Source organism: Haematobacter genomosp. 1 (assembly GCF_002196855.1).
Taxonomy (GTDB): Bacteria; Pseudomonadota; Alphaproteobacteria; order Rhodobacterales; family Rhodobacteraceae; genus Haematobacter.
In genome coordinates, this window is record NZ_NIPW01000023.1 from 1 (window position 1) to 55670 (window position 55670).

General features: G+C 64.2%; 52 protein-coding genes, 9 pseudogenes and 1 riboswitch (1 of these 62 running past the window's edge). Of the genes and pseudogenes, 22 read left to right on the plus strand and 39 right to left on the minus strand.

Translation table 11 applies throughout. The features are described 5' to 3' along the window. Nucleotides 1-406: 406 nt before the first annotated feature. From cas2 to CDV49_RS11800, 3 genes are all read right to left on the minus strand, one after another. Nucleotides 407-700, minus strand: coding sequence for a CRISPR-associated endonuclease Cas2 (cas2, locus tag CDV49_RS21090; RefSeq protein ID WP_256947318.1), 294 nt, complete (start codon nt 698-700; stop codon nt 407-409). Nucleotides 701-1005: 305 nt separating this feature from the next. Beyond that, a complete protein-coding gene (locus tag CDV49_RS20905) occupies nt 1006-1377 on the minus strand; it encodes a CRISPR-associated endonuclease Cas1 (RefSeq protein WP_256947319.1) in 372 nt (123 codons plus the stop codon). 60 nt (nt 1378-1437) lie between these two features. Continuing rightward, a complete protein-coding gene (locus CDV49_RS11800; RefSeq protein ID WP_088215646.1) occupies nt 1438-1776 on the minus strand; it encodes a hypothetical protein in 339 nt (112 codons plus the stop codon). A gap of 629 nt (nt 1777-2405) precedes the next feature. Between CDV49_RS11800 and CDV49_RS11810 the strand changes: the two genes are divergently transcribed. The 3 genes from CDV49_RS11810 to CDV49_RS11820 all read left to right on the plus strand — a co-directional run bounded on the left by CDV49_RS11810 (nt 2406) and on the right by CDV49_RS11820 (nt 5584). Then, complete coding sequence (locus tag CDV49_RS11810; protein WP_088215647.1) at nt 2406-3278, plus strand: LysR family transcriptional regulator; 873 nt, start codon at nt 2406-2408, stop codon at nt 3276-3278. Between the two features lie 282 nt (nt 3279-3560). After that, nucleotides 3561-4526, plus strand: a complete 966-nt coding sequence (locus CDV49_RS11815; RefSeq protein WP_088215648.1) for a DUF1852 domain-containing protein — start codon at nt 3561-3563, stop codon at nt 4524-4526. Between the two features lie 29 nt (nt 4527-4555). Then, nucleotides 4556-5584: a methionine synthase gene (locus CDV49_RS11820; protein ID WP_088215649.1), complete on the plus strand. Its 1029-nt coding sequence runs from the start codon at nt 4556-4558 to the stop codon at nt 5582-5584. Nucleotides 5585-5822: 238 nt separating this feature from the next. Here the strand turns inward: CDV49_RS11820 and CDV49_RS11825 are convergent, their stop codons facing one another. Continuing rightward, a complete protein-coding gene (locus CDV49_RS11825) occupies nt 5823-7211 on the minus strand; it encodes a short-chain fatty acyl-CoA regulator family protein (RefSeq protein ID WP_088215702.1) in 1389 nt (462 codons plus the stop codon). A gap of 118 nt (nt 7212-7329) precedes the next feature. Here CDV49_RS11825 and CDV49_RS11830 point away from each other — a divergent pair, with 118 nt between their 5' ends. The 4 genes from CDV49_RS11830 to prpB are packed head-to-tail and all read left to right on the plus strand — an operon-like array spanning nt 7330 to nt 11327. Further along, nucleotides 7330-7728: an acyl-CoA thioesterase gene (locus tag CDV49_RS11830; RefSeq protein ID WP_088215650.1), complete on the plus strand. Its 399-nt coding sequence runs from the start codon at nt 7330-7332 to the stop codon at nt 7726-7728. After that, a complete protein-coding gene (locus tag CDV49_RS11835; RefSeq protein WP_088215651.1) occupies nt 7725-9233 on the plus strand; it encodes an MmgE/PrpD family protein in 1509 nt (502 codons plus the stop codon). The genes CDV49_RS11830 and CDV49_RS11835 overlap by 4 nt, the downstream gene beginning before the upstream one ends. 8 nt (nt 9234-9241) lie before the next feature. Next, nucleotides 9242-10411 carry a bifunctional 2-methylcitrate synthase/citrate synthase gene (gene prpC, locus CDV49_RS11840; RefSeq protein WP_088215652.1) on the plus strand — a complete coding sequence of 390 codons (1170 nt, stop codon included), beginning with the start codon at nt 9242-9244 and terminating at the stop codon, nt 10409-10411. A 1-nt stretch (nt 10412) separates the two neighbouring features. Next, nucleotides 10413-11327: a methylisocitrate lyase gene (prpB, locus tag CDV49_RS11845; protein WP_088215653.1), complete on the plus strand. Its 915-nt coding sequence runs from the start codon at nt 10413-10415 to the stop codon at nt 11325-11327. A gap of 98 nt (nt 11328-11425) precedes the next feature. Here the strand turns inward: prpB and CDV49_RS11850 are convergent, their stop codons facing one another. The 11 genes and pseudogenes from CDV49_RS11850 to CDV49_RS11900 all read right to left on the minus strand — a co-directional run. Further along, entirely contained in the window at nt 11426-12190 is a 765-nt protein-coding gene (locus tag CDV49_RS11850) for an ABC transporter ATP-binding protein (protein ID WP_256947320.1), read from the minus strand. 2 nt (nt 12191-12192) lie between these two features. Next, nucleotides 12193-14106, minus strand: a complete 1914-nt coding sequence (locus CDV49_RS11855) for an iron ABC transporter permease (RefSeq protein ID WP_088215655.1) — start codon at nt 14104-14106, stop codon at nt 12193-12195. Next, nucleotides 14103-14924 (minus strand): ABC transporter substrate-binding protein, encoded by an 822-nt coding sequence (locus CDV49_RS11860; protein WP_088215656.1) that lies wholly within the window; start codon nt 14922-14924, stop codon nt 14103-14105. Before CDV49_RS11860 ends, CDV49_RS11855 begins: the two co-directional genes overlap by 4 nt. Continuing rightward, complete coding sequence (locus tag CDV49_RS11865) at nt 14921-15661, minus strand: DUF6925 family protein (RefSeq protein ID WP_088215657.1); 741 nt, start codon at nt 15659-15661, stop codon at nt 14921-14923. The genes CDV49_RS11860 and CDV49_RS11865 overlap by 4 nt, the downstream gene beginning before the upstream one ends. A gap of 3 nt (nt 15662-15664) precedes the next feature. Then, nucleotides 15665-17803, minus strand: coding sequence for a TonB-dependent receptor (locus tag CDV49_RS11870; protein WP_179209186.1), 2139 nt, complete (start codon nt 17801-17803; stop codon nt 15665-15667). Between the two features lie 104 nt (nt 17804-17907). Next, a riboswitch (cobalamin riboswitch) is annotated at nt 17908-18102 on the minus strand. A gap of 202 nt (nt 18103-18304) precedes the next feature. Further along, the gene (locus CDV49_RS11875) at nt 18305-18889 is read right to left on the minus strand and encodes a TetR/AcrR family transcriptional regulator (RefSeq protein WP_088215659.1); all 585 of its coding nucleotides are present in this window, start codon (nt 18887-18889) and stop codon (nt 18305-18307) included. After that, complete coding sequence (locus CDV49_RS11880; RefSeq protein ID WP_088215660.1) at nt 18886-20295, minus strand: MATE family efflux transporter; 1410 nt, start codon at nt 20293-20295, stop codon at nt 18886-18888. Before CDV49_RS11880 ends, CDV49_RS11875 begins: the two co-directional genes overlap by 4 nt. Continuing rightward, nucleotides 20292-21479, minus strand: a complete 1188-nt coding sequence (locus CDV49_RS11885) for a thiolase family protein (RefSeq protein ID WP_088215661.1) — start codon at nt 21477-21479, stop codon at nt 20292-20294. Before CDV49_RS11885 ends, CDV49_RS11880 begins: the two co-directional genes overlap by 4 nt. 54 nt (nt 21480-21533) lie before the next feature. Next, nucleotides 21534-22823 carry an MFS transporter gene (locus tag CDV49_RS11890; protein WP_218821953.1) on the minus strand — a complete coding sequence of 430 codons (1290 nt, stop codon included), beginning with the start codon at nt 22821-22823 and terminating at the stop codon, nt 21534-21536. Nucleotides 22824-23044: 221 nt separating this feature from the next. After that, nucleotides 23045-23299 carry a hypothetical protein gene (locus CDV49_RS11895; protein WP_218821962.1) on the minus strand — a complete coding sequence of 85 codons (255 nt, stop codon included), beginning with the start codon at nt 23297-23299 and terminating at the stop codon, nt 23045-23047. Nucleotides 23300-23364: 65 nt separating this feature from the next. Further along, nucleotides 23365-23617, minus strand: a pseudogene (locus tag CDV49_RS11900) (transposase); the annotation flags it as partial. Here CDV49_RS11900 and CDV49_RS20910 point away from each other — a divergent pair. Then, nucleotides 23574-24524: pseudogene (locus CDV49_RS20910) on the plus strand (IS110 family transposase). The pseudogenes CDV49_RS11900 and CDV49_RS20910 overlap by 44 nt on opposite strands. 130 nt (nt 24525-24654) lie before the next feature. Here CDV49_RS20910 and CDV49_RS11910 read toward each other — a convergent pair. After that, nucleotides 24655-24852 carry a hypothetical protein gene (locus CDV49_RS11910; protein WP_088215662.1) on the minus strand — a complete coding sequence of 66 codons (198 nt, stop codon included), beginning with the start codon at nt 24850-24852 and terminating at the stop codon, nt 24655-24657. Between the two features lie 118 nt (nt 24853-24970). On the opposite strand from CDV49_RS11910, the gene CDV49_RS21095 reads away from it, so the two are divergent. Beyond that, complete coding sequence (locus CDV49_RS21095; protein WP_373447801.1) at nt 24971-25300, plus strand: IS110 family transposase; 330 nt, start codon at nt 24971-24973, stop codon at nt 25298-25300. 24 nt (nt 25301-25324) lie between these two features. Further along, nucleotides 25325-25711 carry a transposase gene (locus CDV49_RS20730; RefSeq protein ID WP_218821957.1) on the plus strand — a complete coding sequence of 129 codons (387 nt, stop codon included), beginning with the start codon at nt 25325-25327 and terminating at the stop codon, nt 25709-25711. 420 nt (nt 25712-26131) lie between these two features. On the opposite strand, the pseudogene CDV49_RS20225 reads toward CDV49_RS20730, so the two are convergent. The 7 genes and pseudogenes from CDV49_RS20225 to CDV49_RS11945 form a co-directional block, all read right to left on the minus strand. Further along, nucleotides 26132-26246, minus strand: a pseudogene (locus tag CDV49_RS20225) (transposase); the annotation flags it as partial. Nucleotides 26247-27028: 782 nt separating this feature from the next. Beyond that, on the minus strand, nt 27029-28210 hold the full coding sequence (locus CDV49_RS11920) for an MFS transporter (RefSeq protein ID WP_088215663.1): 1182 nt from the start codon (nt 28208-28210) through the stop codon (nt 27029-27031). Between the two features lie 36 nt (nt 28211-28246). Then, nucleotides 28247-29869, minus strand: a complete 1623-nt coding sequence (locus CDV49_RS11925; RefSeq protein WP_088215664.1) for an ABC transporter ATP-binding protein — start codon at nt 29867-29869, stop codon at nt 28247-28249. 3 nt (nt 29870-29872) lie between these two features. After that, nucleotides 29873-30715: an ABC transporter permease gene (locus CDV49_RS11930; protein WP_256947321.1), complete on the minus strand. Its 843-nt coding sequence runs from the start codon at nt 30713-30715 to the stop codon at nt 29873-29875. 52 nt (nt 30716-30767) lie between these two features. After that, complete coding sequence (locus CDV49_RS11935) at nt 30768-31685, minus strand: ABC transporter permease (RefSeq protein WP_088215666.1); 918 nt, start codon at nt 31683-31685, stop codon at nt 30768-30770. A gap of 54 nt (nt 31686-31739) precedes the next feature. After that, the gene (locus CDV49_RS11940; protein ID WP_088215667.1) at nt 31740-33257 is read right to left on the minus strand and encodes an ABC transporter substrate-binding protein; all 1518 of its coding nucleotides are present in this window, start codon (nt 33255-33257) and stop codon (nt 31740-31742) included. Nucleotides 33258-33286: 29 nt separating this feature from the next. Then, a complete protein-coding gene (locus CDV49_RS11945) occupies nt 33287-33685 on the minus strand; it encodes a hypothetical protein (protein ID WP_088215668.1) in 399 nt (132 codons plus the stop codon). 13 nt (nt 33686-33698) lie between these two features. On the opposite strand from CDV49_RS11945, the pseudogene CDV49_RS11950 reads away from it, so the two are divergent. Then, nucleotides 33699-34022, plus strand: a pseudogene (locus CDV49_RS11950) (transposase); the annotation flags it as partial. Between the two features lie 269 nt (nt 34023-34291). Here CDV49_RS11950 and CDV49_RS11960 read toward each other — a convergent pair. The 3 genes and pseudogenes from CDV49_RS11960 to CDV49_RS11970 all read right to left on the minus strand — a co-directional run bounded on the left by CDV49_RS11960 (nt 34292) and on the right by CDV49_RS11970 (nt 35428). After that, nucleotides 34292-34567: a type II toxin-antitoxin system RelE/ParE family toxin gene (locus CDV49_RS11960; RefSeq protein WP_088215670.1), complete on the minus strand. Its 276-nt coding sequence runs from the start codon at nt 34565-34567 to the stop codon at nt 34292-34294. Further along, a complete protein-coding gene (locus tag CDV49_RS11965) occupies nt 34560-34853 on the minus strand; it encodes a type II toxin-antitoxin system RelB/DinJ family antitoxin (RefSeq protein WP_088215671.1) in 294 nt (97 codons plus the stop codon). The genes CDV49_RS11960 and CDV49_RS11965 overlap by 8 nt, the downstream gene beginning before the upstream one ends. A 72-nt stretch (nt 34854-34925) precedes the next feature. Next, nucleotides 34926-35428, minus strand: a pseudogene (locus CDV49_RS11970) (tyrosine-type recombinase/integrase). A 1231-nt stretch (nt 35429-36659) separates the two neighbouring features. On the opposite strand from CDV49_RS11970, the gene CDV49_RS11980 reads away from it, so the two are divergent. Together CDV49_RS11980 and CDV49_RS11985 are read left to right on the plus strand one after the other, a co-directional pair. Then, nucleotides 36660-38051, plus strand: a complete 1392-nt coding sequence (locus tag CDV49_RS11980) for an MATE family efflux transporter (RefSeq protein WP_088215673.1) — start codon at nt 36660-36662, stop codon at nt 38049-38051. Next, nucleotides 38048-38479: a glyoxalase superfamily protein gene (locus CDV49_RS11985; RefSeq protein WP_088215674.1), complete on the plus strand. Its 432-nt coding sequence runs from the start codon at nt 38048-38050 to the stop codon at nt 38477-38479. Before CDV49_RS11980 ends, CDV49_RS11985 begins: the two co-directional genes overlap by 4 nt. Nucleotides 38480-38806: 327 nt before the next feature. Here the strand turns inward: CDV49_RS11985 and CDV49_RS11990 are convergent, their stop codons facing one another. Continuing rightward, nucleotides 38807-39508 carry a TetR/AcrR family transcriptional regulator gene (locus CDV49_RS11990; protein WP_179209187.1) on the minus strand — a complete coding sequence of 234 codons (702 nt, stop codon included), beginning with the start codon at nt 39506-39508 and terminating at the stop codon, nt 38807-38809. Between CDV49_RS11990 and CDV49_RS11995 the strand changes: the two genes are divergently transcribed. Beyond that, nucleotides 39501-39971, plus strand: coding sequence for a cupin domain-containing protein (locus CDV49_RS11995; RefSeq protein WP_218821959.1), 471 nt, complete (start codon nt 39501-39503; stop codon nt 39969-39971). The genes CDV49_RS11990 and CDV49_RS11995 overlap by 8 nt on opposite strands. 653 nt (nt 39972-40624) lie before the next feature. Here the strand turns inward: CDV49_RS11995 and CDV49_RS21100 are convergent. From CDV49_RS21100 to CDV49_RS12035, 8 genes and pseudogenes are all read right to left on the minus strand, one after another. Continuing rightward, nucleotides 40625-40690, minus strand: a pseudogene (locus CDV49_RS21100) (ribbon-helix-helix domain-containing protein); the annotation flags it as partial. Between the two features lie 18 nt (nt 40691-40708). Further along, complete coding sequence (locus CDV49_RS12005) at nt 40709-41353, minus strand: excalibur calcium-binding domain-containing protein (protein WP_088215675.1); 645 nt, start codon at nt 41351-41353, stop codon at nt 40709-40711. A gap of 138 nt (nt 41354-41491) precedes the next feature. After that, entirely contained in the window at nt 41492-41770 is a 279-nt protein-coding gene (locus CDV49_RS12010; protein WP_088215676.1) for an SH3 domain-containing protein, read from the minus strand. 38 nt (nt 41771-41808) lie between these two features. Then, a complete protein-coding gene (locus CDV49_RS12015) occupies nt 41809-42897 on the minus strand; it encodes an ATPase, T2SS/T4P/T4SS family (RefSeq protein WP_256947322.1) in 1089 nt (362 codons plus the stop codon). Next, complete coding sequence (locus CDV49_RS12020) at nt 42894-44207, minus strand: TrbI/VirB10 family protein (RefSeq protein ID WP_088215677.1); 1314 nt, start codon at nt 44205-44207, stop codon at nt 42894-42896. Before CDV49_RS12020 ends, CDV49_RS12015 begins: the two co-directional genes overlap by 4 nt. Then, nucleotides 44204-44857 (minus strand): TrbG/VirB9 family P-type conjugative transfer protein, encoded by a 654-nt coding sequence (locus CDV49_RS12025; protein ID WP_179209188.1) that lies wholly within the window; start codon nt 44855-44857, stop codon nt 44204-44206. The genes CDV49_RS12020 and CDV49_RS12025 overlap by 4 nt, the downstream gene beginning before the upstream one ends. Before the next feature lie 88 nt (nt 44858-44945). After that, a complete protein-coding gene (locus tag CDV49_RS12030) occupies nt 44946-45611 on the minus strand; it encodes a virB8 family protein (protein WP_088215679.1) in 666 nt (221 codons plus the stop codon). After that, nucleotides 45608-46426 (minus strand): type IV secretion system protein, encoded by an 819-nt coding sequence (locus tag CDV49_RS12035; RefSeq protein WP_179209189.1) that lies wholly within the window; start codon nt 46424-46426, stop codon nt 45608-45610. The genes CDV49_RS12030 and CDV49_RS12035 overlap by 4 nt, the downstream gene beginning before the upstream one ends. A 32-nt stretch (nt 46427-46458) precedes the next feature. On the opposite strand from CDV49_RS12035, the pseudogene CDV49_RS12040 reads away from it, so the two are divergent. Further along, nucleotides 46459-47340: pseudogene (locus CDV49_RS12040) on the plus strand (transposase); the annotation flags it as partial. A gap of 176 nt (nt 47341-47516) precedes the next feature. On the opposite strand, the pseudogene CDV49_RS20240 reads toward CDV49_RS12040, so the two are convergent. The 4 genes and pseudogenes from CDV49_RS20240 to CDV49_RS12055 all read right to left on the minus strand — a co-directional run. After that, nucleotides 47517-47656: pseudogene (locus tag CDV49_RS20240) on the minus strand (IS3 family transposase); the annotation flags it as partial. A 14-nt stretch (nt 47657-47670) separates the two neighbouring features. Beyond that, nucleotides 47671-48036: pseudogene (locus CDV49_RS12045) on the minus strand (transposase); the annotation flags it as partial. Further along, nucleotides 47990-48643: a Na+/H+ antiporter NhaC family protein gene (locus CDV49_RS12050; RefSeq protein WP_143413165.1), complete on the minus strand. Its 654-nt coding sequence runs from the start codon at nt 48641-48643 to the stop codon at nt 47990-47992. The pseudogene CDV49_RS12045 and the gene CDV49_RS12050, both read right to left, overlap by 47 nt. A 17-nt stretch (nt 48644-48660) precedes the next feature. Beyond that, nucleotides 48661-48966 (minus strand): hypothetical protein, encoded by a 306-nt coding sequence (locus tag CDV49_RS12055; protein WP_088215682.1) that lies wholly within the window; start codon nt 48964-48966, stop codon nt 48661-48663. Between the two features lie 434 nt (nt 48967-49400). Here CDV49_RS12055 and CDV49_RS12060 point away from each other — a divergent pair, with 434 nt between their 5' ends. The 7 genes in view from CDV49_RS12060 to CDV49_RS12090 are tightly spaced (at most 39 nt apart) and all read left to right on the plus strand, a layout consistent with a single transcriptional unit that may run on beyond the window. Next, on the plus strand, nt 49401-50843 hold the full coding sequence (locus tag CDV49_RS12060) for a 4-hydroxyphenylacetate 3-hydroxylase family protein (protein ID WP_088215683.1): 1443 nt from the start codon (nt 49401-49403) through the stop codon (nt 50841-50843). Nucleotides 50844-50865: 22 nt separating this feature from the next. Then, entirely contained in the window at nt 50866-51516 is a 651-nt protein-coding gene (locus CDV49_RS12065; protein ID WP_088215684.1) for a GntR family transcriptional regulator, read from the plus strand. A 39-nt stretch (nt 51517-51555) separates the two neighbouring features. Further along, nucleotides 51556-52587: an ABC transporter substrate-binding protein gene (locus CDV49_RS12070; RefSeq protein ID WP_088215685.1), complete on the plus strand. Its 1032-nt coding sequence runs from the start codon at nt 51556-51558 to the stop codon at nt 52585-52587. Next, nucleotides 52584-53633: an ABC transporter ATP-binding protein gene (locus tag CDV49_RS12075; RefSeq protein ID WP_088215686.1), complete on the plus strand. Its 1050-nt coding sequence runs from the start codon at nt 52584-52586 to the stop codon at nt 53631-53633. The genes CDV49_RS12070 and CDV49_RS12075 overlap by 4 nt, the downstream gene beginning before the upstream one ends. Continuing rightward, a complete protein-coding gene (locus tag CDV49_RS12080; RefSeq protein ID WP_088215687.1) occupies nt 53630-54505 on the plus strand; it encodes an ABC transporter permease in 876 nt (291 codons plus the stop codon). The genes CDV49_RS12075 and CDV49_RS12080 overlap by 4 nt, the downstream gene beginning before the upstream one ends. Continuing rightward, complete coding sequence (locus CDV49_RS12085) at nt 54502-55293, plus strand: ABC transporter permease (protein ID WP_088215688.1); 792 nt, start codon at nt 54502-54504, stop codon at nt 55291-55293. The genes CDV49_RS12080 and CDV49_RS12085 overlap by 4 nt, the downstream gene beginning before the upstream one ends. A 26-nt stretch (nt 55294-55319) precedes the next feature. After that, a protein-coding gene (locus CDV49_RS12090; RefSeq protein ID WP_218821960.1) for a flavin reductase family protein crosses the window boundary here: on the plus strand, nt 55320-55670 show its 5' portion. 135 nt of this gene lie beyond the right edge of the window; only the first 351 of its 486 coding nucleotides appear in the window; its start codon is at nt 55320-55322; its stop codon lies off the right edge, out of view.

Here is a 55670-nt window from a genome sequence, read left to right on the forward strand (position 1 = left end):
AGGAAAACCCGGCGCGGTTCAGAGCGAGCCGTGGAAGTTGGGGGGACGGACCGCGTGCTTTGGGAGCCACCGCCTTGTTTGGAGCAGGTCCCGATGGCAGTTGCCCGATCATCATAGCCTCCAGAATACGCAGGCGAAGTTCCTCAAGGCAAATCGTCTGCCTGTCTCCGGCGCAGGAGGTTGTTATCGAGCCAAGGATCCGGAGAGCTTCCTGGTGCGCGCGGAATTCGCACCCGGCCCGGAGGGTCAGGCCCAGGGCGAGACACTAGGGCAGGGAGCAGGAAAAGGAGGGTAAAGGTTGCTGCTGGACCGCGACTTCTGAATGGCTACACTCGATTCCGCCGCAAAGCCTTATAGTAATAAGGAAAAAGGGTGGATCTAGTGTAGTGAAAATGACGGAATCTGGTCAAAACAGCACCAGTTGGGAGGGATTTCCTCGAGCGGACCGTCGGCCTTGGTCCGAAAAATGGACTATGTCGCGATACTGGCGATCGGTTATGGATAGAATCTGAACGTCGCCATGGGCGGGCAGGGCACGCTCGATACGCCGAATGCGGGTTTCGAAGGCCTCCTTTCCGTTAATGAAGCGCGCATAGATCGAGAACTGGCTGCGCTCGAACCCCTCGTCCAGTAAGAAATTGCGAAACTCTACGCAGCTTTGCGCTGCGATTTGGTGTCGGTCGGCAGGTCGAACATACAAGGATCCACATCAAACGATATCCGCTGAGAAAAGTCGCCGGCCCGCTCACGCGCTCAGGCCTGCGAGCGTCAGTGCCGCGTGGGGTTCGGGCAGAGCGAGCGACAAGCGCCTTGCCTCGAAGCTCTGCGCGAGTGAGGTTGCGGGGCACGAGAGGGCGACTGAGACCGAGCTACTCTCGCCGGCCAGCGTAAGGTCAAGCGCGATCAGATCGGCCATATGGCGCTTAGCTTCAGGCGTGACTTCGGGTCCGTTCCTGGCGGCTATGGCGCGCGCCGACAGATCGACCAACGGGCGGAACGGCTCCATCAGGTCATCGGGAAGGCATTGGCGCGATTGGAGTGGAACAGGCCAATGGTGGGATGCAATTCGCCAGCGGTGACAGCGCGAGATGTGGCGGCGCGCAGCACGGTGTATCCGTAGTTCAGCAAGGCGTTGATGTCGGGCAAGTCGGCATTGCGACGGAAGGTCTTGCCAATCATCATGGGCCAGTATATCCGCGCCGCCTGCGCCTCGGCATTGCTGCTGTCACCTGATTGCACACTGCGCGCGATTTTCTCCAATGGCGCAGGCGCCTGTCCAATGGATGCCAAGGCGGCCGCCTGCATGCGGATCTTGGCGGTGCCATCTGCTTCCAGGCCTGTTTGATCAGCGTGCGTGGTGCATCCCATTGCGCGCATACGCGCGTTTTGCTGGTGATGGCCCTGCAGCGTGCACAGCGCCCGGGCCGATCACCGTCGTCATGCCGCCATGGATGAGGCGAACCTCTCCCTGCTGAACCGGCGCAGCTTCAGGAACCGTCCGGCGTTCGCCCGCAGCGCGCCGGGCCGATCCACCCGCCCTGCCTCGCAACGGCAATAACCGGCCACGAGCCTCCGGCCTTCCCAAAGCCCCGTCGAGATCCGCAGGCTCGGCTGCGCGCGATCCGAGGCGGAGAGGTCATAGTCGCCGCGCACCACCTCCCGCCACAGATCGGAGGAGGACGGGACGTCATGGCGGTCGTATCGAACGATGTAAACGGGAGTCCAGTCAGCACTATAGCCCGCGCCCTCCACCCTTCTCGCGATCCAGCATCGCATACCGCTCAGACGACAGCAAATGCGGAGCGCGCCTGCCTTGCGCGGGACGCTATAGTTCGTGGATGCCGGAAAGCCTTATCCCTGCACGAACTGCCGAGAGTCGACGCCGGAGCGATCAAGGCACAGCCCATGGGGTCAAGCACGAGGTACTGGCGCTGACCGGAGGCAAGGGCATCGACTTCAGGAAGGGGAACGGCGTAAGCACCATGACGGCAGAACCGCGATATGGTTGTGCGAGGAAAGGGTCCGCGAAACTTTTGACGCATGTCGAGGCCATACTGGGCAGCGTGAAAATTCTAGCGTCCGATGTCCCGGCTGACACGGAGCATGGCAGCATCCGGTCCAAGCTCGAGGCCGCTGGCAAGCCCATTTGTCCAAACGATCTGCTGATCACGGTTCAACCTACGCCGCCGGTGCAATTCTCGTGACTGACAACACAGGCGAATTTTCGCGTATTCGGGATCTGAGGACTGAAAACCGGATCAGGCAGTCCACCGAGGCCAACGGCTTGGAGATACGATTCTTTCGTGGCCCCGGTGCCAGAGCCATCCCTCTGTTCAGACTGTAGTCATTTGGATATGACGTTAGAGTGGCGTAAGACAATATCTATATGACAGAGAGTCATACCAATGATCGACATCCAGCCTCTGGCCATTCTGCGGGAGATTGACCGGACGGGGAGCCTGACCCAGGCCGCCGATCGGCTGAACCTGACCCAATCGGCCGTCAGCCATGCCATTCGCCGCTTCGAGGAGCGCTATGGCGTCAAACTCTGGGAGCGCGAGGGGCACAAGTTGCGCCTGACACTTGCCGGCGACTATCTTCTGGGGCTGGCGATGCGGGTACTGCCACAGCTCGAACATGGCGCGATCGTTCTCGATCACTATGCTCGCGGACGTCGTGGCGCGATCCGGGTCGGGATGGAATGTCACCCCTGCCAGGATTGGCTCATGCGGGTGGTCGATCCGTTTCTGGCGGAATGGCCGGATGTCGATCTGGATGTTACCACGGCCTTTCAGTTCGGCGGGCTGGCGGCGCTACTGGGCCATGAGATCGACATTCTTGTCACTCCTGATCCGATCAAGCGTCCGGGCGTCGAATACGAAGCTGTCTTCGACTATGAACTGGTTCTGGCGGTGGCCGAGACCCATCCCTTGGCGCAGAAACAGCAGGTTGCACCCGAGGATCTGGCGCGCGAGACCCTGATCACTTATCCGGTCGCTCGCGAGAGGCTGGATATCTACACCCACTTCCTGGTGCCTGCCCATGCCCTGCCGCGGCGTCACCGCACGGTGGAGACGACTGATCTGATGTTACGGCTGGTGGCCTCGGGCCGCGCTGTCAGCGCGACGCCCGACTGGCTGTTGCGCGAGGTCAAAGGGGTGAAAGGGGTGCGGATCGGCGAGGGGATCGCGAAGTCCATCCATCTCGGGCACCGCACAGGCAGGGCGGCCACCTATCTCGACGGCTTCATCGATTTGGCCAAGAGCGTCGAGATCTGACCCGATACGGGTATCTTTCTGGGGACCTTCCGCTTTCGCTCGCATGAATGCGCAGAAAGACCCATGCGGGCTTAGCTGCATGGGGCTGGCCAGAACATGACAGGTAGTCATGTTTTTCTGACGTAATATCATTTTTCTTCATGTTTTGGGTCGGGCATATGTCACGTGTTGCCCGAACCACCGGCCCATGAAGACCGCTCATCGCGCTCGTTTGAGAACCATCTCGGACGCCACCTGAGCATGCATGAAACGGCCTCAGGCCAAGGCAGGAGACCAGATTCCATGACCAGAGACTTCAGCTTCTCCATCAAGACTCTTCCCTTTGACGAAGATTACAAACCCTCCGACAGCACGCGTCTCACCACCAATTTCGCCAATCTGGCGAGGGGCGAGAGCCGTCAGGAGAACCTGCAGAACGCGCTGCGGATGATCGAAAATCGCTTCAACGCCTTGGCCCAGTGGGATAACCCGCGCAACGACCGCTACGGCATTGAACTGGACATTGTGTCCGTCGATCTGGAGATCGACTGCACTGGGCGGGCGTTCCCGGCAATCGAGATGCTGAAGACGACGATCCTCGACCGCAAGACGGCTGCGCGGATCGACGGGATCGTCGGGAACAACTTCTCTTCCTATGTGCGGGATTATGACTTCAGCGTCCGGCTGCCTGGATGCGGCGGCTGCGGCATTCCTGACGATTTCGGGGATCTGCACGGCAAGCTGTTCAAGAGCTTCGTCACCTCCGACGCCTACAAGGCATATTTCCTGAAGCTGCCCGTGATCTGTCTCAGTGTCTCGCACGACAAGACCTACCGGCGGACGGCAAATCAGCACCCCATTCTGGGGTTTGAATACCAAACGAACGAAGCCTCTCTGACCGAGCAGTATTTCAGGAAGATGGGAATGCAGGTGCGCTACTTCATGCCGCCGAACAGCGCGGCACCGCTGGCATTCTACTTCTTCGGTGACCTGCTCAACGATTACACCAATCTCGAACTGATCGGCACCATCGCCACGATGGAGACCTTCCAGAGGATTTACCGGCCGGAGATATATAACGCCAATTCAGCGGCGGGGCAGGTCTTTTCACCGAGTCTCCAGCAGCCGGACCATTCGCTGACCGGTATTGTTTACGACCGGGAGGAGCGCAGCCGGCTGGCTGTCCAGCAAGGAAAATTCGCCGAAGAGCACTTCATAAAGCCGTATGGGGCCATTCTGGATGAGTGGTCCATGCAATTCGCCGCTTGAACGACTGACAAATCACAAGGTTACGACGCATGACTAAATTGCTCCCCACATCGACTGCCGGCAGTCTCCCCAAACCGTCCTGGCTGGCAGAGCCGGAAAAGCTCTGGTCCCCCTGGAAACTTGAAGGTGAGGAGTTGATTGCTGGCAAACAGGACGCTCTTCTCTTGACCCTGGCCGAGCAGGAGCGCGCGGGGATCGATATCGTCAGCGATGGAGAACAGACCCGCCAGCATTTTGTCACGACCTTCATCGAACATCTCGACGGCGTCGATTTCGAGAAACGCGAAACCGTGAGGATCCGCAATCGCTACGATGCGAGCGTGCCAACGGTGGTGGGTGCCGTGTCCCGCGAAAAGCCGGTATTCGTGGAGGATGCCAGGTTCCTGCGGCAGCAGACCGAAGGTCGTATCAAATGGGCTTTGCCCGGGCCCATGACGATGATCGACACGCTTTATGATGCGCACTACAAGAGCCGCGAAAAACTCGCTTGGGAGTTTGCCGTGATCCTCAATCAGGAAGCGCGCGAGCTTGAAGCCGCCGGGGTCGACATCATCCAGTTCGACGAACCTGCGTTCAACGTTTTCTTTGACGAGGTGAACGATTGGGGCATTGCCGCTCTGGAAAGGGCGATTGAAGGGCTCAGGTGCGAAACGGCTGTCCATATCTGTTATGGCTACGGCATCAAGGCCAATACCGATTGGAAGAAAACGCTGGGCTCGGAATGGCGCCAGTATGAAGAGACGTTTCCCAAACTTCAGGCGTCCAATGTCGATCTGGTTTCGCTGGAATGCCACAACTCGCATGTTCCGATGGAACTGATCGAGCTTCTGCGCGGCAAGAAGGTAATGGTCGGGGCTATTGATGTGGCAAGCACCACCGTCGAAACCCCGGAGGAGGTGGCCGATACCTTGCGCAGGGCGCTTCGGTTCGTGGATGTTGAAAAGCTTTACCCCTGCACGAACTGCGGCATGGCACCGCTCTCACGTGAGGTTGCACGGGGAAAGCTCAAGGCGCTCAGTGCAGGTGCCGAAATCATCCGGCGGGAGGTCTCGGCTTAAAAACCTGCGAATGATGGGCTGGCCGTCGCGGTGGTCCCGTTGAGCAGGCTGCTGAAAAAGTCCTGAAGCGTCATGCCCGTGCTCTGAAATCGGGAAATCAGCCGAGAAATAACCCAACTTTGTAGGTTTTCGGCTGGATTTAACCAGTTTGCGACCGATTTCCGCTTCAACACGGACCCGAAAGCCTTTTTCGGCAACCTGTTAGTGTATGCCGTCAACTCGGAACGCGGCATGGATATCATAGCTCGGTCGTCCCTGAGTAGGGGGCAAAGCGTGCCTGGCCGGAGCGGACGGCCAGGGGCCGGCTCACCATCGGAAAGGCGCGCTGCGGGCAATCCAGGCGCTCGCAGAGCTTGCAGCCGGGGCCGATCCGCGCGGCGGTCTCCGGGTTCTTCAGGTCCATGCCGCGCGCATAGACCAGCCGCTCGGCATGGGCAAGGTCGCAGCCGAGCGCCACGGCGAAGGTCTTGACCGGCGCACCGAAGCCGCCCTGTCCGGTTTGCACCATGCGTGCGATCCAGAGGTAGCTGCGCCCATCCGGCATCTGTGCCACCTGCCGCAGGATGGTGCCGGGCCGGGCAAATGCCTCGTAGATATTCCACAGCGGGCACGATCCGCCGATGCGGGAGAAGTGGAAGTCGGTCGCCGACTGGCGCTTCGAGATGTTTCCGGCCCGGTCCACGCGGATGAAGAAGAAAGGCACGCCCCGCGCGTCGGGGCGTTGCAGGGTGGACAGGCGGTGGCATGTGGTCTCGAACCCGACGCCGAAGCGGCGTGACAGGAGCTCTATGTCATATCTTACTGCCTCCGCCGCCTCCAGGAATGCGCGATAGGGCAGGATGAGGGCACCTGCGAAGTAGTTGGCCAACCCGATGCGCAGCAGGGCGGCGGCGTCCGGTGTGAGCTTCGGATCGGCGGAGAGGCGGGCGATGGTTTCTCCCTGTTCCAGAAAGGCTAGTTGCGTGGCGATCTGAAAGGCGATCTGGCCAGGCGTCAGATCGGCGGCGAGATGGAGCACCCGTGCGGCGGGATCGTAGCGGCGCAGGGTATCGTTCATACCTTGCGCGATGCGGATCCCGTGTCGCCCCGCCAGCCGGTCGATCAGCCCGGCGCTCATGCGCCCCGGCCCGAGCCCGTCACCGATCGCCTCGGCCGCGCGGTCCAGCTCGGGCACGTGATTGCGCCGCTCGTAGAACCAGTCGCGCACCGCCTCGTAGGCGGTGGGGGCGTGGCCCGGGCTGGCGGTGATCTGCCCGGCGAAAAGGTCTGCGCGTTCGGAGGTCTCCTTCAGCGTTTGCTGCATGGCGATGATCGACCGTGCCACCCCGGGCATTTTCGAGGCGATTTCCCGAACCTCTGCCAGCGAGACGGCTGTGCCCTGATCGGCCAGCGCCCCGCGCAGATCAGTGATCAGCCGCGTCTCATCGGCATCGGAGAAGATCTGCACGTCCAATCCGAAGGCGGCATTGAGCTTCAACAGCACCGGAACGGTGATCGGCCGCGCGTCCTGTTCGATCTGGTTGAGGTAGCTCGGGCTGATCTCCAGCGCGCGGGCAAGGGCAGCCTGCGTCAGCCCGCGTTCCTCGCGCAAGCGGCGCAGCCTTACGCCCATATAGGCCTTGCTCATCTTCGCAACCTTCGCAATTCGCAGGATTATCATTCGCAAACCCACGCATATTCAGCAGTTTACTGCTTCATTGTGGCTGTGGAAAGGTCTGCATGCCAACCCTGCGAAGGTTATCGCCATGCACTCTCAACCCGACGTCAGGCTGATCGAGATGATCTTTCCCGATGCTGCGAACCACTATGGGACGCTGTTCGGGGGCAATGCGCTGGCGCTGATGGCGAAGGCCGCCTTTGTCGCCGCCACCCGTCATGCCGGAACTTCCGTGGTCATGGCGCGCTCCGAACGGATCGACTTCGCCACCCCGGTGCGGGTCGGCGATATGCTGGAGCTGAGCGCGCGAGTGATCCGCACCGGCCGCAGTTCCATGACGGTGGAGGTCAGCGGCTTTGCCGACGGGATCGGTGACCCGGCACCGCGCGCGGCGCTTTCCGGCCAATTCGAGATGGTGGCGGTGGATGCAGCGGGCCGCCCGCAGCGCCTTGCCCGAAACAAGTACAACGAAGGACAGACGCAATGAACACCCATGATATGCGGACCTACAAATCGGCCGAACACCTGCCGCGCGAAGACCAGCTTGCGTGGAAGATCGCCGAAGTCGCCGCCGACCCGGTGGAGGTGTTGCCGGAAGTCACCGAGATGATCATCAACCGGATCATCGACAACGCCGCCGTCGCCGCAGCCTCGCTCGCGCGCCGTCCGGTGGCCTCGGCGCGGGCGCAGGCGCTCTGCCATCCGATGGCGCCGGGCGCCACGGTGTTCGGTCTGGCCAATGACCGGGTGAGCCCCGAATGGGCGGCCTGGGCGAATGGCACGGCGGTGCGGGAACTCGATTTCCACGACACCTTCCTGGCCGCCGACTATTCCCACCCCGGCGACAACATCCCTCCCATTCTGGCGGTGGCGCAGCATACAGGGCGTTCCGGGGCCGAGCTGATCCGGGGGCTGGCGACGGGCTATGAGATTCAGGTGAACCTCGTGCGCGGCATCTGCCTGCATGAGCACAAGATCGACCATATCGCGCATCTCGGTCCGTCGGCGGCGGCGGGGATCGGCACACTGCTGGGCCTTTCCACGGAGACGATCTATCAGGCGGTGCAGCAGGCGCTGCATGTCACCACCACCACGCGGCAAAGCCGCAAGGGCGAGATTTCGAGCTGGAAGGCCTATGCCCCCGCTTTTGCGGGCAAGATGGCGATCGAGGCGGTGGATCGGGTGATGCGTGGCGAAGGCGCGCCGTCCCCGGCGTGGGAGGGCGAGGACGGCTTCATCGCCTGGCTGCTCTCCGGCCCGAACGCGCGTTATCAGGTGCCGCTGCCCGGCAGAGGAGAGGCGAAGCGCGCGATCCTCGACACCTATACCAAGGAGCATTCGGCGGAATACCAAAGCCAGGCGCTGATCGACCTTGCCCGCCGCATGGGTCCGCAGATCGGCGATCTGACGCAGATCGACAGCATCGTGATCCACACCAGCCACCATACCCATCATGTGATCGGTACCGGCGCGAACGACCCGCAGAAAATGGACCCGAAGGCCAGCCGCGAGACGCTGGACCATTCGATCATGTATATCTTCGCCGTGGCGCTGGAGGATGGCGGCTGGCACCACGAGAAATCCTATGCGCCGGATCGGGCCAACCGCCCGGAGACCGTGGCGCTCTGGCGCAAGGTCTCTACTACCGAAGACCCGGAGTGGACGCGCCGCTATCACGCCCGCGATCCGAAGGAGAAGGCCTTTGGCGGCCGCGTGGTGGTCACGCTGAAGGACGGGCGGGTCATCACCGACGAACTCGCACTGGCCGATGCCCATCCCGATGGCGCGCGCCCCTTCGAGCGCGAGAATTACGTGCGCAAATTCCTCACCCTCTCAGACGGAATCAGCGCGGGGGGCGAGCAGCAGCGGTTCCTCGACGCGGCGGCGGCACTGGCAACGCTGAAGGCGGGGGATCTCGGGGCGCTCAACTTCACCGTGGACGCGGAGAGGCTGGGTGCGCCCCGTCCACACGGCATATTCGACTGGAAATGAGGGATCAGATGAGCGGCTCCATGCTGAAACCGAAGAAATCCGTGGCCCTCTCCGGGGTGGTTGCCGGCAATACCGCGCTGTGTTCGGTGGGACAGTCGGGCAATGACCTGCATTATCGTGGCTTCGACATCCTCGACATTGCCGAGGCCTGTGAATTCGAGGAAGTGGCGTATCTGCTGGTGCACGGCGCGCTGCCCACCGCCCCTGAACTGCGCGCCTACAAGGCGAAGCTGAAGGCCCTCCGGGGCCTTCCAAAGGCGGTGCGCGACACGCTGGAGGCGATCCCCGCCGCCGCACATCCGATGGATGTGCTGCGCTCCGGGGTCAGCGCATTGGGCTGCGTGCTGCCCGAGGCGCATGACCACAACCTACCCGGCGCGCGCGACATCGTGGACCGGCTGATTGCGGCGCAGGGCTCAATGCTGCTCTACTGGCACCACTACGCCCAGAACGGCCGTCGGATCGACGTGGAGACGGAGGACGATACCGTTGCGGGCCATTTCCTGCACCTGCTGCACGGAATCGCGCCCTCGGCCGCCGAAGTGCGGGCGATGCACACCACGCTGAACCTCTATGCCGAGCATGAGTTCAACGCCTCCACCTTCACCGCACGGACCATCGCGGGCACCGGGTCGGATGTGTATTCTGCCATCGCAGGCGCCATCGGCGCGCTGCGCGGGCCGAAGCACGGCGGCGCGAACGAGGTCGCCTTCGAGATCCAGAAGCGCTATGCCGACGCGGATGAGGCGGAGGCGGACATCCGTGCCCGCATGGCGGCGCGGGAGGTCATCATCGGCTTCGGCCACCCGGTCTATACCATCGCCGACCCGCGCAACGTGGTCATCAAACGGGTGGCGAAGCAGCTCTCCACCGCCTCCGGCTCCATGCGGATGTTTGACATCGCCGAGCGGATCGAGACGGTGATGATGGAAGAAAAGCGGATGTTCCCGAACCTCGACTGGTATTCGGCGGTGTCCTACCACCTTCTGGGCGTGCCGACCGCGATGTTCACGCCGATCTTTGTGATCTCGCGCACCTCCGGCTGGGGCGCGCATGTGATCGAACAGCGGCAGGACAACAAGATCATCCGCCCCTCTGCCAACTATATCGGGCCGGACAACCGCGCCTTCACCCCCATCGATAAGCGCGGCCTGCTGGCGCCGCCTTCGGAGGCCTGAGATGCCCTATCTGATTGCAGACGATCTGCCGCGCGCAACGGCTGGAGCGCGGTTCCGCGCGGCGCTGGACCGGCCCGGCATTCTCCGGATGCCCGGCGCGCATAACGGACAAGCGGCGTTGCAGGCAAAGGCTGCGGGGTTCGACGCACTCTATCTCTCCGGTGCCGCGATGACGGCCTCCATGGGTCTGCCTGATCTGGGCATCATCACGGTGGATGAGGTCGCCTTCTTCATCCGCCAGATCGCGCGGGCCTCCGGCCTGCCCCTGCTGGTGGATGGCGACACCGGTTATGGCGAGGCGCTGAACGTCATGCATATGGTCCGTGTGTTCGAGGAGGCGGGCGCGGGGGCCGTACATCTGGAGGACCAGCTGTTGCCGAAGAAATGCGGACATCTGAACGACAAGAAGCTCGCCTCCGCGCAGGACATGGCGGCCAAGGTTGCCGCCGCCGCTCGTGCCCGGCGCGATCTGGTCGTGATGGCCCGGACAGATGCGGCGGCGTCCGAGGGCATCGAAGGGGCCGTGGAGCGGGCGAAGATGTATGTCGAAGCCGGGGCTGACGCGATCTTCCCGGAGGCACTGACCAGCGTGGAAATGTTCAGGGAAGTGCGCGCCCGCCTGCCGGGGGTGAAGCTGCTGGCCAACATGACCGAATTCGGCCGCACGCCCGTGCTCACCGCGCAGGAGTTCGAGGATCTGGGCTACGACATGGTGATCTGGCCGGTCTCCTCGCTTCGCGTCGCCAACAAGGCGCAGGAGCGGCTCTACACGGCGCTCGCCCGCGACGGCGCCACTACGGCGATGATACAGGAAATGCAGACCCGCGCGGAACTCTACGATGTGATCGGCCTCAATGCCTTCGAAGTACTGGACCGGTCCATCGCTCAGTCAGTCGTGCCGGAGTGGAAGTCCTGAAACCACCGATCTGAGACCGCTACCATCGGTACGCTGCCTGGCGCGGTTCCTTCCAGTCCCAAGAAGGCATCGCGCCCTCAAACCGTGTGATCAAACAGCTAATACAGTGCGATCGGGCTGCCGGTCTGGGGATCGGGGATGACGCGGAGCGGCAGGCCATAGATGCGCTGCAGGATCTCCGGGCGCATCACCTCCTCCACCCGCCCTTCCGCGACGATACGCCCCTGCGCCATTCCGATCAGCCGGTCGCAGAAGCGCGCGGCGAGGTTGATGTCGTGAAGCACTACGACCGCCATCGCCTCTGGCCGCTGCGCCAGGCTGCGCAGGAGCGTCAGCACCTCCACCTGGTAACGCAAATCCAGCGCGGCGGTGGGCTCGTCCATCAGCAGGCAGCCGGCGGATTGCGCCAGCATCATCGCAATCCAGCCTCGCTGCCGTTCCCCGCCCGAAAGGGTAGCCACCAGCTGCTCCCCCATCCCAGCAAGGCCTGCCGCGCCCATCGCATGCTCCACCGCCCGCCGGTCAGTATCGCCGAGCCTGCGGAACGGTCCGGTCCAGGGATAGCGCCCAAGACCCACCAGCTCCGCCAGACACATGTCCCCGGCGGGCGGTGGGCTCTGCGGCAGGAAGGCGATGCGCCGGGCCAGTTGGCGGGCCGGGAGAGCGGCGAGCGGAAGACCGTCGAGCCGCAGCTCGCCTCGCGTGGGCCGTTCCTGCCCGGCCATCAGTCGCAGAAGCGTGCTCTTGCCCGCGCCATTCGCGCCGATGACGCCATAGAGCAGCCCCCGGTCCAACCGCAGGGAAATCCCTTCCAGCAAGGGCCGACCCCCCGCGACGAAGGCGATATCGGTGAGATCGAACATCGTCATTTCCTCAACAGACCGGGGAGAATCCAGAGCCCGGACAGGAATGCCGCCATCAGTCCCGCGGGTACCTGCCATGGAAAGGCCGCGATCCGCCCGAGCCAGTCGGCCGCCACCATGACTGCTGCACCTGCCAGCGCCGCCCCTGCCAGCCCGGCGGCCGGGGTCGTCAGGCCGGCGGCACGGGCGATCTGCGGCGCCATCAGGCCCAGAAAACCGACCGGCCCCATCACCAGCGTCGCGATGGCGGACCCCGCGGCTGTCAGCCCGACCAGCGTTCCCCGCGCGACCGGCAGCGCCAGTCCCAGCGACCGGGACGCCTCCGCGCCGAGCGGCAGGATCGCCAGCCAGCGGGAAAAGGCCGGGACCGTCGCCAGAAGCGCTCCGGCCCCGGCAAGCGCAAACATCGCATCCTCCGGCGTCGCCCGCCAGGTGGATCCGGCCAGCCAGCCCATGAGCAGCGCTGCCCGCGGGTCTCCGCCAGCGAGCAGGAGCGACGTGAGCGCGGAGAGGAGCGTGACCCCCGCCACCCCGGCCAGCACCAAATGCAGCGGCGAGAAGCTCCGCCGCGCCGCGAGCGCCACTGCCACGACGGCGGCGAGGAGGGCGCCGGCGAAGGTTGCTGCCACGAGCGCCGGGCGACCCGTCGCGCCAAGTGCCACCACCCCGATCAGGCCGAGCGCCGCGCCGGAGGACACGCCCAGCAGTTCCGGGCTGGCCAGCGGATTGGCCGTCAGGCGCTGCATCAGCACGCCTGCGATCGCGGTCGCCGCGCCCGCGGCCACCGAGACGCCGATCCTTGGCCAGCGGAGGTCTGTATAGGTTGCGCCGTCCCAGAGCCATCCGTCCGGGAAGCGGCCGAGCGACAGGGAGAGCCAGACCAGCCCGCCGAGCATCGCGGCCATCATACAGAGCACGACCGCAGGCCGACGCACGCGGCGCGCCGGACGGGGCGGTGACAGCCGGGGCGCCGCTGCAGGCAGGCGCCGCAACAGCGACAGCAACACTCCTGCGCCGACCAGCGCGGTGATCGCACCTGCCGGCACCGGCAGGCCCGTCGTCCGCACCGCCTGATCGGCCAGCGCCAGCAACCCGGCGCCGATCGCCATGGCGGCGAGGGGTAGGCGCCGCCCCCGCGCCCCTCCCAGCCGGGCCAGCGCCGGGGCGATCAGCCCGACGAAGCCGATTACTCCCACGCCCGCCGCCACCGTCGCCGCCAGCAGCACCGCCGGCAGGAGCAGCGCCGTGTGCCAGAAAGCGATGCGCAGCCCCAAGCCCTGCGCCATGCCGTCGCCCAGTTCCAGCAGCGCCAGCGGGCGCGCGGCCAGCATCGCAATGCCCGCCGCCAGCGCCAGTGCCACGGCGATGCCCGCGGCGGACATCCAGCCGGCCTGCACCAGCGACCCGGCCTGCCACAGGAAAAGCTGCTCCATCACCTGATGGTTGAAGAGCGCCAGCATGGCATTGATGCCGCCGAGCCAGATCCCCGTCACCAGTCCCGACAGCAGGATCGCGCCCGCGCCGAATCCCGCCCGCGCCGACAGCGCCATGACCAGGGCGAAGGCAAGGAGCGCCCCCGCGAAGGCCGCCCCCCAGCCCGCCAGACCGGGCGCGGCCACCAGCGCGAGGCCGAGCGCCAGCTGCGCTCCGCCGAAGAGGCCGAGGGTGGCGGGCTCCGCCAAGGGATTGCCCAGCACGCGTTGCAGCAGCAGCCCGCAAAGCGCCAGCCCCGCGCCGGAGAGCAGCGCCGCAACCAGCCGGGGCGCCGTCGAAAGGTGGAGGATCATCTGTCCCACGTCGCCGGCTTGCGGCCAGATCATCGCCGCGATGGTTCCGGCGGGGGCGAGATCCCGCGCCTCCTGCCAGAAGAGCCAGAGCGCGGGCAGCCAGAGCAGCAGGATCAATACGCGGATCATGCCATCGCCGCGCGGATCGCCGTCGCAAGGCGGATGGCGGAGGCCACGCCGCCCGCCGGAAACACTGGCGGCAGCGGCCGCAGCCGGTCCGCAAGGTTGAAGGACAGCGCGTCCAGGAAGGGACCGGCGGACCCGGCGCCGCCGATGGCCAGCACCGCCGGGCCGTCCCGGTCCACCAGTTCATCCAGCCCCGTGCTGCGCGCCCCCCAGATCATGCTGCCGGTCGCGGCATTGGTCAGCCCCATGGCCGACAGCACGTCACCCGGCAGCGAACCCGGACCGAAGACGATCATGTGCCGCCCATCCTCCAGCATCCGCACGATCAGCGCCCGCTGCGCGCCGAGCGGGGTCAGCGCATCCTCCAGCCGGGCCAGCAGCGGACCGGAATCGCGGCCGAGAATGCGCGCCATCTGATCCGCCAGCGCGCGGGCCGTCGTCAGCGCGCCCTCCAGCGGCAGGGTCTGCAGCCATTCGACCGGGGCGATACGCTCCAGCCGGCCCGCTGCCGCCTGTTGCCACGCGGCGGCAAGGATCAGCCGCGGGGCCAGACGGCGCAGCAATTCGAGGTTCGGCTCGTTCAGCGGGCCGAGGTCCAACGCCGCGCCGGGGGCGGGATCTCGCACCAGCCGCTGATAAAGCCCGCGATTACCGATGGCGGCGGGGCCGTGGCCGAGCGCGAGACAGGTTTCCGTCAGGATGAGCTCCGTAGTAACCACGCCCCCCGCGGTATCCCCGGCGCCCGCAGGCGACAGGGCGCCGCCTGCGCGGGCATGAGCTGCCAGCGCCAGCGCAGCGGCAATCGCCGCGCGCCGGTTCATAGCCCGATCCCCAGATGCCGGGCCAGCGGCGGGTCGTGCCGGACAATGAGGCGGTCGAGATGGAAGCAGGGCGCCAGCAGCCGTTCCTGCCGCAGGGCCACGCGAAGTTGCGCCCGGCCATGGCGCCCGGCGGGAACGGGCAGATCCTCCCCCGCCCGGACCGCCCGCCGTACGGCCGTCTTCAGTGCCACCAGATCGGGCGGCCCGAACCGCGCCAGAAGACGCTGGAAGGCGGCATGGTCCTCTACATCGAAAGGCCGCGCCACGCCGGGGCGATGGCGGCACGGATGGGCGGGAAAGGCATGGGCGAACGGCAGCAGCCCCGCCGGGACCGGCGTGGTGGCGGGATGGGTGCGCCGTGTGTCGCCGAGCAGCGGCGGATCGCGGTCCCAGACCTCCAGCCGTCCCAGAGGGCCGCGCGCGATCCAGTCCCGCCCGCGGTGGCTGAGCCGGATCAGTCGCGACCCCGTCGGAATCTCGACCTCCCCCTCGGGGGCGCGTTCGACGGCGTGCGACACCGTCTCCGGCAGGCAAAGCGAGATGCCGTGGTTCCAGCCCTCCGGGTCGGAACTCAGCACCTCGAAGGCCAACGGGCGCAGGTCGGGCGGCAGGCGCAGGTGCAACGCCCCCCGCCTGCCCAGATCGGCCCCCGCCAGACCCAGCACCGCGCCGGGCCCGCCCATGCTCCAGATGCAGCGCGGATCCGCCATCAGCTCTTCGATCAGCCCGGTCGGCAAGGGTCAGAACTTCCGCCGATAGGCGAGCTCAACCGTGCGGGGCTGACCCAGGAAGGCTTGCGCGCGCTCCGTCGACGGATCGGTGCGCAGGTAGTCGGCATAGACCCGGTCGAGCAGGTTCGTCACCCGCAGGCTCCAGACGGAGGCCGCGTCGGGCACGTAGTCGACGCCGACGTTAACCAGACCGTAGCCCGCCCGCTTCGTGGTATTCGCGAAGTCGTAGTAGGATTTTCCGATCAACTGCACAGACCCGTTCGCGCGCCATCCGGGAGCGAAATCCCACGACCCCCACAGGTTGCCCGACAGTTCCGGCACCAGGATCGGCACATTGCCGGAATAGTCCTCCACCTCGAAGGTCAGCCAGTTGATGGAGGTGAAATCGTCGTAGCGCGCCCTCGTCCAGGCGGCGTTCCCGCCCAGCTTCACGTCGTCGGACAGCTGGAACGCCCCGGCCAGTTCTACCCCTCGCGAGGATTGCCGCCCGACCTGCTGCGTGGCGAAGGTCGCCGAGTCGAAGACCAGCAGGTTGCGCTTGATGATATCGAAGACCGCCAGCGACCATTCCCCGCGCCCTTCGAACACCGATTGCTTGACGCCCAGTTCGAACTGCCTACCGGTCGTCATGTCGAAATCCGTCATGGAGGCGGAATAGTCGAGCAGCGGCAGGTTCACCGGATCGGTCGCATAGGACATCTGGACATAGAAGACGGTCGCGGTATTCGGTGCGAAGGTCAGGCCCAGCCGGCCGCCCGGCCCCTCAAAATCGGCGGAGAAGTCATTCGCGGCCGATATGTGATCCTCACGCTCCACCGTGAACCAGTCGTAGCGCAGGCCGGCGCTGATCGCCCATCGATCGGTGATCTCGAGCCGGTCCTCGGCGAACACTGCATGCTGGTTGAGGGTGGAGTGATAGCGGGGGACCAAGTCATCCGGCAGCGGAAAGCGGCCTACCTCCGGGTGCCACGGATCGACGAAGCGGGGGGCGTAGGCCGCGAAATCGGCAAAGTCGGATTTGGCGCGGTTCACGTCGAAGCCCAGAAGCAGCTGGTTGCTCCGCCCCGCCACATCACCGCTGAACCGCACGTTAGCGCGCGTACCGAATTGAGACTGATCCTGCCGGATGCGACGGAATTCATCCACGGTGACCAGATCCGTCGCGGGATCCCAGAGATAGGTTTCGGCATTGCGGAAGATTCGCCGGCTGTCGATGCCGTAGATCACCCATTCCACACCGACGGTATCGGAGGGGGTCCATTCCGTGCGAAGCTGCATCCAGCTGTCGCGGAAGCGATTTTCGGCGTCCGAGACGTTGAAATTGTTGTCCCGGAAGGATTCGACAATCGTTCCGTCCCGCAAGGGGGTACCGAAATAGGCGGGTGGCTCGCGATCCGCATGGGCGCCGCTCAGCGTGACCTTCACCTCGTCCGTCGCTTCCCAGGCCAGTGCACCGGAAAGGACGAGATTGCGGCTGTCGGTATCGTCGACCCAGCCTTGCGACGCGTCGCCCACGGCGTTCAGGCGGAAACTGAGCCGGTCGTTCAACGAACCGCCCGCGTCATAGGCCAGCCGTGTGCGCAGGTTGCTGTCGAGCAGCGCAGCCACCTCCTGCCGGATCGGACCGGCGAAGGGACGCTTGGGCTGGATGTCGATCGTTCCGCCGATGGCGCCGGTGCCGTGCATGACCGATGCGGGCCCGTGCAGTACTTCGATCCGCTCCACGAGCCAGCTGTCGAAGGGGAAGCTGATATTGCCCCGGCCGGGGAAAAGCCGTGTACCGTCATAGAGCTGCATCACCGAATTGTTGCCCTGGAATCCGCGCAGCGCATAGGCGCTGCCGAACACGGGCGCCGCGACCGAGGTCACTCCGGGAACGTCTTGGGTGACAGCTTCGACCACATCAGTCTGCCCGCGCGCGGCGATGGTTACAGCCGTGACCACGGAGATCGAGGCGGGAATATCTTTCACGGACACCCCGAGGCGGCTACCAGATGTGGCCGGAGTGGTAAAACCCAGCGTGGGCGGGCCGGTGATCACCACGGTGTCGAGCGTGGTTTCCTGGGCGTGAAGCAGGCCCGCCGGACAGGTTGAAAGCGAGAGCAGGGCCAACATCAGCCGGCGGGGATTTGTGGAAAAGATGGACATGCATAGCCCCTGGGGCAAAAGACACGTCACTTGCGAACGCAGGTCCATAGCCGGGCGCAGCCCGGAGACTTCCCCCGTCAGGACACCCCGCCCGACGTGTTCGCGCGTGAAATCGGCCGACGGCAGGTCTCCTGGCTCACGGCTCGAACGGAGGTCTTCCCCTTCCCGGGCGCAGGCCCAGTGGTAAACGAAGACCGCCTTGCCGCCTACAGTTGCGGGGACAGCCGCAGCATGGGCCAAGTCAGCCGCACTGCATTCCCTTTTGATCCCCGAAGGGAACCGTCCCCCGAGCGCTAGGATCACCGACCCGTGATGTCAACTGAATTGCTGCGCACCGCGATGTCTTTTCAGCAGGCGGCTTCGGCGAGCCGACGTCACTGGAGGAGAGATGGCGCGTTTGATGGGGCACCGCGCGCGCCGACGCAGATGCGACGCCGGATTTGGGTTCCGTCCGATTTCCGGCGTCCGTAAGTGCAGGCTCGATCATCATTGATCGCAGTCCTATTTCCGGCTTGTCGCGAGTTCCTCCACCCGGTTCGCCGCTGTCTCCAGAAGACTCTTCGCAAGGCCCTCATCCGCTGTCAGGCGGGCAAGGACGAGCGCGCCGACCATGGTCGATACTGCCGCCAGCGCTGCAGGCGATGGGTTCGCGCCTGCCGGAGTTCCCAAAGCCGCATCGGCGATGGAGAGGTGGGCACGCAGGCCTTTCTCCATCTCCGCCCGGACTTCGGGCGCGTGGCGGGGGGCGTCCGAACCCAGCGTCGCCAGGGGGCAACCCCGATCCCGCATTGCGACATGTGCGGGCGAGAGGTAGAAGGCCGCAAGGGCTCGGAGCGGTGCATCGGGGTTCGCGTCAACGACCTCGGTCCAGCGAGAGGACGATCGCTCGACCGCACGGGCGGTGGCCTGGGCGGCAAGATCGTCTTTCGAAGCGAATTGCTTGTAGAACCCGCCCGGCGTCATCCCCGCGGCCTGCATCAGGTCCTTGAGCCCGATACCGTCGTAGCCGTGTTCGCGGAACAGCTGGCTGGCTTCGTCGATCACCCTCTGCCGGTTCGCCTCGGCCTGGACGCGGCTGACCCTCATGGTGCTATCCCCTTCGCTTCGCCTGGGACCGGAATGGCCCGGCCCGTCGGATCGCGCAAGGCCGATAGCAGCATAAACGACCCATAGGCGACCAGCCCGAGCGCCAATGCGGCATAAAGCGCCCGGATATCGTCCGTCGCCCAGAGCGCCAGCCAGCCGCCACCAAGGGCGATTGTCAGCCGCAACAAACCGGCGGCCAGCGGCATCAACAGCTTCTGCTGCCCCTGCGCCGCGAAGTAGAGAACAAGCCCCAGCCCAAAGAAGCCGTAGAACGGCCCGACAATCCGCAGATAGGCGCGCCCGGCGTCGATCATGCCGGGTTCTGCGCTGAAAAGCGTCAGCCAAGCCACCGGGAACAGGGCAGCGACCAGCCCCACCACCTCGGTCACAGTAAAGGCCAGGACCGCCCCGGTCAGGGCGATCTGCCGAGCGCGGCGGTGCTGCCCCGCAGCCATATTGGTGCCGACCAGCGCCACCAGCGGTGCGCCGATGCCGAAGACCAGCGGGATCAGCAGGTATTCGAGCCGGATGCCGGTGCCGAAGCCCGCCACCGCCTCGACCCCCAGCTTTGCCGCGATGATCGCGGTCGATCCCGCGATCACCAGATTTGTCAGCAGCGACTGGACCGATGACAGTGCGCCGATCCGCAGGATACCCCAGAACAGCGCCCACCGAAGTGGCTTCAGGCGGAACCGCGCCGGATTGCGGCCAGAGGCGACGTAGGCGCCAAGCACCAGCATTCCGGCGATGTAGTAAAGCACCAGTGCCAGGCCGCCGCCCGCAATCCCCATGGCGGGGACGGGTCCTGCACCAAAGATCAGCAGGGGCGATACGGGCACCAGAAAGACCACGCCCAGAACTGTCACCATGGCTGGAACCAGCATGTTCCCGGTTCCTCGGATGACGCTGGCCAGCCCGTTCATCAGCCAGGTGAAGACGTTTCCGGCAAAGACCACGTTGGAATAGAGCACCGCCGCCTCCAGTTCTTCCCCGCTGCCGCCGAGTGCTGCGTAGATCCGCCGCCCCCAGATCAGGAACAGGATCGAGAAGGCGAGGCCGATCACGAGATTGACCACCACTGCATGCAGGACAAGAGCGTCGGCCTCATTTCGGCGGCCCGCGCCGAGCGCCCGCGCGATCGATGACGAAATCGCCCCGCCGACCGCACCGGCCGAAATCGTGGTCATCAGCGTGACCACCGGAAAGACCAGCGCCATGCCGGCCAATGCGTTGGTGCCGAGCTTGGAGACCCAGAAGGTCTCGATCAGCCCGGTCGAGGCCTGTGCCAGCATGATCATCACATTGGGCAGGGCCATGCGGATCAGCAGCGGCAGGATCGGCGCATCCAGCAGGCGTTGGGTCCGCCGATCATGCTGGACGGTGGATGACGCCGAGGTAGCCGTCATCCGACCAATTCCACGGCCAGTGCAATGCCCTGACCACCACCGATGCACAGGGTCACCATCCCGCGTGACAGGCTGTCTCGCTGCATCGAATGCAGCAGCCGCGTCACCAGCACGGCCCCGGTCGCGCCGATGGCATGGCCATGGGCAATGGCGCCACCCTCGACATTGATGATGTCGAGAGGCAGGCCAAGCTCCTGCGCGATGGCAAGTGGCACGGCGGCAAAGGCCTCGTTGATCTCGATCCGCTCCAGATCGCCCAGGGTCCAGCCGGCATGCGCCAGCGCCTTTTCGATGGCGGGCACGGGGCCAAGGCCGAAGAGCCCCGGCTCCACCGCCGCCACACCATAGCCGGCCAGCCGGGCCATCGGCGCAAGGCCCCGCCGCTCAGCCCAGACCCGGTCGGCAACCACTACGGCTGCGGCCCCGGCGTTCAGCCCCGGCGCATTGCCGGCGGTGATTGTTCCGTCCGGCCGGAAAGCCGGTTTCAGCCGTGCCAGCGCCTCGGCGGTGGTATCGGGGCGGGGCGCCTCGTCCCGGAGAAAGACCTCGGTTCCCTTCCGCGTGTTCACCTCGACTCCGGTGATCTCGGTCGCGAACGACCCCGCCGCCTCCGCCGCTGCAAAATTCTGTTGCGAGCGCAGTGCGAAGGCATCCTGCGCTGCACGGCTCAGCCCGGCACGGGTGACGAGATCCTCGGTATGCCAGCCGGAATGCTGGCCCGAAAATGCATCGTTCAAACCGTCGGTCAGGAGGCTGTCGAGGATCTCCGCCGGGCCCATGCGATAGCCCCAGCGTCCCTCTGTCAAAAGATAGGGCGCGCGGTCCATGTTCTCCATCCCGCCTGCCAGCGCCACCGGCACCACCCCGGCCGAAATCTCCTGCGCGGCGCTGACGATGGCTTGCGCGCCAGATCCGCAAACGCGGTTGACCGTCAGCGCGGGAACCGAGACCGGCAGTCCGGCATGGATTGCGGCCTGCCGCGCGGGGTTCATCCGGTTGCCCGCCTGGATGACATTGCCCATGATGACCGAGCCGATCTCGACCGGATCGAGAGCTGCGCGAGCCAGGGTTTCGCGCAGGACCGTGGCCCCAAGCGCCGTCGCCGGGATGGATTTCAGACTGCCGTTGAAACTGCCAATCGCGGTACGAACCGGGGCAGCAAGTATGATGTCGGAACGGGGCATGGGAAACTTCCTTCGGGTGTAAGTGGGCGGCGGTGGGTGCGCCTCCGCGTCATTTCAGGAGAGTGCCGCCCGCCGCGCGGTGCCACCGAACCCTAGGGCGACGATGGCAAGTGCGGCGACGAGGCACAGGACGCCGGCGGCGAAGAAGGCGGGAAGATAGCTGTCATAGGCGGTGCGCGTGGCTCCCGCACCCCAGGCCGCTGCCGCGGCGCCCAACTGGTGGCCTGCAAAGACCCAGCCGAAAACGATGTTCGACCGGTCGCCGAAATGCTGGCTGGCCAGCTTTACCGTTGGTGGCACCGTTGCCACCCAGTCGAGGCCATAGAAAATCGCAAAGATCGACAGGGCATAGAGGCTGAAATCGCTGAACGGTAACCAGACCAGCGACAGCCCGCGCAGGCCGTAATACCAGAACAGCAGCCACCGGCTGTCATAGCGGTCTGACAACCAGCCCGAGCCGACCGTGCCGACGAAGTCGAAGACGCCGATCAGCGCCAGCATTCCCGCTGCTGTCACCGCCGCCAGACCGAAATCCCCGCAAAGCGCGATGAAATGGGTCTGGATCAACCCGTTGGTCGAAGCACCGCAGATGAAGAAGGTGCCGAACAGCAGCCAGAACATCCGCGTCCCCGACGCCTCGCGCAGGATCACCAGCGGCGAGGCGAGCATTGCGCCAAGGCTTTGCCGCGGCGGTGCCGGAACCACCGCCGTCGCCCCGAAGGGGGCAAGGCCAAGGTCGGACGGACGGTCGCGCATCAGCACCAGCACCGCCGCGGCGGAAATCAGCAGCGTGGCCAGCGACAAGATCAGCGCGCCCCGCCAACCGAAGCTTTCCGTCAAGCGGGCCATAATGGGCAAGAAGACCAGTTGGCCGGTGGCGGTGCTGGCGGTCAGCAAGCCCATCACCAGTCCGCGCCGACTGGCGAACCATCGCGCCGCAACGGTCGCACCTAGAACCATTGCCGTGAGTCCAGTGCCGAAGCCCACCACCACTCCCCATAGCAGGGTGAGTTGCCAGAGCTCGGTCATGAAGAACGATCCAAGGATGCCAGCCGCGATCAGGGTTTGCGAGGCAAGGATCACCGGTCGTAGCCCAAAGCGGTTCATGAAGGCCGCAGCGAAAGGGCCCATTAGGCCGAAGAGCAGCAGGCGGACCGCGAAGGCGCCAGAGATCTCGGCGTTTGTCCAGCCGAACTCGGCTTCCAGCGGCCCAATCAGGACTCCAGGCACCCCAACGGCGCCTGCAGTGATGAGCATGGTCAGGAAGGTGGTTGCTACCACAATCCAGCCGTAGTGCAGCCCACGCTCTGACAGACGGGCGGCAAGCGGAACGGAGGGCCTCATCATACGTCCCCGTCTTGTGCGGCGATTCTCTGCATACGCGTACCTCCAGGCTATCATTTAGATTACATACATAATCTAAATGACTGATGCAATCGCCAACGACTCGACGATGGTCCCCAATGCTTACCGATCCGCGATGTAAGGGGCTTGGCAGGTTGGCTTGTGCCACGACGGACGCATCGAAGACTGTCGAACTCGCCCGGCTTTGTCAGACGGATGGGTCATGAGTTGACGTCGATCACGATGCGCCCTTGCACCTGGCCTTGCAGAAGCCGGCCTGCGATTGCGGGCACCTCGCCAAGCGGCGCGACGCGGGTGGCCAGCGCGAGCTTTGCCAGATCCAGATCTGTCGCCAGCCGCTGCCAGGCTTGCAGTCGTACGTTTTGCGGGGCGTTGATGGAATCGAGCCCGGCCAATGTGACGTTGCGCAGGATGAAAGGCAGAACCGAGGTTGGAAGATCGGTGCCCTGCGCCATGCCGTTTGCCGTGACGACCCCGCGATACCGGGTCTGCGCCAGCACGTTTGCAAGGGTTTGGCTGGCCCGGGATGCAGGGGCGTAATCCCCTTGTTCTGCAGGGCTTCGTGGAAGCAGTCGGCGTCATAACCGCGATCGGCCAGCAGCCAACCCGCTTTCGGCAGGCTGCCCAACAGCGCCGTGGCGACGGTGTAATCGCTGACCTGTCCGGCCGACATGAAGAACCCGAGCGGGCGCCCCCCCGGCATCGGCGACGGCGTGCAACTTGGTGGTCATGCCGCCTTTGGTGTGCCCCATCCGGCGCCCGCGCCCTGCCTTCGCGTCGAAGCTGCCGCCCTGCATCATGGCCATGGAGGCGTGGGGCAGGCGATCATCCCATGGGAGGATCACTGGCAGCACTCGGGCATGAGATCCGGTTGATGTCGCCGGAATATGTCCGACCTTCCGTCAAAGCCCAGAAGAATGACTACCGCGATGCGGAGGCCATTGCCGAAGCGGCGACCCGGCCTACCATGCGTTTCGTCGAACTCGAGAGCAAGGAACAGCTCGACGTTCAGACGTTGCACCTGGTGCGGGATCGATTGGTCGGTGAGCGTACGTCGCTGACCAACCAGATCAGGAGCCTTCTGCTTGAACGCGGACATGTTGTCGCACAAGGCCATGCCAGGTTGCGGCGCCTGCTCGCGGAGTTGCTGGACCCTGTGCCGGCAGCCTCAGTCCACGCATGGTATTTCTGCTCAGTGACATGCGGACGCGTTGGCAAGAACTGGACCGCCGGATTGCTGCGTTCGATGCAGAATTCACGACCATGGCCAAGTCCGATGAGGGAGTGCGCCGGCGGACAAGCATTCCGGCCATCGGTGCACTGAATGCCACCGCATTGGTGGCCGCTGTCGGCACTGCCGCGACATTCACGAAATGACGAGACTTGGCCGCCTGGCTGGGTCTGCTGCCCAGGCAGGCGACAACGGGTGGAAGGACAAAGCTCCTCGGGATCACAAAGCGGGGCAGCAGTTCACTGCGCAAGATGTTGATCCAGGGCGCACGAGCCGCCATGCGACCTTGGCCAGAGCGGATACAGCGGTCGGTGCCTGGCGGCGCGCACTTCTTGCCCACACCCTCCTAACGTCGCTGTCGTCGCGCTTGCCGCAAAATGGCGCGCACCGTTTGGGCGCTCTTGCGGCATGGCTGGGTTTACGCCCCCGCTCCACTGGCGGCGGGCTAAAGCGAATACGCATCTGTCTCAAAGCCGGATGGACGCGACAAGTTGCGAGTGGTGGAAAGGAAGATGGCCTGACAGTCGAACGGTGTTCCGAAAGCCTCTGGCGAAAAATGGCCCGACGAGGCCGGCCCCATTATAAGGATCGGAACGCGCGGATCTCAATCTTGGCAGCGGTCATCGCGCCGACATGCCGGATACGTTTGTGCAGACTGCTCGCGTCATAATCCAATCGGCGCTCGCAAACGTTTTCGACCGCAGGCTGGTCGCCGTGCGACGAGCTTTCAGGTACACCCAGCGCGACGAAAATCAGTGCATCTTGACCCTTCTGCATCTGGACTTTGCTAACTGACCCGTCACCGTCACCGACCAGGGCTCATGGCGGAGTAGTGTGAGACGCGGACCAGAAGGAAGAGAGCATGGACAATCTATCGGCCGTGTCATCGGCATAGATGTCAGCCGTGACTGGCTGGACCTTCATTGCCTGCCCGAAGGGCATCGCTGCAGAGTGCCAAACGCTCCGGCGGGTCATACTGCCGTGGCGGATCTTGCCCGGGAGCGGGAAACCGTCGTCTGCTTCGAGTCGACCGGCGGTCAGGAATGGCAGCCCCTGGGCACACCTGGAAGCAGAAGGTGTTGCAGCCCGCCAAGTTCCACCCGCTCAGGTAAAAGCGTTTGCGCAAAGCCGTAGCACACACGCCAAGACCGACCGTATCGACGCCGAACTCATCGCTCGCTTCTTCGCCCTCCTCCCCGAAGGGGGCCGAAGCCTTCTTGAATAAAAACTACGCATTCTCAAGGCGTTGATGTCAAAACTAGCGTCGCTGGTGGAGATGCGCAGGCAATTGCTTGCCCAAATCTGCGCGCATCAGAAACTGGGAACCGCTGAGATGTTTGAGGACGTCGACACCGAGTTGAAGCAACGGATCGACAGCCTGATCAAGGAGCTTGAAGACAGGATCATCCGGGCCATTGTGAGCGATGATCACCTATCGGAGATGGCCACCGTCCTCCGTTCCATCACGGAGATCGGCCCGGTTGCCAGCACAATGCTGATCGCCGAAATGCCTGAGATCGGCACCATCACCGGTGAAGAAGCGGCCGCACTCGCTGGGTTGGCCCCGGTCGCGCATGACAGCGGAACCCTCCGCGGAAAACGGGCGATCGCCGGTGGTCGCCGTGTCCTCCGGTAGGTGATGTTCCAAGCGGCCTTGGTTGCGGCACATCAGAACCCCAGCCTGAGATCCTTTGCAGATCGCCTTCGCAAGGCGGGGAAACCGCACAAGTTCATCATAATCGCTGTCGCCAGAAAGCTGGTCACCATCGCGAATGCGTTGTGCAAAAGCCGTCAGAAATGGGCGGACAATCCAACCTGACAGATACAGTTGCTAGGAGGTGCAGGCGAGAGGAAATGGACCGACCGGACGGACCCGGTGCGTGGAGGCCCTGGCTTTTATAAAGGCCTCCGAGGCCGAACATTTGTTGAGGGCCACGCTTCGCGGATTACCCATTTGGGCGCGCCAGCATCAACCGGCGACGCCGGATAGATGTCAGCACCCGTCATGCTCGGAAACCACCTCGAAGCGCTTGCCAAGGGAGAGCCGCCCATAGATGTACAAGCTTACGCTGCTGATCCCATGCTCTCGGCACAGTTCCGGCACCGCAACGCCGCCTTCGGCCTGGCAGCACCGCCATGATCTGCGGTTGGGTAAATCGGGTCTTCCTCATTCGAATCTCCTCAGCTCACGGCTCACGAGAAAATTCTACTTATGCAGCCCCTTAAGCATGGGAGGATTACCAATGCACGCTGACCTTCATTTGGGTCAGGCGGGCCCAACGGGTGCCGGTGCGCATCACGTTCGATACCCCAGCCGACAAATGCAGCTCCTATCCGGATCCACTGCAACGATCACGGTCTTTGCCCCGGACGGAGAGTTAGCGCCGGGGCTATTTCAGAACTCATCTTTACAGGGACCTAGAATTTTACAGGGACGTAGAATGAAGCTCTTCCATAAGGTTAACTCAGGGCATCAGCGCAAAGGGACGAGGGCCCGTTACTGTCCTGACTGACGTCCCGGTCGCCTACCTGGGTGATGTGATGTCCCGCCTCGTCTCCGGGTTGCGCGAGCCTGCGGCAAGCGGACCGACGATGCTGTTAAGCGAGGCGATCACCGTCAGCGTAAGGTCTAGCCACAAGATTGTGGTGCCAAGGCGCCGGAACTTTGGCCCGCCGGTGAGGTGATCGCGCCCCTGCTTAATCGGCTACGCGAAGCGGCGTGCACTGCCGATTTGCCGGTCCTCGCCGCCGCGGTCTCCCTCGGAAGTATCTGTCGAAATCAGTCTTCCAACCGGAGATGGTCATGCATGTGATTATCGTCGATGTGCCTGCCATGACAATTTCTGGCCAGCAAGGCGAGTCTGAAGGCCAGTCATAAGACAGCGTAAACGCTGGTCGCTGCCGGTCGTGGTGGATCGATGCTGTGTTGCGCGATTGGGTACTGCGTGTAACACTATCGCATGTCCTGAGCCGGGCTCCGGCCTGGTTCTGTCTCAGAACTCTTCCCGCGAAAGGCCCTCGGCGCCATCAGGGTGGCGGTCATCAGGGCCGCTCCCGAAACGCCCATGACGCCCGCCGCACCGAACGACCCGACGGCGACCCCTGCGATGATCGGGATCGTGAACTGCGCGATGCGGTTCGCGGTCAGGCGCAATGAGAGTGCAGTTCCGCGCGCGGCTGGAGGCGCGATCACCATCGTCAACGACACGGTGCTCGTCAGCGCGATGCCGACGCCGAAGCCGGTGAGGGCCAGACCTGTCGCCAGCCCCCAGACAGGGAGGGGTAGGCTGATCCCTAGCAGCCCGACCCCGCCGAGAAGGGTCGCCACCAGCAACAGTCGACCGCGGCCCAGAAGACGAACCGCCCGGCTGAAGCAGATACGCGACACCATTGCAGCCCCCGCGCGCAGGCTCAGCAGGATACCGATTGTGGCGGGAGCGATACCGCGTTCCATCCCGAGCAACGGCAGGAAGGCAAGGATCAGGTCCTGAGAGGCGACACAGATGCTCCCGAGAAGGATCAGCCACGGCAGGCCCGGGGTAGCGGCGATCTGCGAAAGCGGGATTTCCGCCTGATCCTTGGCGCGCTTGCGGCTTGGCGCGACCCGCATCAGCCGGAGTATTGCCAGCACCAGGAGCGCCGCCCCTAGAACCGGAATCGCGGCACCATGGTTCTGCCCCTCCGTCGCGCCCAGAAACAGCGGCCCCACGGCCTGACCGAGCGAGATGGCGACCATATAATTGCCCAGCATCGCATCACGATGCATCCGGCTGGAACTGCGCGAAATCAACAGTTGCATCGAGGCCAGCACCAGTGTCTGCGCGATGCCCAAGACTGCCGTCGCCGCCAGCAGGCCGGGGAGTGACGGCGGCAGCAGCCACAGCGCGAGGCAAGCGATCAGTAGGCCGACGGAGCCTGCCAGTGCCGCGCCCTTGGCGCCCCCGCGATCATTGAACCGGCCAAGGAGCACCGTCAGTAAAACCGGCAGAATCGCGAAAGCCGCCGACAAGAACCCGATGACCTTTGGGCCGAAGCCCGCATCGAGGGCGGCATAGGTGGTTAGGATCCGGGCCAGCGGCACAGTCGCTTGCACCAGCAATCCGGTCGCCAAGATCGGTAGGAGAATCGGCGTCATGATCTGACGCCGGGCTCTTTGGGTCACTCTGTCGTCCTATGCCGCCTGAACAGGGAGCGTCGCCCCAGCCCTCAACAGAGCCTTGGTGTAGTCGTGCTGCGGGTTGTCGTAAACCTGCGCCACGGGACCCTGTTCGACAATCCTGCCCTGATACATCACCAGAACCGACGTTGCGAAATCCCGTATCAGCGCCAGATCATGGGCGACGAAGACATAGGACAGCCCGTAGTCGCGGCGCAGATCCTTCAGCAGATCAATCACTTGCGCCTGGATCGACACATCAAGCGCCGAAACCGCCTCGTCGCAGACGATCAGTTCCGGCTTCAGGGCCAAAGCACGGGCGATGGCGATCCGCTGGCGCTGCCCGCCCGAGAACTGGTGCGGATAGCGGTCCGCATGATCGGGTTTCAGTCCGACCTTTTCCAGAAGTTCGCCCACTTGCGCGCGCCATTGCCCGCGCGGTAGGACATCGGGATGGATCGCCCAGGGTTCTGCGATGATCTGCTGCACCGTCATCCGCGGATTGAGCGAGGCGGTCGGATCCTGGAATACGAACTGTACCCGGCGGCGCATCCTGTAGTCCTCGGCCCCGGTCAGGCCATTGAACGGCTGACCGTCGAAGTGGATCGTTCCCGAGCTGGGCTCATCGAGCGCGAGGATCATCCGCGCGAGCGTCGACTTGCCGGAGCCGGATTCCCCGACGACACCAAGCGTCTCGCCCTTTGCCATGGTGAAGGAGACGTTATCGACGGCCTTCACCGGCGCCGTCTTCAGTTTGGAGAACTGGCGCGCGAGGCCGCCGTAGACCTTCGAGACATTCCGCACTTCCAGAAGCGGCGTGCCCCCTGCATCATCGGCGGTGGTGGCAAAGCCTTTGCGCCCCGGCACCGCGTCCAGCAAGCGGCGGGTGTAGCTGTGCCGGGGATCGTTCATCACCTGCGCCGCGCTGCCGGTCTCCACGATCTGGCCCGCCTGCATCACCACCACTCGGTCCGCCACGCGTTCCACGACCGAAAGGTCGTGGGTGATCAGAACCATACCCATGCCGTTCTCGGTCTGGATTTCCTTGAGAAGCTCCAGCACCCGGGCCTGAACGGTCACGTCCAGCGCCGAGGTCGGTTCATCGGCGATCAGAAGCTTCGGTTTCAGGGCGATGGCCGAGGCGATCATGATCCGCTGCCGCTGCCCGCCGGAGAACTGGTGTGGATAATCCTTCATCCGCCGTTCCGGTTCGGCGATGCCGACGCGGGCCAGCAGTTCGACCACGCGTGCCTGCGCCTGATCGCCGGGGGTGCCATGAACACGCATCGTCTCGGCCATCTGCCAGCCGATCGAATAGACCGGGTTCAACGCCGCCAGTGGATCCTGAAAAATCATCGAGATGCTCCGCCCGTTGATCCGGCGGCGCGTCTCGTCATCCGCTTTCAGCAGGTCCAGCCCTTCGAACAGGATCTCGCCCTGCGAGATGACGGCGGGCGGTGTCTCGATCAGGTTCATCACTGCCGAGGCGCTGACCGATTTGCCCGATCCGCTTTCGCCGAGAATGGCGAGCGTCTCGCCCGGATCGACATGCCAGCTCACGTTCTCCACGGCGCGCACGACACCTGCACGGGACGGAAACTGGATCGAGAGGTTCTTCACGGAAAGAAGGGGTGCCATGGCTTACCTCGCTTCGGTTTCAAGGCGCCAGCGTTCCACAGGATCGGTAACGATGCGCAGCCAGTTGGACAGCAGATTGAGGGACATCGCGACAAGCATGATCGCGAGGCCTGGCCAGAAGGCGAGCCACCAGGCGGAGCCGAGATAATTGCGGCCATCCGCCACCATCAGGCCCCATGTCACGTCGGGCGGCTGGATGCCGATGCCGAGGAAGCTGAGCCCGGATTCGACCAGCATGACGAAGGCCATCTCCAGCGCCGCCAGATTGATGAGCGTCGGCAGCAGCATCGGCGCGATGTGGCGCAGCAGGATGCGGTTCTTTCCTGCCCCCATCGCGCGGGCGGCAGTGACAAACATGCGTTGCTTCAGCTCCAGCACCTCTGCACGAACGGTGCGCATGAAGATCGGGATGCGCGAAACGGCCAGTACCAGCACCACGTTTATCACGCCCGGTTCGAACACGAAGAGCACGATCACCGCCAGCAGCATCGACGGAAAGCTCATGATCGCATCCGCCAGCCGGAGGAGAACCGCTCCGACCCAGCCACCGCGATAGCCGGCGACGAGGCCGAGAAATCCGCCGACCAGCATCGCGACAAGGACGGAGCTGCCGGCGATAAGGAGGGTGTTCTGGCTAGCGACGATGATCCGGGCGAGCAGGCTTCGCCCGAGCGCGTCGCCGCCCAGAATGAACATCCAGCCGTTTTCGATCGAAAACGGCGGCGCGTTGCGGCCGCGCAGGTTGAGCGAGCGGGCCTGTTCCGCCAGAAGCGAGGGGCCGATGATCGCACAGATCAGCACGATCAGAAGGAAGATCAGCGATGCCGTGGCGTAGCGATCGCGCAACAGAGACCGCAGCAGGACCGAAGACCTGCGACGCCCGGACGCGACCGGCAGCTTAGCTGTGGCGGATGCGGGGGTCGACGAAGGCATAGGAGATATCCACAATGATGTTGATGAGGAAGACGGCCAGCGCGGTCACGAGGATGGCTGCCTGAATAACCGCGAAATCACGCATCAGGACGGAATCGATCATCAGCTTGCCGATGCCGGGAAAGCCGAAGACGGTTTCCACGATCACGGCACCGTTGACGATGCCCGCGGCCTGGTCGGAGGCCACGGTGATCACCGGAAGGAGCGAGTTGCGCAAGGCATGGACGAAGATTATTGTCCGGGCCTTCACGCCCTTGGCCTTCGCCGCCTTGACATAGACCGAGGAGAGCGCCGTCATCATCGAGGTGCGCATCACCTGAACCAGTACCCCCGCCGGGCGCAGCGTCAGCACGGCCACGGGCAGCACCCAATGCGCCCAGGTTCCGGTGCCCGAGGTCGGCAGCACGTTCAGCGTGACGGCGAAGATCAGCACGCCGACGATGGCGACCCAGAAGTTCGGCGTGCTGGCACCGATCAGCGAGATCAGGCTGGCGATCCGGTCGAACAGTCCGCCGGGTCTATAGGCGGCGAGCGCGCCCGTGACGATGGAGATCGTCAACACCAGCGGCATGGTCACCGCGGCCAGGGCCAGCGTGGTCGGGAACGCTTCCAGCACCATATCGAGCGCGGGGCGCGAATAGCGCAGCGACTGGCCGAAATCACCGTGGAACACGCCGCGGATGAAGGTGCCGAGTTGGACCAGCAGCGGGTCGTCGAACCCGTGCAGCGCGTTGTACGCGTCGATCTGTTCCTGCGTTGCCTCCGGCGGGAGGAATAGCTGTGCGGGAGACCCGGTCATTCGGGCCAGGATGAAGACGACGATGACGAGGAAGACTAGCGACAAGATGCTCTGCATCGATCGCTTGAAGATGAAATCGCCCATGGGGCACCTCCGATCGGGGACGGGAGGCCGGGGCGTTCACACCCCGGCGGGCGGTCAGCTCGAGGTCAGCTGAAGTTTAGACAGCTGCAATTCGACCGCGTTGGCTATGGTCGGTGTGAAGTCGACCCGGGGACCAACGCGCATGTAGTTGACCATGTAGAACAGCGGCACGTCCGAAACGATATCTTCATAGATCGTGCGGAAGACCTTGTGATAGGCGGTCGCACGGGCTTCGCCGGACAGCGTCGAGGCTTCCTCGATCATCGCGTCGAGTTTGGGGTCATGCAACTCGCTCTGTCGTCCGTTCGAGTGATACTTGAAGTAGGCGGTAAAGGCCGCATCGCCGCTATTGTTGTCATGCATCGTCAGGAAGATGTTGGGCTTGCGGGCCGGGTCGAAGGGCTTGTTGGCCACCTCCAGCCATTGCGACATCTCCAGCGTTTCCATCTTCACGTTCAGTCCGACCGCGCGCAGCATCTCGCCCACCGCCTGCACGAATTCGTTGCTGTTGGCGAACATCGCCGGGCGACCGATCAGCCGCATCTCCGTCTCGACCGGCACACCATCCGCCTTGGCCTCGGCCAGCAGGCGCATTGCCTCCTCGGGGTCGTATTTCCACGGCACCAGATCCGGGTTCCAGCCCAAGACATTGGGGCCGACCTGCTGGGTCGCCACCTTGGCCTGATCAGAGATTATGGTGCCCAGGAATGCCTGGCGGTCGATGGCGAGGTTGATCGCCTTGCGCACCCGGACATCGTTCAGCGGCGGGATATCGACACTGAGGCGGAACATCGCGCTGTCGGAATTCGGATAGACCTTGTCCATCTCCGCATTCGTCGCATCCTGCGGAGCGATGGAAAAGGCGAGATCGGCCTCGCCGGTCTGCACCATAGCAGCCACGACCGAAGATTCCGCGCGCCAGACATAGGTGGCCTTGGTGATCGTCGGGGCAGCCCCCCAGTAATCGTCATTGCGCTCGATCACCACGTCCTGGCCTTGTGTCCAACTGACGAAGCGATACGGTCCGGTGCCAACAGGCTCGTTGGTATAGATGCCCTTGGGGGTATTGGGCGAGGAGATCGCCATCTGGGCCAGAAGCGTCGGCAGGATCGGGCTTGGCTTTCCGGTGGTGAATTTCACGGTCAGCGGATCGACCGCCTCGGCCTTGATATCCACTCCGTCGAAGTATTTCGTGCGGGTGATACAGGTCAGCGCGGGGTCGGTCGTCCGTTCCAGTGTTTTGATGACGGCCTGTGCATCGAATGGCGCGCCGTCATGGAAGGTCACTCCGGGATGCAGCCTGAAAGTCCATTCCGTCGGGCTGTCCTGAGTCCAGCTGTCAGCCAGCCTCGGGATCAGCGAGGCGTCGTGATAGTTCAGCTCGACGAGCGTTTCGACCACGTTCTGCTTGATGATCCTGCCGATCACCGAACGTGGTGTTTCGCAAGGGTCAAGCCGGTCCGGCCCGGCGGGCAGCACGATCTTCACTTCCGTCTCCGGCCCGGCAAGGGCGGGAATGGCGGCTGTCGCGGCCAGCAGCGTCGCTGCGGCCAAAACTCCCAGATGTCGCATAAGGCTCCTCCCTTTCGACAATGTCGGTGTTATCCCGCGCGGCGGGTCATCTCCATAAGTGTCTTGCGGATTTCGGCGATCTTCTGACGCTCATGCTCCTCCTTGGCACGGACGGCAGGCAGGATCCCGGCGGCGGTCTCCGGGGGCAGGGTCACGATGCCATCGGCATCTCCCACCACCAGATCACCCGGCATTACCACGCTTCCCCCAACGGCGATCGGCCGGTTCAGCACGCCGGGACCGTTCTTGTAGGGGCCGCGATGAGTGACCGCGCGGGCATAGACCGGCAGTCCGAGTTCGCGGATCGCATCGACATCGCGGATCGCACCATCGATGACGAAGCCCGCAAGACCGACCGCCATCGCCTTCTGCACGATGATCTCGCCGATCAAGGCTTGGGTGACATCGCCGCCGCCATCGACGACCATCACGTCACCCGGGCGCACTAGGTTCAGCGCTGCATGGCTTGGCCTAGTGCCCGCACAATACAGCACCAAGGGCCGAACGATCCTGGGGAGGATTACCAAACGCTGCAGCCGATACCTTCGCGTGCTCTTAGTTCAGGCGGCAAAAGTGATCATGATGCGGCGAGCCAGATGGCCGGACTTCAGCTTTGGCGCGTGGCTGACCGGGGCGGTCGCTCGAATGCCGCGGAGCAAGGCGGCTATCGCGCTCGCCAACAAATTGGCACGAACCGCATGGAGCATTCTGCGCCATGGCACCCGGTTCGACGCCCCAAGAGATATGGCTCTCGACGCGATCTAACGCATTCAAAGCCATCACGGAGTTCGCGAGGAGAATGAAGCATGGAACGGAGAGAATACGCCCCCAGAGTCTGCCGGCCCTTAGGGTCACCATCGACCTTGCCGCTATAGAGACCGCGGCGCGTGCATAACCCCATCAAGACCACGGCCCGCGAGCCGATGAACACGCCGGATACATATGAGCGACATACATATGAGCGACTTCCGAAGTCGTGCTGAACTTTCGATTGCGAACAACAGCCGACACATACATATGGGCCGACCCCTGTATCAAGGCCACATTTGAGCCGCGTGCAGGACGCGGAGAATGGTCACTGTGCCTTCGGCTTCCGAGTAGACCAACAGATAGTTCGGTCTGACGACCATCTCGCGCGTGCCTCCCACCCGCCCGGGCCGGTACGCCCGCGGGTGATCGCGCAGCCGACCCACTTTCGCCTCGATCTCGTCCAGTAATGCCAGGGCCGCGGAAGGGCTGTCTTCCGTGATATAGTCGAAGATCGCGCGCAGGTCGCGGCGAGCGACCTGACGCCAAACAATGTCAGGCACGGGGCTTGCCGGCGATCCGCTCTCGCATCTCCGCCATCACATCAGCATGGGACACGGATGGCCCCTCCTCCGCCAGGGCTTCGCGAACCTTGCCGCGGAACCAGGCATCATAGGCGTCGGGATCCGCCGCCAGTCCAGCTGGCAGACCGCCTTCCCGGGCGACGCGGGTCAACAGGATCCGCACCGCATCGGAAAGCGTCAGCCCGACACCGGCGAGCGCCTCGGTGGCCTGAGCCTTCAACTGGTCGTCGACACGGACGTGCAACATGGATGTTCTTGCCGGCATGACTTCCTCCATCACAGCTCAATGTATCTCATTTGAGATGCATCGGCAATGCTCCTCGCTGTGCGGTCACCGTCAGAGATCGATCCCCTCGGAGATCGTGAGCGCGTCGTCAAGATCAACACCGAGGTAACGCACCGTGCTGTCCATCTTGGTGTGCCCCAACAGAAGCTGGACGGCGCGCCAGTTGCCGGTCTTCTTGTAGATCTGCGCGACTTTGGTCCGTCGCATGGAATGTGTCCCGTAGGCGCTCGGCTCCAGACCGATGGATGTCACCCAGCCGCGCGGGATACGCGCATACTTTCGGGTGGAGAGGTGCGGGCTGCCGTGGAGCCGGCTGGGCCACAAATGGTCTGCGCCGAACATTTCTGGATCGACAATCCATCGCTCCAGAGACCCCCGCGTCGTCTCGGTGATCTCGAAGCGAACAGGCTTGCCGGTCTTGCTCTGGATGATGGACGTGCGCTCCTTGATCCGGCATGGACATCCCGGCCCCGGAGACAGACAAGGTCGCAGCCCCGGAGCTTGCTGTCGATCGCGAGATTGAACAGGGCCAGATCTCTCGGATTGCCAGCCATTTCCAGCCGCACCCGGATGGACCAGACGTGCTTCGGCGGCAAGGGGCGCTTGTGGCCGATGATGCGCCCACGGTTCCAGGCGAGGCGCTGCGGACGGATGGCGGGCAGGACCTCCCCTGTGGCCGCTTTCGGTTGGTCGCCACTCGCCCTTGCACGGCGTTGAGTGGCTCCACAGCTGGCAGGAAACCGCAAAGGCTTCGCTTAGCGGTATGATACCAGACTTCTTGAAGAAGCTGGAAAACTCTCAGGATGAAATTCAGCGCCTTATGACCGCTGCTGAAGAGGCGGCGGCGCGAATGGGAAGAGCAGCAGGAACGCTGGCGTAGGGAAGAAGATCACCGACATATCAAGCAGGCCGATTCAGAGAGCCGCAAGCAACTGAGAGAGATCATGGATCGGTGGGCAACCGCCGTCGCGGTCCAAAAGTTTTTCGATGAAGCCGAGGAAAGGGCAAGTTTGGTTGGTGAGGAACGCCACGCACGCATCATGCAACGCTTGGCGTTGGCGAGAGCGATGCTTGGCCCTTCCGACCCATTGGACTACCTTGAAGAATGGTTGGCACCTGACGAACGTTATAAGTCGAAGTACGAAGGCAACGTTAGGTAGCACCGATTGTAGAAACTATATAGCAGATATAATCACATAAGAGTTCTCATCTCTAATCCGGCTGGTCCGCCAACCCCGCCGATTTCCTTCTATGGCCCGATATTGCCGCCGATCATCAAGCGCCACCATCCGGTATAGCGAATCGCCGATTTCAGGATATTGTCCGATAATCGGGACCCAGGCCGGCAGCGCGGCAGCTTTCGACAATCAGCGACATCACCGGTTGATCATCGCCGCGGCAAGTCTGCGCGTCCGGTCTCGGGATGCCGCGCTGTGGCGACACCGTAGCCTCAGCCGACCGCTTTGGGCCGCAGACCGGTCACGCGACCCGACGCAGTGCCGCATGACAGCTCGAGCCCTTTGCGCTCTATTGGACTCTGACGTCCCGAAGACCGCCGAAAGATCAGCTTGTCGCGGGTTTCGGAACGCTGTGTCACGACAGCTTTGATTGACGTGGCCGCGCCCCTCACCTATGTCTGGCGACCAAGGTTCCGGCACCTGCCGCCTGCGGCGCAAGCCACGGTGAAGCCCGGATTGAGAAGACACCTCACCCTCGAAGCATTTCGCGCGGTGGGCAATGCAGGCCCCCATTCCACCTTGAAATGCCTCACATGAGGAGTGGGCGATGTCTGCGCGGCACGCTGGCCAACAGGTCAATCCTTTTCTGACCGCCCCTGTCGGGCGGCTGTTTCTGTCGAACGCCGTTCCCATGGCTGTGGTCATGTCGATGGGGGGCGTTCTTAATGTCATTGACGGGATTTTCGTCGGCCGTTTCATCGGATCAGACGCGCTTGCGGCGGTGAGCGTGGCCTTTCCGGTGGCCATGGTGCTCTCGGCGCTGACCACCTTGGCGGGCGGCGGCATGTCGAGCCTGATGGCGCGGTATCTGGGTGCCGGAGATCGCGCCGCCGCCGGGCGCATCTTTGCCCAGGCACATGGGCTGGCGCTGGCGATTTCGGCGGGTCTTTTTGCGCTCTGGGGGATGGCCGGCCCTGCGCTTGTCGATTCCATGGCCGCAGGCAACCCCCGGGTGGCCGGATTGGCGCAGGAATATCTGCGGATCATGATTCTGGGCGCGCCGGTGCAATTGCTGCTTGGCGTCCATGCTGATGCCCTGCGCAACGAGGGGCGGGCCGGGCTGATTGCCGCCCTGTCCGTGCTCGTCAACCTGTTCAATATCGGTGCGAACTGGCTGGGGATCGTGGTGCTGGGCCTCGGGATTTCCGGATCCGCCCTCGGCACGGTTGCGGCCCAAGCTCTCGGGCTGGCGCTGGTGATCGGCATGAGGGGGCGGGACAAGGGGCTGTTGCCGCTCTCCGTTCTGCGCAGGCAAAGCTGGCGGGGCGCGTGGTCGCAGATCGTCCGGCTCGGTCTGCCGCTCTGCCTCAGCCTCATCGGCATCGCCGTGGTCGCCAGTGTCGTGATCCTGTCCCTGCGGCTTTCTACCAGCACGGAATATGATGCTGTGGTTGCCGCTTATGGCGTCGTGACGCGGCTTTTGGGCTTTGCCTTCCTGCCGCAGATGGCGATCGCACTGGCGACACAGAGCATCGCCGGCAACAATGCCGGTGCGGGCAGGACTGACCGGGCGCGGGCCGTGTTGCGGCTGGCGATGGGGACTGCGTTCCCGTGGTGCCTGGCGGTGGCGCTGATCGGGTTCTTTGCGGGAAGGACCCTCGGCCATTGGTTCAGCGACGACCCCGCCGTGATTGCCGCCGTTGCCGCGATCCTGCCAAAGATGCTGCTGCTGTATGCCTCATCCGGCCCGGTGCTTGTCCTGGCGCTGTATTTCCAGGCTCTTGGTCAACCGGGCCGGACTGCGGCACTGACCTTGGTGAAGCCTTGGCTTCTGACGCCGCTGCTTGTCCTCGCGCTTCCAGCCGGCTTCGGAGCATCGGGCATCTGGCTGGCCTTTCCGATCGCGGACGCGATCATGCTTGGTCTGGCCGTGCTGATCGGTCGCAACGTCCTGCGCCCCGCTGGCGCGCGGGCCGTCACCATGGAGGAACGCGCATGACCATTGAGGAGGCAAAGGCACAGGCCAAAGCCCTGCGCGCGGCACTTCTGGCGCAGGGAACCGTGATCAGCCATGCACAGGCGCTGGAGCTGATCGCCCGACAGCAGGGGGCAAGGGATTGGAACACGCTGCACGCCTGGCTGGCCCTGCGCAACGCGCCCGCCGAGCTTGCCCTGAACGACAGGGTGCGCGGGCGCTATCTTGGCCAGCCTTTCACCGGGCAGATCATCGGCCTGTCCGGCCCCGCCAGCCATCGGCAGATCTCGATCCGCTTCGATACGCCGGTCGATGTGGTCAGGTTCGAGAGCTTCTCGAACCTGCGCCGCCAGATCAGGGCCACCATCGACGAACACGGCCGCTCGCATCGTCAGACCTCGGATGGCGAACCGCAGTTGATTGTCGAACAGGACAAGGGCAAGCCGCGCTAGGACAGGAAAGCGGGACTGTTCGGCGCCGAGAGGGCGGAAATGGTAGCGCATGCTGGCTTCGTCCGCATCGCTACCATCGTTGCCGAAACTTTGCTGCGGTTCTGTTCGAACGTTGGCTTCCGGCGACAAGGTCACGCAGCATTGGCCGCTGCCGACCGGAGGCTTTGGGCCGACCCTTCACGGCGGGATGGGCCGGACGCTCCCCCGGAAAAGTTTGACCCGTTTCCCTCTGCAGCCCCTGCTCGGAATCCTCAGCTCTCGCTTGAGCGAATTGCAACAGAGTGGATCATTTCGCAGGTGCGGCAGGAGACCTGACCTGGGGGCTGGCTATTGCGCCAGGTTGATGGCGCATCGGATAAGCCTCGTGACGAGGCGCCTTCGCTCTGCTTCATCACACTCAATTCTTTGCATCGAAACCCAAACCGGGAAATCCGTCAGCGAAAACACAAGCTGAAGCGCCGTGTCCGACAGGGTCTCATCCTTCAAGGCCTCGCGCACAAGCGCAGCAACGCCCGTGTCCACGGCTTGCAGAAACTGGTCCAGTTCCGGGATGAGGTGCCGATCAGCATTTGCCTTGCTGAGCCGGAGCGCCCCACGCCTGTAAAACCCATCCAGTTCATCGACAAGACGCTGGAGCCGATCCTCCAAGCCGTCGAGGCCCAGAAATATCCCGGGTGCCTGTTCGGGGATCGGCGGCGCCATCTCCTGCCAGACATGGGCGCCGCAAGCCGTAACCAGGGAGCCCAATGTGGGAAAGTGCCGGTAGACCGTGGCTGCGCCGATGCCGGCGCGTTTGGCAGCATCCACGAAAGAGGTTGCGGCGACGCCCTGCTCATCGTGCAGCTGCATCGTTGCCGCGATGATGCGCTCGCGGGTTTCGTCCTGGGTCTTGGCCCGCTCGGTCATCCGATAGGCCCGGCGGCTTGCTCGATCTTCCATATTGACGATAACACTATTCCGTGGAAACCTTATTCCGATAAATTGCCCCATCCCGAGGCAGTTGTCCAGCGAGGATCGCGCCATGACCATGCCTGTCCCCACCGCCGCGAATAGGCCCTCAAACGTCGAGGAACGCCGGTTTCTCGGCCTGCCGACCTGGATCAAGGCGGGTCGGGACCTGACCGGCGGCCAGTTCAGCCTTATCGAGCAGATCATCCCGGTCGGGTTCGAGTCGCCGTGGCATGTGCATCATTCCGAGGACGAGGCGTTCTACGTCATCGAGGGGCAGATGTCGGTGATCACCGAAGGGACCAGCACCTTGTTGGAAGCCGGGGGCTTCGCCTTCGGTCCGCGCGGCATTCCGCACGGCTTCCGCATCGAAGGGAAAGGCCCGGCGCGGATTCTGCTGATGACGACGGGAAGCGATTTTGCCGATTTCATCGCCGAGACGAGCACGTTCAGCGACGCTCCCCCGGTGGGCCCCGATATGGCGTTCTTGCTGGCAGCGGCCGAACGGCACAATATCGCGATCCTTGGCCCGTTGTCGCAATAGGACGGTGGGTCTGGTGTTGGCCGTAGAACGGTCCTTGCGGGGGATGCAGCGCTTCTGAGCGCCACACGGGCAAAGGGCCGCTTCGGTCCGCGTTGCCACCACACTTGCGATGGTTTTGCTGCGCAGCGTCTGAAGGACCACTGCGGGAATGCAACCCGGTTGGACTGAGGACCGCACGATCGGCGGCTTAGGGACGCACGAAACGTCACTTGGCGTCTCAGATGCTCTCTTCCCAGTTCCTCCCCCTCGCAAACGCCCGTAACACGGTAAAGCGGCTCTCATCGACCATGAAGGCGATGGCCAGGCGGCGCTCAAATTCGATGATGCGCAGGCCAGCGCGAATATCCGCACGAAGATGTCCGCGCTCCGAACCTATGCGAGCCTCTGACAGAAGGCCTCCACCCGTTCGAGATATGCGAGCGCAAGAACCGGTGATGCCTCATCGGCGATCCAGTCATACAACGCCACGAGATATCCCAGCGGCTTCCGGAGCAAAGGCTACCGGGCGCTTTCATGAGCCGCCAGCCAATGCCTTTGCGTGACGCTCGCGGATGGAAGCGAATACCTTATCCGCGGGAAGCGCCCGTCCCGGATCAGCCTCCACCGCATCATAAACCAGAGCAACCTCCTAGCTCAACGGCGGCACGACGCTTCTAGAGCGCCCGAAGCCCTGCCCGGACAAACTCACTGGCCGAAGCATAGTTGCCGGAGGCGACGAGATCATCGAGCTCCGGCGTTCAGCACCCATATACTTTTCCTCCACTGGCGCTGTAGTAGTAACGCCCTCCGCGCGGCCCCGTGTGGCAAGTCGGCGATGACCGCCTCGGTGCAGTGTAACGAACAGGTTTGGGCTTGTACTTCGCCACGCTGGATTTCAGTGCCTTACCCCATTCGCAGGCATTCCCGTCTCCATCTCCATCGAGACCATGCGGGTCGCGGTGCGGCCCGCCATTCGCGATGAAAAACCGTTGCGCTTCACCAGCAGAAGCAAAATCTGAGCAGTTCTTATCATCGCGCGGGGAGAGAGCAGCACTTGCACCATTCCCCGTCGCGTAGATCGATTTGCCGACCGTTGCGGCTGTTCTCGCCCCTACAAAGGAGCTGCTGCCATAGGCCGTGTTACATTGAAGCGCCCCGCGCGCGCCGAGTTCAACCTCAATCGCCAGAAGATTGGCTCCGCTTGCTGAAACATGGGAGCTGCAAAGGGTAGACGTCGATTGGGTACTAAATACCTGAACTTGTGTCGACGGGGAGACCCCGCATGCAGATACAAAAAAACTGACTGTGAATGCCGTGATCAGCGCTCTATTCAACTTGAAATCTACCTTAAAAATACCGATTCTAAGGAAGACTTTGCCTCGGAGTTCAATAGGCCTTTGCATATTCGGTTTTGCCAGCGGGCTGCCTAAACATGAACTGCTCCTCCGACCCGATTAGAACCGCTGCATTGTGGACGAATGGCCGGTTTGGCGAATGACGCAATGCGGCACATGGGTATCTCGAATGACCGAAAAGGCCGGTCAGCGTTGCGCCAGATACTCCGCTGAAACGTAGCCAGAGAGGGCAGGCCTGTCGGTGAGCGAAACTCTGCACCAGACCTTCCCGTTAGTCTTCACGCAGCTCTGGCGGGTGAGACGCGTTCCGTCGGGAAGGCCGACTATGATGCTGTGGTTGAGGCCAGGGCCTTCACGAAGCTTCAGGAGATCGTCTGGCCCGACGCCCGTCACCACTGCAGCGGAACCCACGGCGCATCCTGCGGCGCACATGAGAGTGAGAAGAGCAGCAAAATGAGTTCGCATTCCCTGACCTGAATCGTTTTGCCATCACTACGACACCATCATCCTGGATGACAGCCGGCAGGTGCCGGACGCGGATAAGGGGTTGCACAAGCCCAGCCTTCGAGCGTCGGTTCCGTCTCGTAGAGCTCTGGGCTCGGTGCCGAGCAGATCTCCACCACGCCCCGCCTGCCTTCCTGGCGCCCGAGCTGCACGACGACGTCAATTGACTGCCGGCAGTACCGGACGACGCTCTCGTAGGGCATGGCGATGCCGGTAGATAGCACCATGAGGGCCAGCCGTTCGATCGCTCGCGCCGCGGTTTCCGCGTGCAGCGTGGTGAAAGAGCCGCCATGGCCGGTATTGATGGCCTCCAGAAAGGTCTTCGCCTCACCTGCCCGGAGCTCGCCGAGGATGATCCGGTCCGGCCGCATCCGGAGGGTGGATTGCAACAGCAGATCGGAAGACCGAGCCGATCCGTCCTTGCGCTCGCAGATCAGTTGCACAGAGTTCGGTTGCGGTGCATGGATTTCGGCGGAATCCTCCACGGTCAGAACGCGCTCGCGCGGATCGACGAGGCCGAGCAGCGCGCGGGCGAAGGTGGTCTTGCCGCTGGAGGTACCCCCGGAGATCGGGATGTTGAGGCGCGCATCGATGCAGCGCTGCCAAGCTGCCGCCATCTCGCCACCGGCAATCAGGTCGCGCACCGCCTGCGCCTCGCTGGCCCGCCGGCTTTCGAGATCGACCAACTCGCCGTGCAGAAGCCCAATGTCTGCGATCGCCATGCTGCTCTGGACGTACTTTCGCAGGCTGATCGCCGGACCGCCCAGGACAGCCGGCGGCCCCACCACCTGCGCCCGGAGGTTCTGCCCCCGGACCTTCACCGCGGTGGAGATGATCGGCGCCTTGTCCGAGAAGGCGGCCTGGGCCTCCGCGCAGATGGCGCGCGCCAGCCGCTCCTGCACGGGCGCATCCAGTCTCACCCCGGCCGGTTCCATATGCGGCTGCCCGAGCCGCTCGAGGAAAACCGCCCCGTCGGGGTTGATGGCCAGCTCGACCACCCGCTCATCCTGCAGCGCCGCCCCGAGACGGGAAAGATATTCCTCCAGGAAACTTCCCGCGCCAGCACTGTCCACCTCGGCCACGCTCACCGCAGAACCTCAATGTCCTTGTTGACGATCACCGTCACCGCCCCCTGCCGGACATTGATGATCGGCGGCAGGGTCATGTACTGGCTGACGGTCGGCGCCAGCGCGGTCACCAGGCTCTGGCCCATATCGGTGACGGCATCCTCTTCGGTGTCGGACCGGGCGTTCTCGGCCAGAAGCGCCGGGCCGATGCCGATGAGGGAGATCAGCGCCGCGGCGGCGAAGCGGGTGCCCCAGCGGCTGTCGACGCGCCCCGTCACCCCGGAGCGGCCGAGTTGATCGGCGCCGAAGCTTTCCAGTTCGATGGAGACGCCGTCGGGGGTTAGGATCCGCGACCAGGCCACCTGAATCCGGCGCTCGCCGATGCCCTGCGCGATCTGGTATTCGCCGAAGAGCCGGGCACCCGGCGGCACGAGGATGCGGCTGCCATCCATGCTTTCCACCGGAGTGTTGACCGTGGCGACGATCTGGCCCGGCAGGTTGGAGGCCAGCGCGGTGTCGAGCGTGGCGCGGATGATGGTGCCTTGCGAGAGGGTGATGCCGGGATTGGCGAGGATCCCGGACTGCGCGACATTGACCGGCCGCGCGCGATCGACGAAGGCGCGGCCGCGCTCATCGATGCCGGGGTCGCGACGCGAACCATCAGGATTATAGAGGGTCGCCGAGGCCGTCTGGTTATCCAATGGCCCATCGCTGGGTTGTCCCGGCTTTCCCTGATCGAAGACGATGCTCTTCGATGTCATCTGCTTGGCACGGGTCTCTGCGATCAATGCCTGACCCTCCGCTTGCTTGAGCCTCGCCTCATCCGCCGCCCGCGCGGCGGCAAGCCGCGCCTCCAGTTCCGCGGCGGCGGTCTCGCGCGCAGCCTCCCCCTCCTGCCGGGATCGCTCCAGATCGGCCTGCAGGCCATCCAGCCGGCCGTTCAGCCGATGCAATTCTTCCGCCAGCCCACTTCGCACCCCGCTTCCGGCCGCAAGTTCCGATCGCAGCCGATCGACCTCATCCTGCAAAGGATTGGGAGAGGGGACGGAGGTTTCCGGTGCAGGATCCCTGAGGCGCGTGAACAGGTCCGCATCCAGATTGGGAAACGGGCTCTCGCGCGGCCCGGCGCGGCCGCCCTGGAATTCATCGGCGGTGGAGGTGTCGAGCGGGTGCGGAGCCTCTTCGTCCCCGGCGGTCATCACCACATAGCCAAGCCCAAGGGCGCCGAGAACGATGGCTGCCGTTCCGGTCTTTCCGCGCCCGACTGCACGGTGGAACCTGCGGGCTGGCGGCTTCTCTTCGCCGCCAAAGCTGAACTTCTCGCCACTCATCGCCAGTGCGCCTCCCGCAGGGCGAGCGCCTGGACCAGTTGCGGATCGCGGATCGGCGTGCCTTGCACACGGCGAATGCAGATCACCTCGTCGCCATGCCGCAGGGTGAACTCGTGGCCCAACCCGCGCACCCGGACGACATTGCCCCGTGTGGTTGGATTGACGGAGCGCTCCTTTCCGGCGCCATCGACGCCGAAGATGGAGGGCACGGTTGCTCCGGCGAATTCGAAGAAGGTCGCCTCGCCATTGTTCCAGACCCTCAGGGGACGGATGTCGGCGGCCTGCCCTTTCCACTGATAAGCGACGTCGCGCGCGCGGAGCAGGTCGGGAGCGGCGCTTGTCGCGGCGCGCCGCGTTTCCCCTGGATAAACGAAGCTCACCCGGAACGGCGGCCGGCCGGTGCCCTCGGAGAGGAAGAAGCTGTAGGTCCGCCGGTCGGTGTAGACCGTCATGTTGGTCGCAGCCTGCCCGATCAGCGGCTTGATCGAGATGACATTCCCGGAACTCAGCACGTCGATCTCATAGCTTTCGGAATCGCCCACCAGCACCGAGCGGATCGCCTCGCCGCGGGCAAATTCGACGGCGGTATTGGTCACGAGGCCGGTGTTGATACGCACCACGTCCGTGTCGTGGAAGGAGACGGTCTGCACCCGCGCATCGGGCCCCGCCCGGGCGGGCAGACGTTCGGCATGGGCGGCAGGGCGGTGACGGCCGCAAGGATCAGGGCAACGGCACGGTTCATCGTCTGGTCCCTTCCAGGGTTTCCGCCGTCACCGCATAGTTCCGCACGCTGAACCCCAGCGGGTTTTCCCAGACCAGTTCCAGCGTGCGCTCGCGCCGCGGGGCGAAGTCGAATTCCACCGTGGCGATGAAGGGCGCCGCGGTTTCCGTGCCATTGCGCAGGAGGGTTTTCACGAGGCGGACCTGAGCGACACTAGGCGACAGGAAGCTGATCGCCCGGACTTTCACATTCACCACCGCACCTTCCCCATAAATGGCGGGCGGATAGTCGGGATTGCCGGAGGCGGTCCAGAGCCGCACCAGGCTTTCTCGCGCCTGCCCGGAGGATCGACGCTGCACGCTTTCCAGCCGCTGCTGGATGCCTTGGCGGATGAAGCCTTCGCGATCGGTGACATAGGCGACCAGCAGCGCCTCCTTCACGGCGCGATCCTCGGCCAGCGTCATCGGCGCCACTTCCACGATCCGCTCCGCCTGACCCGTCGTCTTGTCGACGAGCACGGTGAACACCTCCGACGACTTCAGCGGCAACATCACCACCAGTGCGACGGTCAGCAGCAGGCTGAGACCGCCGAAGGTGGCTGCGGTGGCCCAGGCGATCTTCGCTTGGCGCCGGGGGCCGAGGATCAACTCGGCCTCGAATGCATCGAGGGGGACCCTGGTCATTTGGCGGACGCCTTCCGGCTTTCCGCCGCCGAGAGACCGCGCGCAACCGCCGCCGCGCCGGCCGCAGGCGTTCCCGCCGCCGCGGCGGCGGGGGCGACGACATAGCTGGCGAAGGCTTTCGACACCGAGGCGCCGGCCTTTACCATGCCGACCACTCTCGCGCCGCCGTCCCGCGCGCCTCCCGGCAGACCTTTCGCATTGGCATAGGCGTTGGCGGCCACGGCGCCGACTGCGACCATGGTCTGGCCGAAGGATCCCGCCATCGACGGCACCTGCAGCAGCATGCCGGTTCCGACCATCGCCACGACGACGAAGGAGATCGCCTCCCCCAGCGTAGAGATGCCGGTCAGCGACCCCGGCGCGGCGAAATCGAACAGGACCAGCACGACGCCCGACACCGCGGTCACCAAGAGCGGGATGAACGAGAAGGTGATCGCCTGCTTCACCCAGGCTTTGAAGATCGGCAGCGTTGGGGGGAAGAGCGCGCAGGCGATCATGGCCGACGCGATCACGCCGAAGATGGCAATGCCGATCTTGGCAATGCCAAGCACGAACACCGCGACGGTCGCCATGAGGGCGGCAATAAGAAAGATCACTAGCGCCGAGATGGCTCCGCTCACATAGCCGCCGCTCTCGGCGATGCTGTTGGAGACGTCGAGCACCTTGCCGTACACGCCATCCAGACCCTCGTAGAGGTTGCCCTCATGCTCGACGCCCAGCCCCGCGAGCAAGGCCGAGCCGATTTCGGCGGGCGTATTGGTCAAGGCATCATAGACCAGGGAAAAATTGGCCCATTTGCCGAAGAAGGTCGTCACCAGCCCAATCCTGATGCCGGTCATCAGCACTTGGCACGAACGACATTCAGGAGTTGTCAAAGACCCATGATGCCGTCTCGCGGGCCAAGACCGAGTTGTGGCAACGCATTCTGACACACTACCTGCCGCTCTACTTCCCGGAAGCCGACCGCTTCCACCGCAGCTCTCGGACGGACTGGTTCCTGGCCTTCCTCGAGATGTTCCCACATGATCTCGGCGCTGACCAAGGAGGAGTTCACCAAGGCCGCTTGGGAGGTAGTCGGGCGCAAGGTCGAGAAGACCCTTATATTGTCAGATATTTATGAGACGGCAAAGGTATCGGCAGGATTGCCGGTATCGCCGGGTTGGGACGCCATCCGCATGTTTCGCATGAGGCTGGCCGAAGGGCGAAGCCTGATCCGGCAACGCAATGCCATTGAGGAGCGCGCCGTCGAACTGCTGAGTGATCAGCCCGACTACCAGCTGTTGTGCAGCATACCCGGCATCGGACCGATCAACGCCCTGACCACCCTGGCAGAGACGGGAGACCTGCGCCGGTTCCGCCATCTCCGGCAGTTTCTGAAGTTCTGCGGTATGGACCTCGCGACCGTTCAGTCCGGTATGTTCCGCAGCCGGAGCAAGATCTCCAAATATGGCAATGCCCGCCAGCGCCGCACGTTGTGGCTGGCAGGGCAAGCGGCGGTGCTGAAGAAAGCCACAGCTTCAAAGACCGGCAAAACCCGGATATTCGGCGCAAAGCCTATATTGCCATCGCTGCAAAGATGGCCCGCACCATTCACGCCGTTATCAAATCCGGTGAACCCTATCGCCCCTTCTTCGAGGGGACGAGCCCAGGGGCGGAAGGACCTCTCTCTCAAAGGGCCGTGGAGGCGCGTGACGCGACCTCGTATATAATGTTCGGGCCTTCCGCTTGAGACTTCGGAGCTCGTCTTAAGGACGGTGAGGGCGGCAACCAGGCCGACCCTGTATTTGCTAGGGGAGACCACTTCTTGACGTAGAGCCCGCCTGGGCAACTATTCTTAAGGCACCGGGTCGCTCGGATGCCCCGTGATCTGACGCCCGAAACCGCGTCTCCTTCCCGAGCTAGGACGTTGTCGACTCTGATTGCCAATCGCTTGCCGCGCCATTCGATGATCTGGTTCAGGGACCGGACCACGCGTTCGGCGGGCAGCGAGAAGTCGACCTCAATGCCAGGCCTTCGCGGTTGAAGTCGTCCAGCACGTTCAGAAGTCAGAGGCGGCGGTCATCGCCTGCACCAACTCGTCCAAGCGGCGGGTCGGCACGCCACCGATCCAGGCTTCCTGGATCACCGCGACGAGCGCCCGCTCCGAGGTTTGCCGGGCTTCGAGGAAGCCGGGGAAGTAGCTGCCTTGCCTGAGCTTCGGCACCCGCAGGTTCAAGGTGCCCCAACGGGTATCGAGCGCGCGCTCTCGATACCCGTTGCGCCAGGGCGTGCGTTCACCGCTGCGTTCATGCCGACCGGCGCCAATCAAGCCGTCGACATCACTCTCCATGATCAACTGAAGGACCGCCTCCGCAATGCCGCGCAGAAAGTCACCCTGATCATGCCTGGCCAGCAACTCGGACAGCTCCATGTTGGTCTTGGTCATCGGGGTCTGCGTAAGTGTCGTGGTTGAAGCATCGAAACTTCACCTCGACCATACACCTCGATGGCCACACGGGATTACACCGGCGACGGCGCAGGTCCGGCGCTATCAGCACCGCAAGGATGCCGGCGGCAATCGCGCCGGCGAAGATGGTGGCGAAGGGCGGCAGCCGCAGCAGCGCCAGCCCGATCACCACGGCAAGCGGCAGGAACAGCAGGGGCGACATGCGCACCACGCTGCTGATCGCGACGATCTCGCCCGCCACATCCGCGTCTCCCGGCCCACCCAGCAGCCAGAAGACGATTAGCTCCACGGCGAGCGCGCCGAAGGAATTCGGCAGCGTCTCCCGCACGTGGTCATACAGATTGGCCCCGCCCGTCGCCGCGGCGAGGTTGGCGGAATCCGACAGGGGAGGCGTGTCGCCGAAATAGGCGCCCGAGATGATCGCCCACGCCCCGATCGTGGGATCGAGGCCCAGGCTGATCGCAATGCCCATCAGCCCGACACCCAGCGTGCCGACCACCGTCCAGGAACTGCCGATGGCAAAGGACACCACCGCGCAAAGCGCCGTCGCCGTCACGTAGAAGAAGGCGGGGTCGAAAAGTTTCATCCCGTAGTAGACCATCGTCAGCAGCGTGCCGCTGAGCGCCCATGTGCCGATCGCGCCCCCACGGCAAACAGGATGAAGATCGCACCCAGACCGGCGGCCACGCTTTCCATCGCGGCGCGGGACAGCGACTCCAGTGAATGCCCGCGCCCGACCGCCATCGCCACGGCAACCATCGTTGCCACGATCAGCGCGACCTGCTTCGGCCCCTCAGCACCGGCATCACCGAACAGCCGGAACGACAGCATGACCAGAATGATCAGCGCGGCGACTGGCACCAGCGCCCCGAACAGGCCGGGAGGGTGGGGTGGAGCGGGTTCGGTCATCGCGGCCTTCCGATCTGATGCCCGCTGGCATGGCTTGCGGTCTCACGTCCGGCGGAGGACTGCGCTGCGCCAGTCTTGCGCGATCGGGCGGGTTCGGTAAAGCGGTCTCAATCCCTGCGACATCCGCGCCCGGCGGCGGCGCCATCTTCGCCGGACATGTCCCACCTTCGGCTGTGTTTTGGCAAAGTGGGATCGTTGTCTGAGCGCGGGTGCTGCCCCTCGCTTCCATCCGCACCGTGTGCGGTGTCATGACGACAATCATTGCGCCGTTGTGAGCCTAAGGCGCGTTATTTCATCATATACGCATATAATGGCTAATTTATTGGGCGAAATACGCGCCGACTCCTGGATCGTGCCCGCCGTTTCACTCTGCATCTTGAATTTTGTATACAGGATGCAGAATAACGGCGACAGGATTCGAAGAGGTACGACGCATGGCTCTTATGACAGCCGAAGAATATCGCGAGAGCCTTCGGGACGGGCGGCAGGTCTGGGTTTCCGGCGAGAAGGTGGAGGATGTCACCACGCATCCGGCGCTGAAGCCGATGGTGGATGCGATCGCCCGCATCTACGACATGCACCATGATCCGAAGACCCGCGATCTGATGACCTATACGCGCCCTGACGGCACGATCGGCGCGCGGACCTACCAGATACCCACCACCAAGGAGGAGTTGCGCGCCCGTCGCCTGATGACTTCCGCGATCCTCGATGACATCAGCCCGACCATCGACCGCTTCGGCGACGAGACGGTAACGCCGCTGTTCGTTCTGGCCAACCGCAAGGAGATGCTCGACAAATACGACGAGCGTTACCACAAGAACGCCCTTGCCTGGATCGAGCGTCTCCAGAGCGAGAACCTGTTCATGACCTCGGGCAACACCGACGTGAAGGGCGACCGCTCCAAGCAGCCGTGGCAACAGGACGACCTCGACATGAACACTCGGGTGGTGGCCGAGACCGAGGAAGGCATCATCCTGCGCGGCGCGAAGTTCGAAACCGGCGCGCCCTACGGCCACGTTGCCTTCATTAAGCCGACAGTCGGCTACTGGTGCGAGGAAAGCCGCGATTTCGCCATCGCCTGCGTGCTGAAGCTGAACGCGCCCGGCGTGCGCCACATCTGCCGGCGCCGTCTGTCGGGGAACAACACGGACCTGAACGTGTTCGAAAACCCGCTTGGCGCGCGGTTCGATGAACTGGACACGCTGATCGTCTTTGACGACGTGCTAATCCCCTGGGAAGACGTGCTGATCTGCCGCCACCACGAACTGGCCGCCTACATCCGGTCGGATTTCTCGCGCTGGTCGGCGCAGGCCTTCCTGGTCCGGAGCCAGGCGAAGGCGGAGCTTCTGGTGGGCGCCGCGCTGCTGAACGCGGAGCAGTCGGGCACGCTGAACATCCCGCCGGTGCGTTCGAAGATCGCCCAGCTGATGGCCTACAAGGCGACGATCGACGGCTTCCTGCTGGGCGCGGAAGAGGCCTGCCAGCCGACGGAATCCGGCTTCGTCATGCCGAACCAGCAGATCCAGAACGCTGGCCGGGTCTACTGCTCCATGAACTATCCCAAGATGATCGACCTGCTGCGCGATCTGGTTGGCGGCACGCCGGTCATGCTGCCGGACGAGGCGATGCTGCGGTCCCCCGAAACCGGGCCGGACATCGAGAAGTTCTTCCGCGTCGGCAATGTCGATGCCGAAACCCGGCTGCGCGTCATGTCGCTGATCCACGATCTGACGGCCTCCAGCTATGCCGGCCGCGCGACTTCCTATTCGATGTTTGCGGAGACCCCCGTCTTTGCGCAAGAAGGGGCGCTCTTTGCAGCGTTCGACAAGAAGAAGGCGGTCAATCGCGCGCGCGAGATGGCGGGATTGGCCTGACACAAATCGAAGGGACACCCGCATGACCGACAGCTGGCTCATACCCACGGCGAAAAGCACCCGCGACCTCGTGTTCGACATGTTGCGCGACCGCATCCTGAGCGGTGAGCTGCGCCACGGCGAGAAGCTGTCGGAGGTTCCGCTGGCCGAGCGTTTGGGTGTCTCGCGCACTCCGCTGCGCGAAGCGCTGGCCCGGCTGACGGCCGCGGGTTACCTACAGCCGGCGGAAAGCACCGGGCTGGTGGTGGTCGATCCGTTCCAGAACCTGGACGAACTGATCATCCGCCGCGCGGCACTGGACGCGGTGGCCGCGCATCTGGCCGCGCGCCGGGCAAGCGATGCGCAGCTCGCCGCCCTGATGGCGATCACCGAACAATACCGGCGCACCGATCCGCTGGACCTGGCCGAACGGCGCGGCCTGAACCACAGGTTCCACGCGGCGATCACCACTGCTGCCAATTCCCACCAGGTCGCCCGGGAGGCCGAGCATTTCCAGCTGTTCTTCGCTTCCGACCGGCTGATGCAGGCGCTGACGCCCGACGAGACGGAGGGGGCGATCCGCGATCACATGCTGATCGCCGAAGCGATCCGCGCCCGCGATCCCTTCGAAGCGGAACGCCTGGCCCGGGAGCATATCTACGGCGCCTATCGCCGGTACCTGTCACCGGAATGACCCGGCCAGCGTCAAGAACGTCCAACAAGGAGACCCGCAATGATACGTCACACCCTGACTCGGCGCCGGATGCTGGGCCAATTCGCGGCCGGAACCGCGCTTGCCGTGGCCGCGCCGCGCATCGCCTTCGCCGCGGAGAAGGAGATCAGCGTCCAGATCTGGGGTTCCACCTGGACGGGCTCGGTGTCCAGGGTCGCGGCGCTGTTCGAGGAGCGGGAAGGCATCAAGGTGAACCTTGTCACCCAGTCCTCCGCCGGCGAGGGTCTGGTGAAGCTTCAGTCGATGCGCGCCAAGCCCGCCGTGGACGTGTGGTTCACCACCTCCGCGCTGGCCGCCCGCGCGCAGCAGGACGAAGGGCTGTTCCTGCCGCTGCCCTATGACCGGATCCCGGCCGCCGCGGCGATCGAGGCAACCGCTCGGTCCAGTCACTGGGCGGGGCTCTACTCCTACCCGATGGGCATCGCCTACCTGACCCACGAGGTGGACGAGCCGATCACCGCGTGGGAAGATCTCTGGGAAGATCGCTTCGCCCAGTCCATCTGCGCGCCAGCCATGGGGCAATATCAGGGGCGCATGCTGGCGATCGCGGCGATGATCAACGGTGGCGACCTGACCAACGTCGATCCCGGCTTCGCGGCGCTGAAGCAGCTCAGGGGCAATGTCGTCTCCTGGTATTCCTCCGACACGACGGCGCGGAAGGGCATCGCGCAGGGCGAGTATTCCGTGCTGGTGACCCCGCCCGCCGGCTACAAGATGCTGCTGGACAACGGTATCGCGGCGACCTTCGTGGCGCCGAAGCCCGCGCCGATGACCTATGACGCGATGATGCTGGTCAACACGCCCCGGCAGGAGGCCGCAGCGCGGTTCATCGACTTCTGCCTGACGGAGGAGATCCAGAACCTGGTGGCCCAGGCGCAGGGCATGGGCGCTGTGCATCCCGCCGCCCGCTCTACCGACGAGATCCAGGCCGTGCTGCCCAAGCCGGAGGATCGCGTCGGACTCGACGAGACGCTGATCAACGCGAAGATCGGCGACTGGAACGAGCGCTTCAACCGGGAAGTCGTCTCGTGAGTGACGTCGATGGCCTGCACGTGCGCGGTGTCGTCAAGAAGTTCGGCGACATGGTGGCGCTCCGCGATGTGACCTTCGGGTTGAAACGCGGCGAACTTCTGACCCTTCTGGGGCCTTCGGGCTGTGGCAAGACCACGCTGCTGCGCGCCATCGGCGGTTTTGTCGACATCCATGCCGGCAACATCCTTGTGGAGGGCGCCGACATCGGAGCGCTCCCGCCTGAAAGGCGGCCTACGGCGACGGTTTTTCAGGGCTACGCGCTGTTTCCCCACATGACGGTGGCGGAGAACGTCGCCTACGGGCTGCGCCTGCGCAGGGTGCCCAAGGCGGACCTGACCGCCCGTGTGGCCCGCGCGCTGGACTCGGTGCAGCTGTCGCATCTGTCGGACCGGATGCCCAGCCAGCTTTCCGGCGGCCAGCAGCAACGAGTGGCGCTGGCGCGCTGCTTCGTGATCGAACCGCGCGTCCTGCTGATGGACGAACCCTTCTCCGCGCTGGATCGCAACCTGCGCGAGGAGATGCAGGTCGATTTGCGCAAGCTGCAACAGCGGCTCGGCATCACCACGGTCGTGGTCACCCACGATCAGGAGGAAGCCTACATCCTGTCGGACCGGGTGGCGATCATGAAGTCCGGCGTGCTGCATCAGTTCGACACGCCGGACGGCATCTATGACCGGCCGGCTACACGGTTCGTGGCAGATTTCACCGCTATGACCAACCTGCTATCCGGTCGTCTGGACGGCAACATGTTCCATGCCGACGGGATCGGCGCCTTTCCCGCGCCGCAGGGCATCCGACCGGGCGACCTGCTGGGCCTGCGCCCCGAGGCGCTTAAGCTGCTGCCCGCCGACGATCCCCGCGCCCTTGTCCGGGGTCAGGTCAACTTCGCCGTCATGACCGGGGCGAACGCGTCGGTCGAGGTGTCGTTCGGCGATGCGGCGACGCTGAAGGTGGTGGCGCCGCGCCTGCCCGCGCCGCCGAAGGCCGGCGACAGGGTGGGGATCGCCATCTCTCCCCGCGGCAGAGCGACCCGGGTTCCGGTATGAGGCGGATCCCCTGGACAGCCGCGCCCGGCTTCGTCATCCTCGCCATCCTGCTCGGCGCCTATGGCGCGTTCTTTGCCACCGGCTTCCTTACGCAGATACCGGGCACCGCCCAGCTTTCCGGCCCGCCCTCCTTCGACAACTACATCCGCTTCCTGACGGATGAGGGGCAGATCGGCCTGTTCGGCTACACCTTCGTCTTCGCGATCGTGGTGTCGGCGATCACCGTGGTGATCGGCTATCCGCTGGCCTATTTCCTCGCGCGCTCCGAAAACCGGCGCCTGCGGCTGCTGATCCTCGGCGTGCTGATCGCCACCTTCATGTCCGGCACCGTGACGCGGGCCTACGGCTGGATGGTGCTGCTGGGCAACAAGGGTCTCCTCAATCAGCTCCTGCTTCAGCTTGGTCTGATCGACCGGCCGCTGCGCATCGTCTACCGCGATACCGGGGTGGCCATCGCGCTGATCCATTTCATCCTGCCGTTCTTCGTCATGACGGTGGTGGGGGCGCTGCGCAACCTGCCGCGCGGGGTGGAGGAGTCCTCCCGCGACCTCGGGGCCGGTCCGCTGCGCACCTTCTGGAAGGTGACGCTGCCGCTGTCGCTGCCGGCCATCGCCGAAGGTCTTGCGCTGGCGCTTGCCCTGTCGCTGTCGGCCTTCCTGTTCCCGCTCATGCTGGGCGGCGGCCGGGTGCGCATGGTGGCGAACTACATCTACGAACAGATCTTCGTCTCCTTCGACATGGCTTTCGCCGCGGTGGTCTCCATCGTGTTCCTCGTCATGGCCATGCTGACGCTGGTCGCCATGACCAAGGGGCAGAAGCTGCTGATGGCCTATATCTCGGGCCGCTTCGCGCATCGGGGGGCTGCGGCATGAAGACGGGACTTTTCGGCAAGGTCATGTGGACGATCTACATGGTCGCGATCATGGGCTTCCTGCTCGCGCCGCTCGTGTTCGTCGTCTACTACTCCTTCCTGCCCACGGCATTCTTCAAACTGGAATGGCAGGGCGTCTCGCTGCGCTGGTATCAGGCCTTCTTCACGTCGGACGTGTTCATGCCGGCGCTGCGGCACACGCTCCTGATAGCGGCGCTGGTCGTGCCGGTGACGCTGCTGGTCGCACTGCCCACCACGCATCTGGTTGCCTCCGGCCACGTCCGCTGGCTGGGGCAGGCGCTGACCGTGCCGGTCGTGGTGCCGGGGGTGGTGACGGGGATCGCGCTGATGGGCTTCTTCGCGCTGCTCAGCGTGGAAAATGCGCTCCTGAGGCTGGTGATCGGGCTCACGCTCTACTGCCTGCCCTTCACCATGCGGGCGCTGAACGCGGTCTATTCCGGGCTTGACCGCCGGCCGGAGGAGGCGGCGCGCGACCTGGGCGCCGGCCCGGCCCGCACCTACCTCACCGTGACCCTGCCGCAGCTCAAGGCCGGGATCCTGTCGGGTGCGATCCTGGCCTTCGTCGAGGCGGTGGACAACTTCTCCATCGCGGTCTTCATGGCGGATACGGCGACCAAGACCCTGCCCATCGCCGCCTACGACCACATCCGCGACTTCGACGACCCGACCGTGGCGGCGATGTCCACCCTGCTGATCGTGCTGGCCTTCGTGCTGGTCTTCGTCCTGGAGAAGACGGTCGGGCTGGAGCGGATGATCCGGGACAAATGAACATGAACGTCAAGGAGGAGAGCGGCGTGACAGTCTCTCGCACGGATTTTCGTCAGGCGATGTCGCAGCTTGCCGCATCGGTCAATGTGGTCACCACGGATGGTGCGGCGGGACGGTGGGGGATGACGGCCTCGGCGGTCTGTTCGGTCTCAGACACGCCGGCCAGCCTGCTCGTCTGCATCAACCGATCCACCCGGCTGCATCAGCTGGCGCAGGAAAACCGCGTGCTGGCGATCAACGTCCTCACCTCGGGGCAGGAGGCCATCTCCGGCCTGTTCGCCGGGGGAGATCCGGAGGCGCGCTTCGCCTCCGGCCGCTGGAGCACGCTGACCACGGGCGCGCCGGTGCTGCTGGACGCGCTGGTGGGTTTCGACTGC

Excerpts from the sequence above, each read along its gene's own strand:
- CDV49_RS11920 (WP_088215663.1), bottom strand. The coding sequence starts at position 28,210 with ATGACGCCGATTCTCCTACCGATCTTGGCGACCGGATTGCTGGTGCAA.
- CDV49_RS11965 (WP_088215671.1), bottom strand. The coding sequence starts at position 34,853 with ATGCCGGCAAGAACATCCATGTTGCACGTCCGTGTCGACGACCAGTTG.
- CDV49_RS20905 (WP_256947319.1), bottom strand. The coding sequence starts at position 1,377 with ATGCGCGCAATGGGATGCACCACGCACGCTGATCAAACAGGCCTGGAA.
- CDV49_RS12005 (WP_088215675.1), bottom strand. The coding sequence starts at position 41,353 with ATGCAAAGGCCTATTGAACTCCGAGGCAAAGTCTTCCTTAGAATCGGT.
- CDV49_RS11835 (WP_088215651.1), top strand. The coding sequence starts at position 7,725 with ATGAACACCCATGATATGCGGACCTACAAATCGGCCGAACACCTGCCG.
- CDV49_RS11890 (WP_218821953.1), bottom strand. The coding sequence starts at position 22,823 with ATGAGGCCCTCCGTTCCGCTTGCCGCCCGTCTGTCAGAGCGTGGGCTG.
- CDV49_RS11825 (WP_088215702.1), bottom strand. The coding sequence starts at position 7,211 with ATGAGCAAGGCCTATATGGGCGTAAGGCTGCGCCGCTTGCGCGAGGAA.
- CDV49_RS12060 (WP_088215683.1), top strand. The coding sequence starts at position 49,401 with ATGGCTCTTATGACAGCCGAAGAATATCGCGAGAGCCTTCGGGACGGG.
- CDV49_RS11980 (WP_088215673.1), top strand. The coding sequence starts at position 36,660 with ATGTCTGCGCGGCACGCTGGCCAACAGGTCAATCCTTTTCTGACCGCC.
- CDV49_RS21095 (WP_373447801.1), top strand. The coding sequence starts at position 24,971 with ATGTCAGCCGTGACTGGCTGGACCTTCATTGCCTGCCCGAAGGGCATC.
- CDV49_RS11880 (WP_088215660.1), bottom strand. The coding sequence starts at position 20,295 with ATGACGGCTACCTCGGCGTCATCCACCGTCCAGCATGATCGGCGGACC.
- CDV49_RS12085 (WP_088215688.1), top strand. The coding sequence starts at position 54,502 with ATGAAGACGGGACTTTTCGGCAAGGTCATGTGGACGATCTACATGGTC.
- CDV49_RS11815 (WP_088215648.1), top strand. The coding sequence starts at position 3,561 with ATGACCAGAGACTTCAGCTTCTCCATCAAGACTCTTCCCTTTGACGAA.
- CDV49_RS12050 (WP_143413165.1), bottom strand. The coding sequence starts at position 48,643 with ATGAAACTTTTCGACCCCGCCTTCTTCTACGTGACGGCGACGGCGCTT.
- CDV49_RS12065 (WP_088215684.1), top strand. The coding sequence starts at position 50,866 with ATGACCGACAGCTGGCTCATACCCACGGCGAAAAGCACCCGCGACCTC.
- CDV49_RS12055 (WP_088215682.1), bottom strand. The coding sequence starts at position 48,966 with ATGACCGAACCCGCTCCACCCCACCCTCCCGGCCTGTTCGGGGCGCTG.
- CDV49_RS11820 (WP_088215649.1), top strand. The coding sequence starts at position 4,556 with ATGACTAAATTGCTCCCCACATCGACTGCCGGCAGTCTCCCCAAACCG.
- CDV49_RS11850 (WP_256947320.1), bottom strand. The coding sequence starts at position 12,190 with ATGTTCGATCTCACCGATATCGCCTTCGTCGCGGGGGGTCGGCCCTTG.
- CDV49_RS20730 (WP_218821957.1), top strand. The coding sequence starts at position 25,325 with ATGTCAAAACTAGCGTCGCTGGTGGAGATGCGCAGGCAATTGCTTGCC.
- prpC (WP_088215652.1), top strand. The coding sequence starts at position 9,242 with ATGAGCGGCTCCATGCTGAAACCGAAGAAATCCGTGGCCCTCTCCGGG.
- CDV49_RS12070 (WP_088215685.1), top strand. The coding sequence starts at position 51,556 with ATGATACGTCACACCCTGACTCGGCGCCGGATGCTGGGCCAATTCGCG.
- CDV49_RS11910 (WP_088215662.1), bottom strand. The coding sequence starts at position 24,852 with ATGCAGAAGGGTCAAGATGCACTGATTTTCGTCGCGCTGGGTGTACCT.
- CDV49_RS12010 (WP_088215676.1), bottom strand. The coding sequence starts at position 41,770 with ATGCGAACTCATTTTGCTGCTCTTCTCACTCTCATGTGCGCCGCAGGA.
- CDV49_RS11985 (WP_088215674.1), top strand. The coding sequence starts at position 38,048 with ATGACCATTGAGGAGGCAAAGGCACAGGCCAAAGCCCTGCGCGCGGCA.
- CDV49_RS12030 (WP_088215679.1), bottom strand. The coding sequence starts at position 45,611 with ATGACCAGGGTCCCCCTCGATGCATTCGAGGCCGAGTTGATCCTCGGC.
- CDV49_RS11895 (WP_218821962.1), bottom strand. The coding sequence starts at position 23,299 with ATGGCGCAGGGCACCGATCTTCCAACCTCGGTTCTGCCTTTCATCCTG.
- CDV49_RS11810 (WP_088215647.1), top strand. The coding sequence starts at position 2,406 with ATGATCGACATCCAGCCTCTGGCCATTCTGCGGGAGATTGACCGGACG.
- CDV49_RS11995 (WP_218821959.1), top strand. The coding sequence starts at position 39,501 with ATGACCATGCCTGTCCCCACCGCCGCGAATAGGCCCTCAAACGTCGAG.
- CDV49_RS12020 (WP_088215677.1), bottom strand. The coding sequence starts at position 44,207 with ATGAGTGGCGAGAAGTTCAGCTTTGGCGGCGAAGAGAAGCCGCCAGCC.
- CDV49_RS11875 (WP_088215659.1), bottom strand. The coding sequence starts at position 18,889 with ATGAGGGTCAGCCGCGTCCAGGCCGAGGCGAACCGGCAGAGGGTGATC.
- CDV49_RS11945 (WP_088215668.1), bottom strand. The coding sequence starts at position 33,685 with ATGGTCGTCGATGGCGGCGGCGATGTCACCCAAGCCTTGATCGGCGAG.
- CDV49_RS11860 (WP_088215656.1), bottom strand. The coding sequence starts at position 14,924 with ATGAACCGGCGCGCGGCGATTGCCGCTGCGCTGGCGCTGGCAGCTCAT.
- CDV49_RS11870 (WP_179209186.1), bottom strand. The coding sequence starts at position 17,803 with ATGTCCATCTTTTCCACAAATCCCCGCCGGCTGATGTTGGCCCTGCTC.
- CDV49_RS11885 (WP_088215661.1), bottom strand. The coding sequence starts at position 21,479 with ATGCCCCGTTCCGACATCATACTTGCTGCCCCGGTTCGTACCGCGATT.
- CDV49_RS11940 (WP_088215667.1), bottom strand. The coding sequence starts at position 33,257 with ATGCGACATCTGGGAGTTTTGGCCGCAGCGACGCTGCTGGCCGCGACA.
- CDV49_RS11830 (WP_088215650.1), top strand. The coding sequence starts at position 7,330 with ATGCACTCTCAACCCGACGTCAGGCTGATCGAGATGATCTTTCCCGAT.
- prpB (WP_088215653.1), top strand. The coding sequence starts at position 10,413 with ATGCCCTATCTGATTGCAGACGATCTGCCGCGCGCAACGGCTGGAGCG.
- CDV49_RS11935 (WP_088215666.1), bottom strand. The coding sequence starts at position 31,685 with ATGGGCGATTTCATCTTCAAGCGATCGATGCAGAGCATCTTGTCGCTA.
- CDV49_RS11800 (WP_088215646.1), bottom strand. The coding sequence starts at position 1,776 with ATGCGATGCTGGATCGCGAGAAGGGTGGAGGGCGCGGGCTATAGTGCT.
- CDV49_RS12080 (WP_088215687.1), top strand. The coding sequence starts at position 53,630 with ATGAGGCGGATCCCCTGGACAGCCGCGCCCGGCTTCGTCATCCTCGCC.
- CDV49_RS11855 (WP_088215655.1), bottom strand. The coding sequence starts at position 14,106 with ATGATCCGCGTATTGATCCTGCTGCTCTGGCTGCCCGCGCTCTGGCTC.
- CDV49_RS11925 (WP_088215664.1), bottom strand. The coding sequence starts at position 29,869 with ATGGCACCCCTTCTTTCCGTGAAGAACCTCTCGATCCAGTTTCCGTCC.
- CDV49_RS11990 (WP_179209187.1), bottom strand. The coding sequence starts at position 39,508 with ATGGTCATGGCGCGATCCTCGCTGGACAACTGCCTCGGGATGGGGCAA.